At 66.7% G+C, this 57359-nt stretch carries 55 protein-coding genes (1 of these 55 running past the window's edge); 36 read left to right on the forward strand and 19 right to left on the reverse strand.

The window, feature by feature from the left end; genetic code table 11:
* The 3 genes from VX037_RS00005 to VX037_RS00015 form a co-directional block, all read left to right on the forward strand.
* Positions 1-1119 (forward strand): HNH endonuclease signature motif containing protein (locus VX037_RS00005; protein ID WP_328712806.1); only part of this gene is annotated, 1119 nt, incomplete at its 5' end.
* 133 nt (positions 1120-1252) lie between these two features.
* The gene (locus tag VX037_RS00010) at positions 1253-2299 is read left to right on the forward strand and encodes a YdcF family protein (RefSeq protein ID WP_328712809.1); all 1047 of its coding nucleotides are present in this window, start codon (positions 1253-1255) and stop codon (positions 2297-2299) included.
* Between the two features lie 92 nt (positions 2300-2391).
* Entirely contained in the window at positions 2392-3096 is a 705-nt protein-coding gene (locus VX037_RS00015) for a zf-HC2 domain-containing protein (protein WP_277615078.1), read from the forward strand.
* Positions 3097-3126: 30 nt separating this feature from the next.
* Here VX037_RS00015 and VX037_RS00020 read toward each other — a convergent pair whose 3' ends face one another.
* Both VX037_RS00020 and VX037_RS00025 read right to left on the reverse strand, forming a co-directional pair.
* Positions 3127-3795 (reverse strand): DUF5134 domain-containing protein, encoded by a 669-nt coding sequence (locus VX037_RS00020; RefSeq protein WP_328712811.1) that lies wholly within the window; start codon positions 3793-3795, stop codon positions 3127-3129.
* Positions 3792-5273, reverse strand: a complete 1482-nt coding sequence (locus VX037_RS00025) for a PepSY-associated TM helix domain-containing protein (protein ID WP_328712813.1) — start codon at positions 5271-5273, stop codon at positions 3792-3794. The genes VX037_RS00020 and VX037_RS00025 overlap by 4 nt, the downstream gene beginning before the upstream one ends.
* Before the next feature lie 227 nt (positions 5274-5500).
* Here VX037_RS00025 and VX037_RS00030 point away from each other — a divergent pair, with 227 nt between their 5' ends.
* On the forward strand, positions 5501-7486 hold the full coding sequence (locus VX037_RS00030) for a cytochrome c oxidase assembly protein (RefSeq protein ID WP_287015664.1): 1986 nt from the start codon (positions 5501-5503) through the stop codon (positions 7484-7486).
* A gap of 10 nt (positions 7487-7496) precedes the next feature.
* Here the strand turns inward: VX037_RS00030 and VX037_RS00035 are convergent, their stop codons facing one another.
* Both VX037_RS00035 and VX037_RS00040 read right to left on the reverse strand, forming a co-directional pair.
* The gene (locus VX037_RS00035) at positions 7497-7925 is read right to left on the reverse strand and encodes a hypothetical protein (RefSeq protein WP_266061620.1); all 429 of its coding nucleotides are present in this window, start codon (positions 7923-7925) and stop codon (positions 7497-7499) included.
* Entirely contained in the window at positions 7922-10210 is a 2289-nt protein-coding gene (locus VX037_RS00040) for a heavy metal translocating P-type ATPase (protein WP_266061619.1), read from the reverse strand. The genes VX037_RS00035 and VX037_RS00040 overlap by 4 nt, the downstream gene beginning before the upstream one ends.
* 148 nt (positions 10211-10358) lie before the next feature.
* Between VX037_RS00040 and VX037_RS00045 the strand changes: the two genes are divergently transcribed.
* On the forward strand, positions 10359-10910 hold the full coding sequence (locus tag VX037_RS00045; RefSeq protein ID WP_266061617.1) for a sigma-70 family RNA polymerase sigma factor: 552 nt from the start codon (positions 10359-10361) through the stop codon (positions 10908-10910).
* 81 nt (positions 10911-10991) lie between these two features.
* Here the strand turns inward: VX037_RS00045 and VX037_RS00050 are convergent, their stop codons facing one another.
* From VX037_RS00050 to VX037_RS00060, 3 genes are all read right to left on the reverse strand, one after another.
* Positions 10992-12104 (reverse strand): NDMA-dependent alcohol dehydrogenase, encoded by a 1113-nt coding sequence (locus VX037_RS00050; RefSeq protein ID WP_328712816.1) that lies wholly within the window; start codon positions 12102-12104, stop codon positions 10992-10994.
* Positions 12105-12142: 38 nt separating this feature from the next.
* Positions 12143-13639, reverse strand: a complete 1497-nt coding sequence (locus VX037_RS00055; RefSeq protein ID WP_235723552.1) for an aldehyde dehydrogenase family protein — start codon at positions 13637-13639, stop codon at positions 12143-12145.
* 172 nt (positions 13640-13811) lie between these two features.
* Entirely contained in the window at positions 13812-15455 is a 1644-nt protein-coding gene (locus tag VX037_RS00060; RefSeq protein ID WP_235723553.1) for a sigma-54-dependent Fis family transcriptional regulator, read from the reverse strand.
* A 169-nt stretch (positions 15456-15624) separates the two neighbouring features.
* Between VX037_RS00060 and VX037_RS00065 the strand changes: the two genes are divergently transcribed.
* The 7 genes from VX037_RS00065 to VX037_RS00095 all read left to right on the forward strand — a co-directional run bounded on the left by VX037_RS00065 (position 15625) and on the right by VX037_RS00095 (position 23982).
* Positions 15625-16935, forward strand: coding sequence for an ammonium transporter (locus tag VX037_RS00065; protein WP_287015707.1), 1311 nt, complete (start codon positions 15625-15627; stop codon positions 16933-16935).
* 33 nt (positions 16936-16968) lie between these two features.
* Positions 16969-17874, forward strand: a complete 906-nt coding sequence (locus VX037_RS00070; protein ID WP_328712818.1) for an exodeoxyribonuclease III — start codon at positions 16969-16971, stop codon at positions 17872-17874.
* 472 nt (positions 17875-18346) lie between these two features.
* The gene (gene rpsL / locus VX037_RS00075; RefSeq protein ID WP_007619326.1) at positions 18347-18718 is read left to right on the forward strand and encodes a 30S ribosomal protein S12; all 372 of its coding nucleotides are present in this window, start codon (positions 18347-18349) and stop codon (positions 18716-18718) included.
* Between the two features lie 6 nt (positions 18719-18724).
* The gene (gene rpsG / locus VX037_RS00080) at positions 18725-19195 is read left to right on the forward strand and encodes a 30S ribosomal protein S7 (protein WP_160900582.1); all 471 of its coding nucleotides are present in this window, start codon (positions 18725-18727) and stop codon (positions 19193-19195) included.
* A gap of 87 nt (positions 19196-19282) precedes the next feature.
* On the forward strand, positions 19283-21388 hold the full coding sequence (fusA, locus tag VX037_RS00085; protein ID WP_235723555.1) for an elongation factor G: 2106 nt from the start codon (positions 19283-19285) through the stop codon (positions 21386-21388).
* A 115-nt stretch (positions 21389-21503) separates the two neighbouring features.
* On the forward strand, positions 21504-22694 hold the full coding sequence (tuf, locus tag VX037_RS00090) for an elongation factor Tu (protein WP_235723556.1): 1191 nt from the start codon (positions 21504-21506) through the stop codon (positions 22692-22694).
* A gap of 388 nt (positions 22695-23082) precedes the next feature.
* Entirely contained in the window at positions 23083-23982 is a 900-nt protein-coding gene (locus tag VX037_RS00095; protein ID WP_328712820.1) for an alpha/beta hydrolase, read from the forward strand.
* 19 nt (positions 23983-24001) lie between these two features.
* Here VX037_RS00095 and VX037_RS00100 read toward each other — a convergent pair whose 3' ends face one another.
* A complete protein-coding gene (locus VX037_RS00100; RefSeq protein ID WP_328712822.1) occupies positions 24002-24742 on the reverse strand; it encodes a M23 family metallopeptidase in 741 nt (246 codons plus the stop codon).
* Positions 24743-24933: 191 nt separating this feature from the next.
* On the opposite strand from VX037_RS00100, the gene VX037_RS00105 reads away from it, so the two are divergent.
* From VX037_RS00105 to VX037_RS00115, 3 genes are all read left to right on the forward strand, one after another.
* Complete coding sequence (locus tag VX037_RS00105; RefSeq protein WP_266061611.1) at positions 24934-25224, forward strand: hypothetical protein; 291 nt, start codon at positions 24934-24936, stop codon at positions 25222-25224.
* A gap of 87 nt (positions 25225-25311) precedes the next feature.
* Complete coding sequence (locus VX037_RS00110) at positions 25312-26067, forward strand: alpha/beta fold hydrolase (protein WP_328712824.1); 756 nt, start codon at positions 25312-25314, stop codon at positions 26065-26067.
* 49 nt (positions 26068-26116) lie between these two features.
* Positions 26117-27076 (forward strand): 8-oxoguanine DNA glycosylase OGG fold protein, encoded by a 960-nt coding sequence (locus VX037_RS00115; RefSeq protein WP_328712825.1) that lies wholly within the window; start codon positions 26117-26119, stop codon positions 27074-27076.
* Positions 27077-27234: 158 nt separating this feature from the next.
* Here VX037_RS00115 and VX037_RS00120 read toward each other — a convergent pair whose 3' ends face one another.
* Entirely contained in the window at positions 27235-28167 is a 933-nt protein-coding gene (locus VX037_RS00120; RefSeq protein WP_287015674.1) for an oxygenase MpaB family protein, read from the reverse strand.
* A 135-nt stretch (positions 28168-28302) separates the two neighbouring features.
* On the opposite strand from VX037_RS00120, the gene VX037_RS00125 reads away from it, so the two are divergent.
* From VX037_RS00125 to VX037_RS00140, 4 genes are all read left to right on the forward strand, one after another.
* Positions 28303-29214 carry an o-succinylbenzoate synthase gene (locus tag VX037_RS00125; RefSeq protein WP_372512398.1) on the forward strand — a complete coding sequence of 304 codons (912 nt, stop codon included), beginning with the start codon at positions 28303-28305 and terminating at the stop codon, positions 29212-29214.
* Positions 29215-29389: 175 nt separating this feature from the next.
* Positions 29390-30751, forward strand: coding sequence for a cytochrome P450 (locus tag VX037_RS00130; RefSeq protein WP_328712827.1), 1362 nt, complete (start codon positions 29390-29392; stop codon positions 30749-30751).
* An 11-nt stretch (positions 30752-30762) separates the two neighbouring features.
* The gene (locus VX037_RS00135) at positions 30763-31362 is read left to right on the forward strand and encodes a TetR/AcrR family transcriptional regulator (protein WP_328712829.1); all 600 of its coding nucleotides are present in this window, start codon (positions 30763-30765) and stop codon (positions 31360-31362) included.
* A 54-nt stretch (positions 31363-31416) separates the two neighbouring features.
* Positions 31417-32280, forward strand: coding sequence for an SDR family oxidoreductase (locus VX037_RS00140; RefSeq protein WP_266061604.1), 864 nt, complete (start codon positions 31417-31419; stop codon positions 32278-32280).
* Positions 32281-32305: 25 nt separating this feature from the next.
* Here VX037_RS00140 and VX037_RS00145 read toward each other — a convergent pair whose 3' ends face one another.
* A complete protein-coding gene (locus VX037_RS00145; protein ID WP_266061603.1) occupies positions 32306-33190 on the reverse strand; it encodes a universal stress protein in 885 nt (294 codons plus the stop codon).
* The gene (locus tag VX037_RS00150; protein WP_266061602.1) at positions 33187-34644 is read right to left on the reverse strand and encodes an amino acid permease; all 1458 of its coding nucleotides are present in this window, start codon (positions 34642-34644) and stop codon (positions 33187-33189) included. The genes VX037_RS00145 and VX037_RS00150 overlap by 4 nt, the downstream gene beginning before the upstream one ends.
* A 116-nt stretch (positions 34645-34760) precedes the next feature.
* Between VX037_RS00150 and VX037_RS00155 the strand changes: the two genes are divergently transcribed.
* From VX037_RS00155 to VX037_RS00180, 6 genes are all read left to right on the forward strand, one after another.
* Positions 34761-35408, forward strand: a complete 648-nt coding sequence (locus VX037_RS00155) for a hypothetical protein (protein WP_308191697.1) — start codon at positions 34761-34763, stop codon at positions 35406-35408.
* Positions 35405-35965 carry a hypothetical protein gene (locus VX037_RS00160; RefSeq protein ID WP_235723568.1) on the forward strand — a complete coding sequence of 187 codons (561 nt, stop codon included), beginning with the start codon at positions 35405-35407 and terminating at the stop codon, positions 35963-35965. Before VX037_RS00155 ends, VX037_RS00160 begins: the two co-directional genes overlap by 4 nt.
* The gene (locus VX037_RS00165; protein WP_235723569.1) at positions 35962-36621 is read left to right on the forward strand and encodes a hypothetical protein; all 660 of its coding nucleotides are present in this window, start codon (positions 35962-35964) and stop codon (positions 36619-36621) included. Before VX037_RS00160 ends, VX037_RS00165 begins: the two co-directional genes overlap by 4 nt.
* Entirely contained in the window at positions 36618-37187 is a 570-nt protein-coding gene (locus VX037_RS00170) for a hypothetical protein (protein ID WP_266061601.1), read from the forward strand. The genes VX037_RS00165 and VX037_RS00170 overlap by 4 nt, the downstream gene beginning before the upstream one ends.
* A 104-nt stretch (positions 37188-37291) precedes the next feature.
* Complete coding sequence (locus VX037_RS00175) at positions 37292-38506, forward strand: NAD(P)/FAD-dependent oxidoreductase (protein WP_287015681.1); 1215 nt, start codon at positions 37292-37294, stop codon at positions 38504-38506.
* A 7-nt stretch (positions 38507-38513) separates the two neighbouring features.
* On the forward strand, positions 38514-39248 hold the full coding sequence (locus tag VX037_RS00180; protein ID WP_287015682.1) for a DNA alkylation repair protein: 735 nt from the start codon (positions 38514-38516) through the stop codon (positions 39246-39248).
* Positions 39249-39534: 286 nt separating this feature from the next.
* Here VX037_RS00180 and VX037_RS00185 read toward each other — a convergent pair whose 3' ends face one another.
* From VX037_RS00185 to mftR, 3 genes are all read right to left on the reverse strand, one after another.
* The gene (locus VX037_RS00185; protein WP_287015683.1) at positions 39535-39903 is read right to left on the reverse strand and encodes a DoxX family protein; all 369 of its coding nucleotides are present in this window, start codon (positions 39901-39903) and stop codon (positions 39535-39537) included.
* Between the two features lie 34 nt (positions 39904-39937).
* The gene (locus VX037_RS00190) at positions 39938-40993 is read right to left on the reverse strand and encodes a ferredoxin--NADP reductase (RefSeq protein WP_235723573.1); all 1056 of its coding nucleotides are present in this window, start codon (positions 40991-40993) and stop codon (positions 39938-39940) included.
* 178 nt (positions 40994-41171) lie between these two features.
* Positions 41172-41795, reverse strand: a complete 624-nt coding sequence (mftR, locus tag VX037_RS00195; RefSeq protein ID WP_235723574.1) for a mycofactocin system transcriptional regulator — start codon at positions 41793-41795, stop codon at positions 41172-41174.
* A 110-nt stretch (positions 41796-41905) separates the two neighbouring features.
* Between mftR and mftA the strand changes: the two genes are divergently transcribed.
* From mftA to VX037_RS00220, 5 genes are all read left to right on the forward strand, one after another.
* Complete coding sequence (gene mftA / locus VX037_RS00200; RefSeq protein ID WP_160900601.1) at positions 41906-42001, forward strand: mycofactocin precursor MftA; 96 nt, start codon at positions 41906-41908, stop codon at positions 41999-42001.
* Entirely contained in the window at positions 42001-42414 is a 414-nt protein-coding gene (gene mftB / locus VX037_RS00205) for a mycofactocin biosynthesis chaperone MftB (RefSeq protein ID WP_287015684.1), read from the forward strand. The genes mftA and mftB overlap by 1 nt, the downstream gene beginning before the upstream one ends.
* Positions 42415-42488: 74 nt before the next feature.
* A complete protein-coding gene (gene mftC / locus VX037_RS00210; protein WP_235723576.1) occupies positions 42489-43772 on the forward strand; it encodes a mycofactocin radical SAM maturase in 1284 nt (427 codons plus the stop codon).
* Positions 43773-43795: 23 nt separating this feature from the next.
* Positions 43796-44995: a pre-mycofactocin synthase MftD gene (mftD, locus tag VX037_RS00215; RefSeq protein WP_235723577.1), complete on the forward strand. Its 1200-nt coding sequence runs from the start codon at positions 43796-43798 to the stop codon at positions 44993-44995.
* Between the two features lie 102 nt (positions 44996-45097).
* Positions 45098-45910, forward strand: coding sequence for a mycofactocin-coupled SDR family oxidoreductase (locus VX037_RS00220; protein WP_235723578.1), 813 nt, complete (start codon positions 45098-45100; stop codon positions 45908-45910).
* Between the two features lie 223 nt (positions 45911-46133).
* Here VX037_RS00220 and VX037_RS00225 read toward each other — a convergent pair whose 3' ends face one another.
* Positions 46134-47246 (reverse strand): CaiB/BaiF CoA transferase family protein, encoded by a 1113-nt coding sequence (locus VX037_RS00225; protein ID WP_266061596.1) that lies wholly within the window; start codon positions 47244-47246, stop codon positions 46134-46136.
* A 181-nt stretch (positions 47247-47427) separates the two neighbouring features.
* Between VX037_RS00225 and mftE the strand changes: the two genes are divergently transcribed.
* From mftE to VX037_RS00245, 4 genes are read left to right on the forward strand one after another with little or no spacing between them, the layout of a single operon-like run.
* Complete coding sequence (gene mftE / locus VX037_RS00230) at positions 47428-48162, forward strand: mycofactocin biosynthesis peptidyl-dipeptidase MftE (protein ID WP_328712830.1); 735 nt, start codon at positions 47428-47430, stop codon at positions 48160-48162.
* Positions 48159-49595 carry a mycofactocin biosynthesis glycosyltransferase MftF gene (gene mftF / locus VX037_RS00235; protein WP_328712832.1) on the forward strand — a complete coding sequence of 479 codons (1437 nt, stop codon included), beginning with the start codon at positions 48159-48161 and terminating at the stop codon, positions 49593-49595. The genes mftE and mftF overlap by 4 nt, the downstream gene beginning before the upstream one ends.
* Before the next feature lie 2 nt (positions 49596-49597).
* Entirely contained in the window at positions 49598-50932 is a 1335-nt protein-coding gene (gene mftG, locus VX037_RS00240) for a mycofactocin system GMC family oxidoreductase MftG (RefSeq protein WP_266061595.1), read from the forward strand.
* A gap of 26 nt (positions 50933-50958) precedes the next feature.
* On the forward strand, positions 50959-51387 hold the full coding sequence (locus VX037_RS00245; protein WP_266061594.1) for a PPOX class F420-dependent oxidoreductase: 429 nt from the start codon (positions 50959-50961) through the stop codon (positions 51385-51387).
* Positions 51388-51532: 145 nt separating this feature from the next.
* On the opposite strand, the gene VX037_RS00250 is transcribed toward VX037_RS00245, so the two are convergent.
* Together VX037_RS00250 and VX037_RS00255 are read right to left on the reverse strand one after the other, a co-directional pair.
* Positions 51533-52180, reverse strand: coding sequence for a vitamin K epoxide reductase family protein (locus tag VX037_RS00250; RefSeq protein ID WP_266061593.1), 648 nt, complete (start codon positions 52178-52180; stop codon positions 51533-51535).
* A gap of 23 nt (positions 52181-52203) precedes the next feature.
* Complete coding sequence (locus tag VX037_RS00255; protein ID WP_266061592.1) at positions 52204-52929, reverse strand: DsbA family protein; 726 nt, start codon at positions 52927-52929, stop codon at positions 52204-52206.
* Between the two features lie 129 nt (positions 52930-53058).
* Here VX037_RS00255 and VX037_RS00260 point away from each other — a divergent pair, with 129 nt between their 5' ends.
* Both VX037_RS00260 and VX037_RS00265 read left to right on the forward strand, forming a co-directional pair.
* Positions 53059-53739, forward strand: coding sequence for a FadR/GntR family transcriptional regulator (locus VX037_RS00260; RefSeq protein WP_328712833.1), 681 nt, complete (start codon positions 53059-53061; stop codon positions 53737-53739).
* 115 nt (positions 53740-53854) lie between these two features.
* On the forward strand, positions 53855-55042 hold the full coding sequence (locus VX037_RS00265) for a CynX/NimT family MFS transporter (protein WP_328712835.1): 1188 nt from the start codon (positions 53855-53857) through the stop codon (positions 55040-55042).
* Positions 55043-55055: 13 nt separating this feature from the next.
* Here VX037_RS00265 and VX037_RS00270 read toward each other — a convergent pair whose 3' ends face one another.
* Positions 55056-55784 carry an aspartate/glutamate racemase family protein gene (locus tag VX037_RS00270; protein ID WP_266061590.1) on the reverse strand — a complete coding sequence of 243 codons (729 nt, stop codon included), beginning with the start codon at positions 55782-55784 and terminating at the stop codon, positions 55056-55058.
* Between the two features lie 14 nt (positions 55785-55798).
* On the reverse strand, positions 55799-57359 hold the 3' portion of the coding sequence (locus tag VX037_RS00275) for an NCS1 family nucleobase:cation symporter-1 (protein ID WP_328712837.1). Its footprint extends 8 nt past the window's final position; only the last 1561 of its 1569 coding nucleotides appear in the window; the start codon falls outside the window, past its right edge; the stop codon is at positions 55799-55801.

The following is a 57359-nucleotide window of genomic DNA, read 5'->3' on the forward strand; positions in this document are numbered from 1 at the left end:
CACCTGCGCGACCGCATCAGCGCCTTGATCAGCCGACGGGTGTGTCGTCGTGATGGGCGCAGCATCAAAGCCCAACGCGTCGCCGCGTTCGCCGAGATCATCAAGGCTCCCGGCGCGAAGCTGCGCTGCCACTGCGGCGACGACACCTGCCCCGCCCGCCAGACCCGCACCAACAATCCAACACCCGCGAGAACACCCACCCCGAGTGCCGGTGACAGCAGTATCCATGACTGGTCGGTTGACAGCACCACGGCCGACACCGCTCCATCCGTCGAGACCACCGTCGAACCCGTGGTGGGTGGGCCTGACGCGGCAGAAGAACAGCCGATCACCCTCGCCGACCTCGACGACGACACTGCCGTCGACAGCGACAGCGACTCGAACATCGACGACAACGGCGAGAGTAGCCAATCCGGCACCGGAACCAATGCCGTTGACATCACTCAGGATGCCGCGCCCTCCCCGGAACCTCGACGAGACTTCATCGCCGCACCACCTGCCGAGCACGACGCCGCCGTGGCCGATGCTCACACCGACTCCGACACCGACTCCGACACCGATTCCGATTCCGATTCCGACCTTGTCCTCCCCGGCCTGACCCTGCTCCACGACCCCACCGGTCTCGACCCGACCCGCCTGATGGGTTACGGCGCCATCGATCCCGCCCACGCCGCGCGGATCGCACCACACGCCACCACCGTCACCGCCCGCCCCAGTGAAACCCGCACCGCCAGCGGGTTGATCATCTTCGGCAACCGCACACCGGCCCCACCCATCGACCCCACCGGCCACGGCGGTTTCGCCACCCCACCACCCGGGGCACTGACCTACAAGCCGTCAGCCGCGTTGCGGGCCGAGATCATCCAACTCGACCGGCGCTGCCGTTATCCCTACTGCGGCAGACCGTCCGAGGAGTGCGAACTCGACCACCTGCTCAAGTTCTGCCATGCCGACCCGTTGGCCGGCGGCTGGACCGTGGCCTTCAATCTCGCACCCCTGTGCCGCCCCGACCACGACCGCAAACATGACGGGCCGTGGATACCGACCATGCACACCGACCGCACCATCACCTGGCGCAACGCCCGCACCGGTCAGATCATCGTCACCTACCCGCGCTGACCGCTGCGTTGTCACTGCATCCGGATCGGCGGAAGCGAATCAGTCGCCCCTCGAGGTGCTCTCTCGCTGCACGGCGCTGGGCGCCGATGCACACCTGACGTCGCCGCGAGCGCCCGCCTGTCAGGATTGGGGCATGTTCCTGGTCGCTGCGCTGCTGGCCCTGGTCGTGCTGAGCGGGGTGCTGAGTGCCTGGCGAGATCCCCGTCGTCTGAAACCGGGAATCTACTTGACCGCCGCGGGCGCCCTGCTCGTAATGATCACTGTGTTCCTGGCCTTGACGGCGACCGGAAACGAAGTCACCGAGGCCTGGGTGTTGCTGGCGATGGGTGCCTGCGGCCTGCTCGCCATCATCGCCCTGGGTATCTACCTGATCGTCAACGGGTTCGACCTGGCCCGAAAAGAAGGTGCGCGCCCGGCGACGTTGCTGTCGACGCTGCTCGGGATCTTGTTGTTCGGCTACGCGATCGGGGTGTTTCTCGGCGTGGTGATCGGTTGGTTCGACTCGGCGGCCTCCAATAGTTTTCTGCTCGTCTTACTGGCGGTGGGCCTGCCTGCGGGTTACCTCGGATTCGTGTTCGTCGCCTTCCTCGGTTGGTCACTGCTCTACGCGCAACACGGCCGCCGAAAAGCTCGTACCGAATCGGTCGACGCGATCATCGTGCTGGGCGCCGGTCTGCTCGGCGGAAACCGGGTCAGCCCGCTGCTCGCCAGTCGCCTCGACCGCGGACATGAACTGCTGGACAACGCGATCCGCGCACGCCGCGACCCGATCCTGGTGTGCTCGGGTGGACGTGGCGGTGACGAGATGGAATCCGAGGCGTCGGCAATGTCGCGCTATCTCGTCGAACACGGTGTCGACGATCGGCGCATCCGCATCGAGGACGCCTCCACCGACACCGCCGAAAATCTCGCCTACACGAAACGATTGCTCGACGAGACCGGCATCACGGGCCGGGCGGCAGTGGTCACCAGCGACTACCACGCCTTCCGGGCCGCGACCCTCATGCGGTCGGCGGGGATCGATGGATACAGTACCGGCGCCCACACCGCGGCCTACTTCGTCCCGAACGCGCAGGTCCGAGAGTTCGTGGCGATCCTGCGCGATCATCTCTGGCTCAACGTCGCGGTGCTCGCAGTGCTCTCGGTGCCATGGGTGGCCGGCCTCGTTCGCGTGCTCTAGAGCGCTGAACCCCCAACCGCTGGGCGCCACGGGTCGACGCGTGCCGTCGCGCAGGCCGAGCCAAACCGACGAATTGGGGTGCTGTCGGGTGAATGGGTCATCATGGTGATGTGCAGTGTGAGGTGGCACGCGAGGCATTGTCCGCGCGAATCGACGGTGAGTACGAGGGAGTTCCGTCGGCCCGCGTCGACGAACACCTCGCAGAATGTCCGTCCTGCCGGGACTGGTTGGCGATGGCGACTCGCCAGTCCGGAGTGCTCTCCGAATTGGGTCGCTCCGAGGTCCCCGACCTGTCATCTGCAGTTCTCGACGAGGTCGCCCCACCATCTGCGACGAGCTTCGCCGCAGTGCACCTGGGAGTGCGACGCAACATCGTCCGCATCGGACTCACACTTGCCGGAGCAGCCCAGATCGTCATCGCAATGGTGCAGATGACCGGAGCCGACTTCGGCATGACCCATGGTGGACATCCGGAGTCGACACATCTGGTGAACGAGACGACCGCCTGGGCGCTGGCGCTCGGGGTGTGCATGGTGGTCGCCGCCTGGTGGCAACGTGCCCTGCCCGGACTGCTCGTGGTGCTGAGCGTCTTCACCGTGGTGCTGGCCGGGTACGTGATCCACGACGCGATCGCGGGTCAGGTGACACTCGCTCGAATGCTCTCGCACCTACCGGTCGTCGTCGGCCTCGGCTTTGCGGCCTGGGGCAGTTTGCCCCGGACACCGGGTAGCCGCTCGGACGGTTTCGACCTCGATCGGTGGTCGTCGGGTCCGTCTCCCAATCATCGGGCGGTCTGAACCTGCTGCCCCATCACCCGGCAGCCGTGGTCACACCATGACGAAGAACATGATCGACATGCCGGCGGCCATGAACACCTGCGACAATTCGCCGGTGTGCGTGAGCAGGGCCGACGCACGTTCCTGCGGGTCGCCGGCGATGCGTCTGCGGCTGAAATAGAGGTACAGCCAGCCCAGGGCCGCAACCAGGAACACGATGCCCAACACCCAGTTGATCGCGGTGGCGTAGCCCGGGAGACCGGCGTGCATGTCCATGTCACCCATGTCGGGAGAATGACTGTGCGCCACGTTCATCTCGGACATCGCCAGCGCCATGGTGTGCATGTCATGGCTACCGCCCGAGTCGGCGCCGGGCAGGATATCGCCATTCATCGCGGCGTACATCCAGGCCATCGCGGCCATCATCGCAGCGTGATAACCGTGGGCGACGCGTTCGGGTTCCTGGGTCGCGAAGGCCGCGGCCGCCACCACAAACCACACTGCGGCGGCCCCGAAGAAGATCATCGGTCCAGTTGTCGGCCACTCCATGCTGAAGGGCCATGCCATCACGACCATGGCGAGCGCCATCACAATGTGCAGCAGGTGCCCGACCACACCCGTCCATCGCATGCGGTGGGCAACGAGTGAGTATGAGAACTGTGCGATCGACAGTCCGAACAGGACGGTGACCACCCACCGCAACAAGAGATCGTCGATCATGCACGCACCTCCTGCTCGCTGTTCGCCTGCTTGTCGGCCTGGGCAGAGCGGCGGTTGCGCAGTGCGCCGATGGCCGCGTCGACCGCGATGAACAGCGCCAATGGCAGTCCGAATAAGGGCACGTACCAGCTGACGACGGCGACCACCGCGACGACGGCGACTGCCTCGGCCGGTTTGAGCTCGCCGAGCGCGCCGCGACGAGGCGGAGTGGCCAGAGCCCGATGCGAGCGCGTCGGACGCCGCCGCCACCACATCACGTAGCCGAGAATGATGACGGTGATCAGCCCGATCGCCAGCGCGGCCAGCGCGATCTGGTTGATCAGCCCGAAGTAGATGCCCATATGTAGGCCGATGAAGGCAGAGGTGGCTTTGGCCATGAAGGGCCAGTCGGCGTAATCCACGCGGTCGACGATCTGGTCGGTCGTCGGGTCGACGGCCACTGAGTCATAGCTCTCCGGGAAGTTGCGCTTGTTCTCACCGACCAACCAGGCCGACTCCGGGTCCGACGCCGGGGTGATCACCAATGGGCCGCCCAGCCCGGCACTTGTCGCTGCCGCGTAGACCCCGTCGATGTCGGTCAGGTCGGCCTCGCCGGTTGTTTCCGCACCGGTCGTTCCGTGGTCGTGCTCACCACTCTGCGCTGCAGGTTCTTCGGTCAAGGCGGTCGACGGGGACGGTGTTGTCCACGACATCGCGCTCCGTAGATCGGCGATGTTGGCCCCGGTCCAGCGTGACCAGCTCAGACCTGACGCGGACAAGGCGAGCAGACCGATCACGAGCCAGATTCCGATCGCGCCGTGCCAGCTCAACATGCGCTGCCGTTTCGGGGCCTTGGTGTCAGGCACGAGGAGGCGGCGGGTCTTGCGGGTGCGTCTGCGGTGACCGACCCACAGCACCAGCCCCGCCAACGAGACGAACCACAACCAGCTCGCCGCCAACTCGCTGTAGTTGCGGCCGAACGCACCGAGGTGGAGGTTGCGGTGGAATGCGTCGAACCAGGCACGCACGGGCATCCACTGCCCAAATGTGGTGAGCGCGCCGCGGACCTCACCGGTGTACGGGTCGACGAAGACAGTGCGGCCATAGTCCTCGGGAACGTCGTCGACGGCGAGCACCACCCGGGTGGTGTCCTGTGGCGACTCCGCCGGACGGATCGAGCTCACCGTCCCCTCGGGATGTGCGGCGCGTGCCGCCGCGACCTGTTCGCTCAACGGCAGTCGCTGGTCGCCGACGGAGTCGACGGTCAACTCGTGGCTGTAGACCGCTCGGTCGATCTGCGGGACGAGCGAGTACAGCAGCCCCGTCACGGCTGCGATCAGCAGAAATGGACCGACCAGCAGTCCGGCGTAGAAATGCCACCGCAGCAGGAGCGGTCGCCAGCGGTTCCACGCCCCATTGGGCACTGCGGTCGGGCCCGAACGCTGCTCCGGTCTCGGTGGTGTGGGCTGCGGCGCTTCGGGTGGTGTGGTGGCAGTCATCGCGGAGAACTCGTTTCTTTGGGCTGAAGGGCGATACGGGCTGTAAGTCCGGCGTCGGGACGTCATATGAGTAGTCGCGCGGCACGGACTTTCGGTTCCCGGGGCCCGTAATCGCAGTGGTGTGACCTGTGCCGCTTTTTTCGTGGAAACGACGCGCGGTCGTAGAGTTGACGAGACATGAACTGTTCAGGCAACTGTGTCTGCCTGCCGACACCATTCAGGACCGTATGAGCAACACCGCCAGCCGAAGTCGGCACGTCGACCCGGGCGCGTTGGTCTGGGGGAGCGTCGTGCTCGGTGCTCTGGCCGTCGCAGCCGGGGCGATCGTGTCCGGGACGACCCGCTTCCGCGAGACGGGGGACAGCTTCCCCGGATGGTTTACCGCGGTCGCCTTCCCGACCGGGCACTTCGTGGTCACGATGCTCTCCGCCATCGCGATCGGGTCACTGGTCTACATCACGATCTGTGCGCGGCCCGATTCGCACCGGATGATCGGTATCGAGACGTTCCGTGCCCACCGCATCGTGCAGCGGACCGCGCTCGGCTGGTTGGCCGGCGCGATCGTGATGATCGTCATCACGGCGGCCGATCGCTCCGGAGTGTCGACGAGCGCCCTGCTCAGCACGTCGGCGATCATGCAGATCGTCGAGGCCTCCGAGCAGGCGGTGGCGTGGATCGTCAGCGCCTGCTGCGCGCTGGTGATCGCGATCGTGGTGCGTATCACCCTGTCCTGGACCGCTCACGCATTGCTCGTGATTCCCGCCCTGATCGCTGCGGTCGCCCTCCCGGTGGCCGGCAACGCCGGGCAGGGCCCGAATCACGACTACACGACGACGGCGATGATCGTTTTCGCGGCCGCGGTAGCGGTCATCACCGGACTACGGGTGGCCGCAGCGACGACGATCGGACGTGACACCCCCGAGCAAGACCGGATGCAGACCGGACGACGACTCGCCTGGACCCTGGTCATCCTCGACGCGGTGACGATCGTCTACGGCCTGATCCTGATCGGTTTTCTGGTCCCGATAGGGCAGTTGGCCACATCGGCCTACGGCCGCTGGGCGCTTATCGCCGCTCTCGCGGCACTGGTGGGCTCTGTGGTCGACGTCCGGATATTGACCCTGCTGCGCCGGAGTTCGGTGATTGCGCCGAGGACCGTGATGCTGTTCGGGGCGGGTGTGGTGGCCGCGACCGCGCTGCAGGCCGCATTGGCCGGGATGGCCACCCGAACCGCGCCTGCATTGCTCGAGCACGAGTTCACCGCGTGGGACGTGTTCCTCGGGTATGAACTCCCGGACGGTCCATCGGCGGCCCGGTTGGCGTTCCTGTGGCGTCCCGACCTGTTCCTCGGGGTGGGCGCCATCGTGCTGGCCGTCCTGTACGTGATCGGCGTGCAGCGGCTGCGTCGACGCGGCATCGAGTGGGGATGGACGCGGACGCTGTCGTGGGTGCTGGGCTGCCTGTCTCTGCTGGTCGTCACCTCGTCGGGGGTACGTACCTACGGCATGGCGATGTTCAGTGTGCACATGGCCGAACACATGGCGCTCAACATGTTCATCCCGGTACTTCTGGTACTCGGCGCCCCCGTGACACTCGCGCTGCGCGCGCTGCCGACGGCGCGTGGCGGCCTGCCCGGGCCGCGGGAATGGATCGTGTGGTTGGTGCACTCGCGGTTCACGCGGATCCTGACCAACCCCATCGTCGCGCTGCTCATCTTCGTGATCTCGTTGTACGGGGTGTATTTCACGTCCCTGTTCGACACCCTGGCCCGCTACCACTGGGGTCACGACCTGATGAGTGTGCACTTCCTCATCACCGGCTATCTGTTCTACTGGATCATCATCGGAATCGACCCGGGCCCCAAACGCCTGCCGTTCCTGGGTCGGCTCGGGTTGCTGTTCGCGGTCATGCCGTTCCACGCGTTCTTCGGCATCGCGACGATGACGATGGACTCCCTGATCGGCGGTACGTTCTACACGTACCTGGGCCTGCCCTGGCTCGACGATCTGTACCGCGATCAGTTCGTGGGCGGCGCCATCGCCTGGGGTGCCAGCGAGGTGCCGGCGTTGCTGGTGGTGATCGCCCTGGTTCATCAGTGGGCCACCCAGGACCGGCGGCTCGCCAAACGCCGGGATCGTCACGCCGACACCTACGACGACGACGAACTCACCGCCTACAACCGAATGCTCTCGGAGCTCTCTCGAGACCGCTGAACCGACCGCTTCAGCGCACTGCCACCTTCACTGCTTGGCTGTACTCCTCGCGCTGCTGCGGTGAGATGGAATCGGGGAAGGTGACGACGATGTCGAGCACCTGGAACGAATCCGGATGCTTGCCCAAGTAGATCTCGGCGCGCCCAGTGGTGGGGAAGTGGAGCACGGTCAATTCGTCGGCGGCCATAGCCGATGCGCAGCCGGCCGTCGGACACACTTCGTCGGTGACGTCGTGGCGTGCGGTCACGGGCAGGTCCTGCGCATCGACACCATCGAGCACGGTGTCGAGTGACAACGGGTCGATCGGGTTGTCGATCAGGGACTCGGTGGCCCGATCCGGGGCGCTGACCTCATCCTCGGCGCACCCGGCCACACCGAATACAGCGACCGCGCCCACGCCCGCCAACAGCAGGGCCCTGCCCCGGATCGCGGCCCTCACGCCGACACCTTCTCGGCGCGTTCGGCGTCGTTGCCGGCCCACTCGCGGCCTGCGGCGAAGCGTCGCAGACGCAGGCTGTTGGACACCACGAAGAACGAGGAGAACGCCATCGCCGCGCCCGCGATAAGCGGATTGAGCAGACCGGCCGCCGCGATCGGGATGGCCGCGACGTTGTAGCCGAACGCCCAGATCATGTTGGTGCGGATGGTCTGACGGGTCGCGCGTGCCAGACCGAGGGCCTCGACCACGCTACGCAGATCGTGCCTTACCAGGATGATGTCGGCTGCTGCGATCGCGACGTCGGTGCCGCGGCCGATGGCCAGCCCGAGGTCTGCGGTCACCAAAGCGGGGGCGTCGTTGATGCCGTCGCCGACCATCGCGACCACCCGGCCCTCCTCGCGCAAGCGCTCGATGCGGGCCACCTTCTCGTCGGGCAGCACCTCGGCCACCACCTCGTCGATGCCCACTTCCTCGGCGACCTTCTTCGCGGCCGCAGCGTTGTCGCCGGTCACCAACAGCGTGCGCATCCCGAGCCGCCGCAACTCGGTGACCGTCTCGGCTGCACTCGACTTCACGGTGTCGGCGACGGCGATTGCGCCGCACACCTCGTCGTCGATCGACACGTATACGACGGTCTGGCCGGCCGCCTCGGCGGTGCGCCGGTCGCGCGCCAGGTCGGCCGGCACAGCGGCCCCTTTGGCGACCCAGCGTGGCGAGCCCACCTGGACCCGGCGTCCCTCGACGACGCCGCGCACACCCTTTCCGGGTTCGGCGACGAACGCGTCGACGCCATCCGGGTCGACGTCGGCCGCCGCGGCGATCGCCTTGGCCACCGCGTGCTCGGATGCCGCCTCGAGAGTCGCGGCCGCGCGCAGCACGCCGTCGCGGGCGTGGCCGTCGGCCACCGACACCGAGACGATGTCGAGCGCACCATTGGTGAGCGTTCCGGTTTTGTCGAACACCACCGTGTCCACCTCACGGGAGGCGTCCAGGGCCTGGTGGCCCTTCAGAAAGATGCCCAGCTGCGCGCCGCGCCCGGAGGCAACCATTAACGCCGTCGGTGTGGCGAGGCCGAGCGCGCATGGGCAGGCGATCACCAGCACCGCAAGCCCGGCCCCCACCGCGTGGTCTATGTCGCCGTCGGCGATGAGCCAGCCCGCCACTGTCGCCGCAGCGATCACGATGACGATCGGCACGAAGACACCGGCGATGCGGTCGGCGAGGCGCTGGATATCGGCCTTGGCGCTCTGCGCCTGTTCCACCAGACGCAGCATCGCGGCGAAGGCGGTGTCGTCGCCGACGCGGGCCGCTTCGATGACCAGCCTGCCGTTGAGTGCGGTCGTACCGCTGGTCACGGCATCGCCCTCGTCGACGTCGACGGGTCGAGACTCGCCGGTCATCGCGCTCATGTCGATCGCCGACGACCCCGAGGTCACCAGACCGTCGGCGGCGATCGTCTCGCCCGGACGCACCACGAACCGCTGGCCTTCTTTGAGCTCGCCGACCGGGATACGCATCTCCCCACCGTCGGGGAGCACCACCGCGACGTCCTTCGCGCCGAGCGCGGCCAATGCGCGCAACGCGCCGCCGGCCCGGGACCGTGCTCTCGCCTCGAAGTAGCGGCCGGCCAGCACGAACACGGTGACACCAGCGGCCACCTCCAGATAGATGGAGTCGCTGCCGATGATGGCCTCCCACACACCGACGTCGGCGGCCTCGGCGTCCTCGCCGAACATCGAGATCAGCGACCACCCGGTGGCCGCGATGATCCCGATACTGATCAGCGTCTCCATCGACAGCGCGCCGACCCGGAGATTCCGTGCGGCAACCCGGTAGAACGGCCACGCGCAGTAGGTGACCACCGGAGCGGCCAATGCCATCAGAATCCACTGCCATCCACTGATCCGGGTAGCGGGGACCGTCGCGAACATGATCGACAGGTCGGCCAGTGGGACGAATAGCACCAGGGCGATGACCATCCGCCGGAACAGCGAATCGGCGGTGCGCAGATCAGGATCATCGTCGGGGTCGGCCGGGCCGGACGAACGGCGTTCAGCGGAGTAGCCGGCCTTGTCGACCACCGCGCACAGGTCGGCGTCATCGAGCGCTTGCGGGGCATCGACGGTCGCGACACGCGTGGCGTAATTCACCGACGCGTGTACTCCGTCGACCTTGTTGAGCTTGCGTTCGACGCGTGCGGCGCAGGCGCCGCAGGTCATGCCGGACACCTCCAGCTCGACTCGCCGCACCACGCCTGCCGAGTCGGATCCTGCCGTGCTGTTCACCGGCGCGACCTGTGTCACCCTGCCTCCCAACGTTCACGCATGCCGACGTGTGCTGCCGGCAGATCCCTCCAAGTGAGTAGTCGTTGTGCCGGGCCGAGAAGTTCCCGGCACCGACAATCCGATCCCAGGCGTCGGATACGGTTGCCGAGTGATCACGAGGCCCGACGACGACGAGGTGACTCGGCTCGCCATGGGCGCTGCTCGCGGAGACCGACACGCACTGGAGGCCTTCGTCCAGGCTACGCGCGACGACGTATGGCGCTTCGTGGGGTATCTGGCGGATCGCCGGATGGCCGACGACCTCACCCAGGACACCTATCTGCGGGCAATTCGGTCGATGCCGTCGTTCCGTGCCGGGGCGTCCGGACGGACCTGGCTGTTGGCCATCGCGCGGCGCACCGTCGCCGACCACTTCCGTCGGGCGGCTTCGCGTCCGGTGCTCGATCTCACGTCGCCGGAGAACATCGCCGTCGTGGCGCGCAGTACGCGCCACGACGATCACGTGGAACTGGAGATGCTCGTCGAGTCGCTCGACAAGCCTCGTCGGGAAGCGTTCGTGCTCACCCAGATCCTGGGGATTCCCTACGCCGACGCGGCCACCATCTGCAGTTGCCCGGTGGGCACGATCCGGTCGCGGGTGGCGCGGGCGCGCGACGATCTGATGGCCGCCTATCGGGCCGGGGAACGTCACATCGGTTGATCGACTGGGTTGCGGGGGCCGGACATGGTCCGGCCCGGACGCGCACGGGTCATCGCGTCCGGGCCGGGGTCGGAGCGGCTGTCAGTTGTCGTGGATGATCACACCGCGAATGTTCTTGCCGTCACGCAGATCCTGGTAGCCCTCGTTCACCTGGTCCAGGCTGTAGGTGGTGGTGACCAGTTCGTCGAGCTTGAGTTGGCCGGCGTCGTAGAGCCGCAGCAATCGGACGATGTCGTACTGCGGGTTGGCCGACCCGAACAGACTGCCCTTGATGGACTTCTCGTTCAGCGTCAGGTCGATGCCCGGCCAGTGCACGGTGAACTTCTCCGGGCTCGACAAGCCGGTGAGGATCACCGAACCACCCTTGCCGACGGCGCCGATGGCCGCCGACACCACGTCTTCGTCGACGGTGCCGACGGTGACGATGGCGCAGTCGGCGCCCTGACCCCAGCTGATCTCGGTGATGGTCTCCTGCGCCTCGGCGGCACTGGCGAACGCGTGGGTGGCGCCGAACTTGATCGCCGTGTCGCGTTTGAAGGCGATCGGGTCGACCACGATCACCGCCTTCGCCCCGGCGTGCACAGCGCCCTGCACCGAGTTGATGCCGATACCGCCGATGCCGTAGATCACCACGATGTCGCCGGCGCGGACATTGCCGGTGTAGACGGCCGAGCCCCAGCCGGTCGGCACACCGCAACCCACCAGCACTGCCTTGTCCAGCGGCAGCCAGTCGTCGACCTTGACCACCGAGTGCTGGCTGATGGTGGCCCGCTCGGAGAAGGTGCCCAACATGCACATCGCACCGAAGTCGGTGTCACCGTCATGGAAGCGGAACGACCCGTCGGGCATCGAGCCCTCGAGGATCGTGGCCCCCATGTCACACAACGACTGTCGACCGGTGGAACAGTATCGGCAGGTGCCGCAGTTCGGGATGAAGCTGCACACCACGTGGTCGCCCGGTTTGACCTTGGTGACGCCGGGACCGATCTCCTCGATGATCCCGGCACCCTCGTGGCCGCCGACGATGGGGAAGCGCGGCGGCAGGTCGCCGTCGGTCAGGTGCAGATCGGAATGGCACAGGCCGGCGGCGGTGTACTTGATCAGCACCTCGCCGTCGCGGGGCGGATCGAGGGTGAGTTCGGTGAGCTCGAAGGGCTTTCCGACGCCGGTGAGGATGGCGGCTTTGGTTTTCATGATCGTTCGCTCCTTTGCGAAAGGGTGAGGGAAGGTGATCAGAGTGCGACGTTGACCGCTTTGGTCTGCGTGTAGAGGTCGATCGCGGACGAACCGAGTTCGCGACCCCACCCACTTTGTTTGTAGCCCCCGAACGGCATTGCGGTGTCGAATCCGTTGTATTGGTTGACCCACACCGAACCGGCCTTGATCGCGCGTGCGGTCTTGTGTGCCTTGGACAGATCTGTGGTCCAGATACCGGCGGCCAGACCGTAGATCGAGTCGTTGGCGGCCGCGGCCACACCGGTGTCGGCGTCGAAGGGCAAAGCCGCCACGACCGGGCCGAAGATCTCCTCGGACACGATCGAGAAGTGCGGCTCGACGTCGACGAATACGGTCGGTTCGATGAAGAATCCCTCATCGCCCCAACGCTTTCCACCGGTCAATGCGCGCGCGCCGTCGGCGAGGCCGGCGGACAGATAGCCCGAGACCCGGTCGAACTGTTCCTGGCTGACCAACGGGCCGAGTTCGGTGGCGGGATCCAGGCCCGGTCCGATCTTTGCCTGCGACGCCGCTTCGGCGACCGCGGCGGTGAAGTCGTCGAAGATGGGGCGTTCGACGAACAGCCGGGTGCCGGCCACACAGCACTGGCCGTGGTTGAACATCCATGCCGCCACCGATCCGGCGACCGCCTTGTCGAAATCGGCGTCGGCGAACACGATGTTCGGGCTCTTGCCGCCGAGCTCCAGCGACACCTTCTTCAGATTGCCCTTGGCCGCCTCGACGATCTTCTTGCCGACCTCGGTGGAACCGGTGAACGCGATCTTGTCGACGTCGTCGTGGGCGGCCAGGGCCGCACCGGCATCACCGAAGCCGGTGACGATGTTGACCACACCGGGCGGGAACCCGGCTTCCTGGAAGATCTCGCCGAGCAGCAATGCCGTCAGCGGAGTCTGTTCAGCCGGCTTGAGGATCACCGTGTTGCCCGCGGCGAGGGCGGGGGCGAGCTTGAACGCGGCCATCAGCAGCGGGAAGTTCCACGGCACGATGAGCCCGCACACGCCGACCGGCTCGCGCAGGGTGTAGGCGTGGAACTCGCCGCCGGGCACGAACGGCATCGAGACGTCGACGGTGGAGCCGGTGATCTTGGTGGCCAATCCGGCGTTGTACCGGAAGATGTCGGCCGACCAGTTCATGTCCACCGCGGTCGCGATGGTGGCGGCCTTGCCGTTGTCGAGTGCCTCGAGTTGTCCGAACTCGGCGGCGCGCTCGGTCAGCAGGTCGCCTACCCGCCACAGCAGCCGCTCGCGCTCGTTGGGCTTCATCCGCGACCACGGGCCGTCGTCGAAGGCCTGTCGCGCGGCCCGCACCGCGCGGTCGATGTCGACGGCCTCGCCGTGGGCGACCGAGGTGATCGGGCGTGCGGTGGCCGGGTCGATCGTCTCGAAGGTGCGGCCCGAAGCGGCCGACACCCACTCACCGCCGATCAACATCGGACGGTCGGTGGTGATGAAGTCGCGGACCCGCGCGTGCAGGTCGGTGGCGACGGCGGTCATGAAAACCTCCTGGTCAGGTGGCTAGATCTCAAGTGATCTGGGTCATAGTTGTGACCTGCTTCATTTCTGCCACCATCGGCCGGGAGTGCGCTGTCCAGAAACTGAACAGTACGTTGAACACCGCGCCTAATCCGGTCCCGGCGGCCGCACGGCCAGAGAATTTCCGGGTGACTCAGATCCCGAGCGCACGCATCCGGGCGTACAACGTGGTGCGGCTGATCCCGAGTTCGCGTGCGGCATGCACCTTGTTGCCGCCGGCGTGGTCGAGCGCGTCGACGATCGCGACCCGCTCGGCCTGCTCGCGCCCGGACAGATGCGCGGCCCGACTGGTGGTGCGGTAGGTGGGCGGGAGGTCGGCGGGCTCGACGATGCGCGCCGCCCGGGCCGCACACGACTGCGCGGCCTGACGCAGCACCGCATCCAACTCGGCAATGTTGCCGGGCCAGTCCTGACACAGCAGGGCGTCGGTTGCGTTGCCGGACAGTCGCATCCCCGGGGCCAGGCGCTGCAGGACCGCGCTGGCGGTGGCGGCCAGATCAGAACTGCGCTGCCGGAGCGGAGACAGATCGACGCGGCGCCCGCATCTGCCGATCAATGCGGCCACGCCGGCGGTGACGTGCTCGCGCGGGGCGCTCACCACGATGAGCGGGCACCCCGACCACGACGCCGCCGCCTTGGTGAGCAGCGTGATCGAACGATCGTCGAGCAGGTCCACGCCGTCGACGATGAGCGGTACCCGTCCGGATCGGGCCCGCGCGATCGAATCGACGATGTCGGGGTCGCGGCCGCAGATCAGATCCTCGGCGACGTCGACCGTCAGGGTCGGTCCGGACCCGTGGTCGGCGGCGAGCGCGCGCGCCTCGGTGGTGCGGCCGGTGCCGGGCTCACCGGTGACCGCGATGGTGGTCGCGGCCGCCGGTGCGGTGCGGGTCGCCGCAGCGGGTCTCGGCGAGGTGTGCGCGGCCGGGCGGAACCGGAACAATGCCGCGCCGCCGACCCCGGCGACCGGTTCCACTCCGACCTCGACCTCGGCGCCGGACACCAGCGTCAGCGGCACCACCATCGCGCGCAGCGTCGGCTCGGTGGCGAGTACCCGCAGGGCCCCGATGTCGGCGGGTGAGAGCAGCTCGGCGGCCGGCGCGTTGGTCAGTTGCAGGTCGTCGCCGATCGCGGCGACCGCGATGTCGCGTCGGGGCGCGGCGCGCTGGAACGCATCGAGAACCCGACGCTGGTGGGCGCGCGAACGGTCCAGCAGGCGGTCGGCGATGTCGGCGACGATGCCGTTGATGAAAGGCACGGCCAGAGGGTTGATGTGCTCGGCCGTCTCCGACATGCAGATGATGCCGGCCAGTCGTCGGGTGGCCGGATGGACGATCGGCTGACCGAAGCAACTGATCGACTTGAACCGTTCGAGATAGTGCTCACTGCTGTTGACCGCGATCCCACCGCGGATCTCGGCGGGAGTGCCCAGCGCGGTGGTGCCGACGATCTCCTCCCCGAACGGCATCCCGGGTGCGGCGCCGAGGTCGTCGAGCGTGCGTTCGATGGCACTGCCGAACGCGACTCGCGAGACCATGCGGCACTCGTGATCGACCAACAGCAGCGACATGTTGGTGTCGGCCAGACGCGCGGCCGCGTCGTCGAGGACCGGCCGTGCCGCGTCCAGCAGCGGATCGGCGCTCGCGGTGTCCACCAGCACGGTTGGCGTCGGGTCGTCAGGGCGCACACCCGACAACGCGGAGCGCCGCCACGAGTGGTCGATGACAGCTCGTACCGGGGTTCCGTCGGGGCGCTTCTGCAGTGTGTCGATAGTCACAAAATGGCACAGATGGCGCGCGGAGGAAAGCCGCCGCCGTTGTCGGCCGGTCCTCGGTTGACCCCGAGGCGTGGTGATCGGACGAATCGGGCACAGCGCGAACGTGCTGGTCAGGACCCGCATCCCGAACCGTATGGTGTTCGCCGTGAACACGTTCCCCGCCACCGGCATGCCCGACGCGGCCGACACCGCCTGGCTGTTGGCGGCCTTTGCGCTCGTTTTGTTGATGACTCCGGCCCTCGGTCTGTTCTACGGCGGCATGGTGCGTTCCAAGAGCGTGCTCAACATGATGATGATGTGCTTCTCGGCGGTGCCCATCGTGTGGATCGTGTGGGTGGCGGTGGGCTACTCGATGGCCTTCGGGCCGGACCACGGTGGCGTGATCGGCAACCCGATCACCTTCGCCGGCCTACGAGACCTCTTCGGCCATTTCGGTTCCGGTGGCGCCGACAGCGCTGGTATGCCGCTGGTGGGGACTATCCCGGCCGTACTGTTCGTGGCCTTCCAGGCGGGCTTCGCGATGGTCACCGTCGCGCTCGTCGCCGGCGCGGTCGCCGATCGGATGAAGTTCACGTCCTGGCTGATCTTCGCCGGATTGTGGTGCCTGCTCGTCTATGTCCCGGTTGCGCACTGGGTGTTCAGCGCCCCGGGCCTGACCGCCGAGCGCGGCGGCTGGATCGCCACCCATCTGCATGCGATCGACTTCGCCGGCGGAACCGTCGTCGAGATCAACTCGGGCGCATCGGCGCTGGTGATCGCACTGCTGCTGGGGCGGCGTGCGGGCTGGCCACGGGATCCGATGCGCCCGCACAATCTGCCGTTCGTCATGCTCGGCGCCGGACTGCTCTGGTTCGGGTGGTTTGGCTTCAACGCGGGATCGACGCTGGCGGCCAACGGTTCGGCCGCGATGATCACCGCCAACACCCTCGGTGCCGGCGCGACGTCGATGGTGGCGTGGCTGATCGTCGAACGGGTCCGCCACGGTCGGCCCACGTCGTTCGGCGCCGCCTCCGGCGTCGTCGCCGGACTGGTGGCCATCACGCCGTCGTGTTCGTCGGTCACCCCGATCGGTGCGCTCGCGGTGGGCGCGGTGGCCGGGGCGGTCGCCTCCTACGCGATCGAGCTGAAATTCCGCTGGGGCTACGACGACTCGCTCGACGTGGTCGGTGTGCACTTCGTCAGCGGCGTGGTCGGGATGCTGATGGTGGGGCTGGTCGCCAGTTCGTCGACACCGGCCGGCGTCGACGGTCTGCTCTACGGTGGCGGCCTCGATCAGCTCTGGCGTCAGGCCGTCGCCGTCGTGGTGGTGTTGGCGTATGCGTTGGCAGTGACCGCGGTGATCGGGCTGGCACTGAAGTACACGCTCGGCCTGCGCGCGGACCCGCAACATGAACTCGACGGCATCGACGACGCACAGCATGCCGAATCGGCCTACGACTTCCACACACCGCGTGGCGGACGCGTCGACGTCGGCACGTGAGGTGGTGAAACCGGCCCCGCTACCGTGGAGCCCATGCGTGTCGCGACCTGGAATGTGAACTCGGTCAAGCAGCGGATTCCGCGGTTGTTGCCGTGGCTCGATCAGCGCGCACCCGATGTCGTCTGCCTGCAGGAGACCAAGCTCTCCGACGACGCCTTCCACGAGACTCTCGGCGCGGACCTGGCCGAGCGCGGCTACGAGATCGCCCATGTGGGACAAGGACAATGGAACGGGGTGGCGCTGCTGTCGAAGGTCGGTCTCGAGGACGTCCGCGGCGGATTCGAGAACGTGCCCGGCTATCCCGAGCCGGATTCACCCACCGAGGCCCGCGCGGTGTCGGCGGTGTGCGGGGGAGTGCGCATCTACTCGTTGTACGTGCCCAACGGGCGTACCCCGGATTCCGACCACTACCACTACAAACTGGACTGGCTGGCGCGGTTGCGTGATGCGGTGGCGGCCGGTGACGGCGACGACGCCGCGGCGAACACGATGTTGTGCGGCGACATGAACATCGCGCCCGCCGACGCCGACCTCTTCGACCCGGCCGCCTACGTCGGGCACACCCACGTCACCGACCCCGAACGGGGCGCCCTGTCGGCGTTGACCGCGTTGGGGCTGCACGACGTGGTTCGTGACCGCTGGCCCGACGACCGCGTCTTCAGCTACTGGGACTACCGGGCCGGGATGTTCCACAAGGACCTCGGTATGCGCATCGACCTCATCCTGGCGGGTGCGCCGATCGCGCGGCGGGTGGCGGCGGCCTGGATCGACCGACAGGCCCGGAAGGGCTCCAAACCGAGCGATCACGCGCCGGTGATGGTTGATCTCGACACCGCCCCGGACGGTGACATCGGGCCGGTGGTGCCGCCACCGTCGAATCCGGCGAAGCGCGGCGGTGGGGCGGTGCGGCTCCCGCAGTCCGTCGAGCCGGGCGAATAGCCCTATGAACTGCGAGTTCTTCCTTCTGGAAGTCGTAGATTCTCCGCCCGTTTTCGGGGGAGATGGCGATACCCGGGGCAGGAACCGAGCACGGGCCGATCACCGCCCGTTCACTTCCCGGCGATGATCTGTTCGACGGCTTGCACAGTTTTTTGACCTGTGCAAACTGCATCGGTAGAGTGGATCGCCGGTGCCCGGCTCATGCTGGGCCAGTCCGCATGCCCGGGGACACCCGGGGCAGGTGGACTGACAGGCGAAACCGTCGTCGAGCGTATGACACGCCCGACCCCGGGGTAGCAAAATTGTACTGACCAGCGCGTACGTGCTGGTGGGGCGAGTTGTGGAAGCAACGTAATCGGAAACGGTTGTCGATGCTTGCCCGGAGCACCAACCGCAGCGAGACAACTACACAGGATGTCGGACATCGAACCCGGTGACCGGCGATCACTGCCGACAAAGGAAAGAACACCTAGTGCCAACCATCAATCAGCTGGTCCGCAAGGGCCGTCACGACAAGGCTGCCAAGACCAAGACCGCGGCCCTCAAGGGGAGCCCGCAGCGTCGTGGCGTGTGCACCCGCGTCTACACCACCACCCCGAAGAAGCCGAACTCCGCGCTGCGCAAGGTCGCCCGTGTGCGCCTGACCAGCTCCGTCGAGGTCACCGCTTACATCCCGGGTGAGGGCCACAACCTGCAGGAGCACTCGATGGTGCTCGTCCGCGGCGGTCGTGTGAAGGACCTGCCCGGTGTGCGCTACAAGGTCATCCGCGGCTCGCTCGACACCCAGGGTGTCAAGGACCGCAAGCAGGCCCGCAGCCGCTACGGCGCGAAGAAGGGGAACTGATAAGTCATGCCACGTAAAGGACCCGCACCCAAGCGCCCGCTGATCAGCGACCCCGTCTATGGCTCGCCGTTGGTCACCCAGCTCGTCAACAAGATCCTGCTCGACGGCAAGAAGTCGACCGCCGAGCGCATCGTCTACCAGGCTCTCGAGCAGGCCCGCGAGAAGACCGGCACCGATCCGGTCATCACGCTCAAGCGTGCCCTCGACAACGTCAAGCCGACCCTCGAGGTGAAGAGCCGCCGCGTCGGTGGTGCCACCTACCAGGTGCCGGTCGAGGTGAAGCCGAACCGCGCCAACACCCTCGCCTTGCGCTGGTTGGTGACCTTCAGCCGTCAGCGTCGTGAGAAGACGATGGTCGAGCGTCTGGCCAACGAGCTGCTCGACGCCTCCAACGGTCTCGGCGCTTCGGTCAAGCGTCGTGAGGACACCCACAAGATGGCCGAGGCCAACCGGGCGTTCGCGCACTACCGCTGGTGACAACCTGCTCCGCCCGGCCGCGATCATGATCGCGTCGGGCGGAGCGACAACCCTGAAGATCAACCACAATTCCCGAAGGGAAACCACGTGGCACAGGAAGTGCTCAGCGACCTCAAAAAGGTTCGCAACATCGGCATCATGGCCCACATCGATGCCGGCAAGACCACCGCAACCGAGCGAATCCTCTTCTACACCGGTGTGAACTACAAGATCGGTGAGACCCACGACGGTGCCTCGACCACCGACTGGATGGAGCAGGAGAAGGAGCGGGGTATCACCATCACCTCCGCGGCCGTCACCTGTTTCTGGAACAAGAACCAGATCAACATCATCGACACCCCCGGGCACGTCGACTTCACCGTCGAGGTGGAGCGCAGCCTGCGTGTGCTCGATGGCGCCGTAGCCGTGTTCGACGGCAAAGAGGGCGTCGAGCCGCAGTCCGAGCAGGTCTGGCGGCAGGCGGAGAAGTACGAGGTCCCGCGCATCTGCTTCGTCAACAAGATGGACAAGCTCGGTGCGGACTTCTTCTTCACCGTGCGCACGATCGAGGAGCGCCTCGGTGCCAAGCCGCTCGTGCTGCAGCTGCCGATCGGTGCCGAGGACTCCTTCGACGGCGTCGTCGACCTGATCGAGCAGAAGGCGATCACCTGGCGCGGCACCGTCGAGATCGGCGCCGAGCCGACCATCGAGGAGATCCCCGCGGATCTGGCCGACCAGGCCGCCGAGTACCGCGAGAAGCTGCTCGAGACCGTCGCCGAGTCCGACGAAGCGTTGCTGGAGAAGTACTTCGGTGGCGAAGAGCTCTCCGTCGAGGAGATCAAGGGCGCCATCCGTAAGCTCACCATCGCGCGTGAGTACTACCCGGTGATCTGCGGCTCCGCGTTCAAGAACAAGGGTGTCCAGCCGATGCTGGACGCGGTCATCGACTACCTCCCGTCGCCGCTCGACGTCCCCTCGGTCGAGGGTCACGCCGTCGGCAACGAGGAAGAGGAGATGTCGCGTAAGCCGTCGTCGGACGAGCCGTTCTCGGCCCTGGCGTTCAAGATCGCGGCGCACCCGTTCTTCGGCAAGCTGACCTTCGTGCGTGTCTACTCGGGCCGCATCAACGCGGGCACCCAGGTCCTCAACGCGACCAAGGGCAAGAAGGAACGCATCGGCAAGCTCTTCCAGATGCATGCCAACAAGGAGAACCCGGTCGAGGATGCCACCGCGGGCCACATCTACGCGATGATCGGTCTCAAGGACACCACCACCGGTGACACCCTGTGCGATCCGAACGCTCCGATCGTGCTTGAGTCGATGAGCTTCCCGGACCCGGTCATCAACGTCTCCATCGAGCCGAAGACCAAGTCCGACCAGGAGAAGCTCGGTACCGCGATCCAGAAGCTCGCCGAAGAGGACCCGACGTTCACCGTCCAGCTCGACGACGAGACCGGCCAGACCGTCATCGGCGGTATGGGCGAACTCCACCTCGACATCCTGGTCGACCGTATGCGGCGTGAGTTCAAGGTCGAGGCCAACGTCGGCAAGCCGCAGGTCGCCTACCGCGAGACCATTCGCAAGGCGGTCGACAAGCACGAGTACACCCACAAGAAGCAGACCGGTGGTTCCGGCCAGTTCGCGAAGGTGATCGTCAAGCTCGAGCCGCTGGTCGACGCCGAGGACGGCGCGACCTACGAGTTCGACAACGCCGTCACCGGTGGCCGCGTGCCCCGCGAGTACATCCCGTCGGTGGACGCCGGCATCCAGGACGCCATGCAGTACGGCGTGCTGGCGGGATACCCGCTGGTCAACATCAAGGCCACCCTGCTCGACGGCCAGTATCACGACGTCGACTCGTCGGAAATGGCCTTCAAGATCGCTGGTCAGCAGGTTCTGAAGGAAGCTGCCAAGCTGGCCGGTCCGGTGATCCTCGAGCCGATCATGGCTGTCGAGGTCACCACGCCCGAGGACTACATGGGTGACGTGATCGGCGATTTGAACTCCCGCCGTGGCCAGATCCAGGCCATGGAGGAGCGCAGCGGTGCGCGTGTCGTAAAGGCACAGGTGCCGCTGTCGGAGATGTTCGGCTACATCGGAGACCTTCGGTCGAAGACCCAGGGCCGGGCAAACTACTCCATGGTGTTCGACTCGTACGCGGAGGTTCCGTCGAACGTGTCGAAGGAAATCATCGCGAAGGCGACCGGCGAGTAATTCGTCGCGACCCATCGCGAAACGCGCTGGCCCACAAGCGGGCGCACAACGTAAGTGAAGAACTCCTGCTGGGATCCGCCCAGCAGGACAACAACAGTCCAGGAGGACAAACAAAGTGGCGAAGGCGAAGTTCGAGCGGACCAAGCCGCACGTGAACATCGGCACCATCGGTCACGTCGACCACGGCAAGACCACGCTGACCGCGGCCATCACCAAGGTGCTGCACGACAAGTTCCCGGAGCTCAACCAGAGCTTTGCGTTCGATCAGATCGACAAGGCTCCGGAAGAGAAGGCTCGTGGTATCACGATCAACATCTCGCACGTGGAGTACGAGACCGACAAGCGTCACTACGCACACGTTGACGCCCCCGGTCACGCTGACTACATCAAGAACATGATCACCGGTGCCGCTCAGATGGACGGCGCGATCCTCGTGGTCGCCGCCACTGACGGCCCGATGCCGCAGACCCGTGAGCACGTGCTGCTGGCCCGCCAGGTCGGTGTGCCCTACATCCTGGTCGCCCTGAACAAGGCCGACATGGTCGACGACGACGAGATCATCGAACTCGTCGAGATGGAGGTCCGCGAACTGCTGGCCGCCCAGGAGTTCGACGAGGAAGCACCGGTCGTGAAGGTCTCGGCGCTCAAGGCGCTCGAGGGCGACGCCGAGTGGGTCAAGTCGGTCGAGGAGCTCATGTCGGCCGTCGACGAGTCCATCCCGGACCCGGTCCGCGAGACCGACAAGCCGTTCCTGATGCCCGTCGAGGACGTCTTCACCATCACCGGCCGCGGCACCGTGGTCACCGGTCGTGTGGAGCGCGGCGAGGTCAACGTGAACGAGGAAGTCGAGATCGTCGGCATCCGTGACAAGTCCACCAAGACCACCGTCACCGGTATCGAGATGTTCCACAAGCTGCTCGACTCGGCACAGGCGGGCGACAACGCCGGTCTGCTGTTGCGCGGCCTCAAGCGTGAGGACGTCGAGCGCGGTCAGGTCATCGTGAAGCCGGGCACCACGACTCCGCACACGGAGTTCGAGGGCCAGGCCTACATCCTGAGCAAGGACGAGGGTGGACGCCACACCCCGTTCTTCAACAACTACCGTCCGCAGTTCTACTTCCGTACCACCGACGTGACCGGCGTCGTGACCCTCCCCGAGGGCACCGAGATGGTCATGCCGGGCGACAACACCGAGATGAGCGTCAAGCTCATCCAGCCGGTCGCCATGGACGAGGGCCTGCGTTTCGCCATCCGCGAGGGTGGCCGCACCGTCGGTGCGGGTCGAGTCACGAAGATCAACAAGTGAGGTTCTCCTCCTGACGATCTGACTCACTGAGTCGAGAAGGCGCCCGGTCACGAAAGTGGCCGGGCGCCTTTCGCATGTCCGCCCGCCGGCGCGGGCCGGCCGGGTTCGCGCGGGTTCTCTTCGATCGCGCGGTTCGCTTCGGGTCACGCGGGTCGTCGACTAGCCGCGTTCTCCGAGGTGACCTGCGGCATCCGAGAGAACCCGCGTCCTGCAGTCACTCCAGCAACATGCGCCACTTTGGTAACAGGCCGGTTTCGGTCTGTCGCTGCTCTGGTCACAGCTGTGGCGACCCAGTCGCGCAACGGATTACGGTTCTGCGGTGCCGGTACTCTCCATGCGCCCACGCCGTCTGGCGAAGAGGCGTCGATCACTCGTCTGTCCGCTCGTCATGGCCACCATCGTCGGGTTCGGCTCCTTGGAGGCCGGGAGCGCGAATGCGGCGTCCTTCGGGCGGTTCTATGTCTCGGGGTGCGGCATGCCGGCCACCCCGGTCGACATGTGGACGCGGTGGGGTAACTACAAGACCGTCATCGCCCTCGACGGGCTGCGCGCGACCGGCGACATCAGCGGTTGGCGGCATGAGACGAACATCCAACGAATAGCCAACACGGGCGTCAACGTCGTGGAGCCGGTCGGTGGTCTCGCGAGCTTCTACACCGACTGGAACGCCGCGAGCCCGCGAAGCAAGGTGAAATACCGCTATCGCTGGACGTGTCGGCTGAACACCATCATCCGCGAGCTCGATGCCCGCGGGTTGGCCGTGGGTCCCCGCGCCAAGTACGCGATGATGGGAATCTCCATGGGCGGCAACGCCGCCATGATCTTCGGCGCCTACCACCGCAAGCGGATCTCGCATGTCTTCTCGATGTCCGGGTTCCTCAACCCGTCGGCGCCGACCATGCGCACAGCCGTTCGGTTGGCCCTGATCGATGCGGGATTGGCGGCCGGCGTGGGGCCGTTCAGCGCCGACGCCATGTGGGGTCCGCCCTGGGATGCGCGCTGGATCGCCAATGACTCCGTGGCACAACTGCAACGTATGCGGGGTATGCGCATACGGGTCGGCGCGGCATCGGGGCTATGGGGCAAGTACAACACCGACGTCATCGGGTCGGTCAAGGGCACACCGCTCGAGGTCATCTCGCTTGCGCAGACCCGTACGTTCGAGGTGGCGGCCGCTGTCCAGGGCATCCGCATCAGCACCGACTTCCCGGCGGTCGGTACCCACCAGTGGGGCTATTGGCAGGACATGGTGTTCACGGCCAAGCGCAGTGGGTGGTTCCGCGACTGATCAGGTTGACAGTCGACCGTCACGGATGGACACCGCGCTTGTTGAGCCAGACCTGCGGGTTGATCTTGGTGCCGTTGGCATCCCAGACCTCATAGTGCAGGTGGGGGCCGGTGGATTGGCCGCTGTTGCCGACGGTCGCGATCTTCTGACCGGCGCGTACCTTCTGGCCGGGATGAACGAAGCTCTGATCGACGTGACCGAAGACGCCGATGGTGCCGTCGTCCTGCTTCACGCGAACCCACTGCCCGAACCCGGAGGCCGGGCCGGACTCGAGGACCACGCCGTCGGTGACGGCGTAGATGGGTGTGCCGACCTTGTTGGCGATGTCGACTCCGTTGTGGTGGGTGCCCCATCGGGGGCCGTAACCGGAGGTCACGGTGCCGCTGACCGGCTTCACTGCGCTCTTGATGCCTGGCGTGCCGGGGGCGAACACCGACGGGGGCAGGACATCGTGGGCGAGGTCGTCGATCTCAGGCGGCAGTACCAGTCCGGCCGGTAGCTTGACGTCGTCGGGCAGCGCGATCTTCGTCGGGATATGCGGCTGGGGAGCGGGCTGCGCATGTGCCTGTGCTGCGGTGCCGGCCGTCAGCCCGACGGCACCGACGAATGCCGCGAGCGCGCCGGTTCGGAGGGTCGTCCGGGTGCGGGACTGCGGGGTGGCCCGATGCCGACCGGGTGGCCGGGTTCGCGATGGTGCGTCGAGGAGTGCGCGGGTGGTGGGCCGCGTCGAGGTGTGGGGGTTCAGGCGGTGGTGAGGCACAGCGTCGTCCGTCTCGGTTGTCAGTATCGGTTTGAATAACGTTTCGGTATCGGCAAGGACACGGCGAGGTTACCCATATGGGCATAAGCAGAGCCTGAGAGGTGAGCCATCGCGTGCCAGAAAGCACTGGTCAGACGGTGTGGGAGAGGTAGGTCACGCCCGCCGAACATCTCCGTGGCACAGTGGAACTCGTGGCCGATCCAGAACGAACGCCAGACGGCCGGCATGTCATCGTCGACGGTCGGAAGTGGCGCGCGACCGATCCGCTGATCCCCGAGGAGCGGCGGTCTGAGTTGCAGTCGATCCTGATGGCATGGCGTCGCGAGGTGAGACGTACGAGGGGCGCGCCCGAGTCTCGGCGGGGTGTGCAGGCGGCGAAGGTTGCGTTGGGGGAGCGTGGTACGCCGTGGTGGGAGCAGACCGAGGACGAACGCCGGCGCAGGTGGGAGGCCGACGTCGCGCGACCGGGAGGCGAAGACTGACGTCGCAGTGTTCTGTTGCGCGTCGTGATGCTGACAGAGGCACACCCGAACTTGCGGTCCGTCCGTCGACTGGCGTAGGAGACAAGGGTGCGTGTGCTGCATCGATCGAGCTCGACCGGCGACCTGGCCCTGGCGGTTCGGGTGTCCGGTGGCGACGAGCGCCGCCCGCCAGTGCTGCTGGTGCATGGCATGGCCGGCGATCACACGACGTGGCGTGGGTTCGCGGCTGCGCTCCGTCGCGAGGGTCGGCGGGTGATCTCGGTCGACCTGCGCGGACACGGTCGCAGCGGTCACGCGCAGACATATCTGCTCAACGACTTCCGCGACGACCTTCATTTTGTGCTCGACGGGCTCGACATCGGGGTGGCCGACATCGTCGCACATTCGCTGGGCGCGCACACCGCGCTCCGCTTGGCGATGGAGGCACCCGGACGCGTCCGCCGCCTCGTCCTCGAGGAGATACCGCCGATGCCGCGCGATCAGGCGCATGTGGACGAGGGCATTGTCGTCGCGGCGACGCTCGGTGAACGGGTACGTGGCATCGGTGCCGCGGTGCGTAACCCATGGCCACTGATCCGGTTCGATCGGCGGGTGGGCGAGGAGGTGGCGCCACAGTTCGAGACCGCCGACCCTCAGTGGTGGGCACGGTTGGACGTCGTCGCCGCTTCCACCCTGATCATCTCCGGTGGCGCGCGGAGCTTCTTGCCGTCACGTCATCTGCGCACCCTCAGCGAGGCGCTGCCGGATGCGCGGTTCGTCGCGATCGATGCGGGCCACAGCATACACCGCGACAAACCGGCCGAATTTGCTTCTGCTGCTGGGGGATTCCTACGGCAACACTGATCGGGGCAATTCGACGGAACCGGTCGGCCCTCGGCTGCGTCCAATGAACATGACATCCAAAGCCGTCCACCCGCCAACCGTCCTCACCGAATGGCTTGCCGCCGGCGACCGCGGCGCGGAGCTCCTCGCCGACTCCGTCGTGATTGACCGCCCCTGGTGGTCGGATCAACTTGCCGAGCATGGGTTACCCGGAGCGCTGATCGGTGACACCATCTCGCGCACACAGCTGTTCGGGCTCGCCGACTCAGCGTTGGCATCACCCGAGGGTGCCATCAACCTGCTGTGGAACACCATTGCCTTCTGCCATGGTCGACGATGGAACGAGAACAAACGACGCATGGTCGCCGTGGCGACAGATCGTCAGCGGATCGGCGGCCTCCTGCAGGAGGCCGCGCAGGCGGGTCGGGAGGACCCGGCGGTGGCCTTTGATCTGCTCAAACCGGATCGCGGAAGCCAGGAGATCGATCGCCTCGGCCCAACCGGATTCACCTGGTTCCTCTACTTTGCCGGCGCCGGCGCTCCCCGCCATCCCAGTCAGGTACTCGACGGAAAGATCGCGCGCACCGTCCGACGTGCCGGATGGAAAAGGTTCTCGGCCACCAATTGGAATGCGCAGGACTACGCCGCCTACACCGAACTGGTGTCCCGCTGGCGAGTCGAGTGTGGCGCCGACCGCAACGACGTGATCGTCCGCGGGCTCTACTCGGTGTCACCACCCGCTGACGCCGACTACCCGTGGCAGGCCTGGCAGCGGGAGACCTGGCAGTCCGACAACTGGGTCAACGGTCCGCTGGCCGCCGACGACCTGCGTCAGATCCACCACTGGATGGCGTTGATCGCCGATGCCTATCCGATGTCCACGGCCGCTGCAGATTTCGCCAGGATCGGACCCATCATCAGCAAAGCGCTCGACGGGGATCTGGGCGCCTCGCCACGCGTCCGGCCCCCGCGGGAGACATACGTCGACGAGGACTCGTATCGCTACGACAGTCGCTACCGCGCGGGATGATGGCCCACAAGACCAGGTTCTCGTGCCCAGTCGACCGAAAACGGCGCCCACTCAACGGGAATGGCGGCCAGTCAACCGGGAATGGGAGCCCAGTCAAACGCCGGAGCGGCGCCCGGTCGACTGGTGGTGGTCCCCGGGCGAGGAGACGTCGGTGTCTTTCAGGCGGCCGGCGTGTTGTGCAGTGGTCGCGGGTCCACGCCGACCTCCTGCCACGCGCGGTAGGCCCACGGCACGTAGAGCCACCGCAGCGGCAGACGGTTGAACACCGGGTTCAGGGTCCGCATGATCCGCGCGAAGCGTTGGAAGTTGCGCTCGCGCTTGTCGTTCCACTCGAGGCCGCAGACGTCACGCATCTGTTGCGGAAGGGTGCCGACGATGACGGTGCGCAGGAAGGCGTTCAGTGGTGCGGAGACGACATTCCACACCGGTGCCGGAACCTTCTTCGGCCGGGGGAGCCCCTGCCGGATGTAGCCCGTCGCGTAGACGACCGTCTTGTGCGGGATGAACCGGTTGAGCATGTCGTCCCAGTACGCGAGGAATTCCTCGTAGGTCTGCGGTTGACTGCGCGCGCTGACCCCGTAGAGCTCGTACCAGACCTTGCTTTCCTCGAAGATCTGTACCTTCTCGGCGTAGCTCAGCCGGCGAATGAAGGTGTCGGTGATGTAGAGGACCTGGTCGACGAACGTCGCATGTGCCCAGTAGAACAGTTCCGGGTTCAGGGCGTGATAGCGCGAGCCGTCGCTGATCTCACCCTTGATGTTGCGATGGAAGTCGCGGACTGTGCGCCCCCACTTCTGCGGCTCGGTGCTGTACACGGTCTTCATCACCGGGGGGCCGGTGCGCTTGGCCCGGCCGAGGAAGTCGTCGAAGATGACCGAATGGTCGAGCACGGCCTGGCCGAGCTGCTCGATGCAGTTCTCGGTACCGGCCAACCGCTGGAACCCGAGAACGCCACGGCTGTCTCCGTAGAACTTCCAGATCAGCGAATCCGCGCCCAGTCGTGGCGATGGCAGGGCAGAGTCCGGGTCGTCGGCGGCGATGACCGGCTCGGCTTCGCGGATTGCGCGCTCGTAGTCCTGGTTGACTGACATGACACGAACACTAACCCAGGTTGGAACGGAATGGAAGATTTGTTTCAACGCGAACCCCGTAGGGAGATGGAATTCGTGGCTGACCCGCCCGAGCTCGGCGTCCTGCTGGCCGACGCCCACGTCATCCGCCTGCCTATGCGGACCCGTTTCCGCGGGATCACCGAGCGCGAGCTGATGGTGTTCCGTGGGCCCGCCGGGTGGGGCGAATTCGGGCCGTTCACCGAGTACGGCGACCACGAGGCCGCGAACTGGTTGGCAGCCGGTATCGAGGCTGCCCATCTCGGTCCACCCGCACCGCGCCGCGATCGGGTGCCGATCAATGCGACGGTGCCCGCGGTCCCCGCCGACCAGGTCGCCGAGGTCCTGTCGCGGTACCCGGGTGCCGCGACGGCGAAGGTGAAGGTGGCCGAACACGGACAGAGTCTGGACGACGACGTGGCCCGGGTTGCGGCCGCGCGCGAGATCGTCGGCTCGGTGCGCGTCGACGCCAACGGTGGGTGGTCGGTGGACGAGGCCATTGCCGCGATCCGGACCATCGGCGAGGTGGAGTACGTCGAGCAGCCATGCGCGACGGTGCCGGAACTGGCCGCGGTACGTCGCGCGGTCGACGTCCCGATCGCCGCCGACGAGTCGATTCGCAAGGCCGACGACCCGTATCGCGTGGTGGCCGCCGACGCAGCCGATATCGCGGTCGTCAAGGTCGCTCCGCTCGGCGGCATGCGCGCGACGCTGTCTCTGGCCGAATCGATCGGCCTACCCGTGGTGGTGTCCTCGGCGTTGGACTCGGCGGTCGGGATGGCGGCCGGGGTCGCCGCCGCGGCGGCGCTGCCGACCCTGGACCACGCGTGTGGGCTGGCCACCGGAACGCTCTTCACCAGCGATGTTGCGGAGCCGTTCGTGCCGTCCGAAGGGGCCGTGCTGCCACGGTGGTTGCGTGAGGACCTGGTCTTGCCGGCCGCGGTGCGCGCCCCGGCCGACCGCGATCGTTGGTGGCGGGAACGCCTCGGGCGATGCCACGCGATACTGGCGTCCCGATCTGGCTGTTGAACGTCGTCAGGACATGCGCGTATGTCCTCACCGGCACCATCGGCGTCGCGCGCCGGAACCCCTAGAAACATTTTGTGTTTTCTGTTCCAATAGAGTTCTATGCGATGCGGCTCACAGCTGTGCGCCGCGGTGCAGAGCATCGATGGTGATGTTTCGGGGAATGAGGAGAATGGCAATGGTCTCGACGGGTACGGCAGTCAAGTCCACGGTGTTCGCCGCGGCGCCTGCGGGCAGTGATCTGCTCGAGGTGCCCTGCGCGCAACGCAACGGTGTCCTGGAGATGATGGCGATGCGTCGCGACCCGTTCGCCTTTGGCGACGAACGCCTCGCCCGTCTCGGTCAGGTCTCCGGACTCAATGCGCTCGGCGTCAAGATGGTGATCGCTGCCGGACCCCGCGCCGCCGACGAAATCCTGATGAACCGCGACAAGGCTTTCGCCAATGGCCCTGCGTGGAGCTACTTCATCGGCCCGTTCTTCAACCGCGGCATCATGCTCCTCGATTTCGACGAGCACCGTCATCACCGCCACATCCTGCAGCAGGCCTTCACCCCGTCGGCACTCAAGGGCTACATGCAGGAGATGCAGCCGATGATCGCCGAGCGGGTCGCCGACCTCCCCACCGGCAACGTGAAGATGTTCGAGCAGTTCAAATCGCTGACCCTCGACGTCGCGCTCGAGGTGTTCCTCGGGTTGGAACTGCCGAAGGACCAGGCGGACAAGATCAACAAGGCGTTCATCGACACCGTGCGCGCCGGTGTCGCCTACGTCCGCAAGCCGGTGCCCGGTGGCCGGTGGTGGAAGGGATTGCGCGGACGCCGGGTGCTCGAGGAGTTCTTCTACGACAACATCGCGGCCAAGCGGGCTCGTGAGACCCCCGACCTGTTCTCCGTGCTGTGTCACGTCGAAGGCGATGAGGGGGAGCGGTTCACCGACGCCGATGTCGTCAACCACATGATCTTCGTGCTGATGGCCGCCCACGACACGTCGACGATCACGATGACCCAGATGGCGTATCGGATGGCGAAGTCGCCTGAATGGCAACGCCGGGCACGTGAACAGTCGCTGGAGCTCAACCCGGAGCTCGGCTACGACGATCTCGGAAAGCTCTCGGTTCTCGATCTGGTGCTCAAGGAGTCGCTGCGGATGTGTCCGCCGGTGCCGGCGCAGCCACGGATGGCGGTCAAGGACACCTCGGTGCAGGGATTCTTCGTGCCGAAGGGCTCGATGGTCACCGTGCCGCAGATGACCAATCACCGTGATCCGGAGTTCTTCACCAACCCCGACATGTTCGATCCCGAGCGCTTCAGCGCAGAGCGCAAAGAGGACAAGGGCCATCGCATGGCCTGGACCCCGTTCGGTGGCGGCGTGCACAAGTGCATCGGGCTGTATTTTGGCCAGATGGAGATCAAGACGATCCTGCATCACCTGCTGCGCAACTACGAATGGTCGGTGCCCGAGGGCTACCAGATCCCGATGGACTACAGCGCGTTGCCGGTCCCGAAGGACAAACTGCCCGTCGACCTCCGACGCCGATGAGCCCCGGGCGGATGTCGCAGACCAAAGCGCCGCGCAAGGCCCGCAACACGGCGAGCCCCGAAGACCAGGAACAAGCGATCCTGGCGGCCGCGGAGGTCGAGTTCACCGACGTCGGAGTGCGCCGCGCGAACATGGACGAGGTGGCCGCGCAGGCCGGCGTCAGCCGTAGCACCCTCTACCGCCGGTTTCCCAACAAGGAAGCGCTGCTGCTCGCGGTCGCCAACGACCTGTACGAGCGCGGTATGCAACGTCTGATGGCGGCGGTTGTGGGCCTCGGTCCGGCCGAAGCGGTGGTGGAGGCCTTCGCCGAAGGTGCGGTGATGATCTCCGAGGATCCGTTGATGCGACGGCTGGTGCTGACCGATTCGGAGATGCGTGGCATCACCTCGGCGGTGACGTCGTTGTTCATCGACATGGTCACCGATCGGGTCGCGGGCACATTGCGGGAGTCCGGCGCCACGATGCCCGACGACGATCTGCGTCAAGCGGTGGAATTGCATGTCCGCCTGGTCATCTCCTATCTGGAGGTGCCTGCGACCGACGAGCGCAAACAACAGCCCGACGCGGTGCGCGAACTCGCTGCCAAGTACCTCGCGCCGATGATCTGGTGATACCCATCCGCGACCACGAACCCGTGGTCGGGGTCTGCTGATGGAGGGATTCTGATGGCCGTTCGAGATCTGCTGCGCCGCGGGCCGGATCACGGAGAAGTTCGTGATGCGCTGCGCGGCAAGGTGATCGCGATCACCGGTGGTGCGCGCGGTATCGGCTTCGAGACCGCGACACAGTTGTTCGAGGCGGGTGCGGTGGTCGCGCTCGGTGACATCGACGACGACGCGGTGGGCAAGGCCGCCGCCGATCTCGGCGTGGAGGGATTCGGTGTCGACGTGACCGACCGGTCCTCGTTCGAGGAGTTCCTCGACGCGGTGGAGTCCGCGGTCGGGCCGATCGACGTGCTGATCAACAACGCGGGCATCATGCCGGTCGGTGACTTCCTGTCCTACGACGAGGCGTTGATCCGCCGCACCTACGACATCGACGTGATCGGCGTGATCACCGGTACCCAACTGGCCGCTCGTCGCATGGTGGCCCGGGGTCGCGGCCAGATCGTCAACATCGCCTCGGTCGCCGGACGGCTGCCCACGCCCGGACTGACCATCTACAACGGCGCCAAGGCGGCCGTCATCGAGTTCTCCGAGGCCGTTGACGCCGAACTCGAGAAGACCGGCGTGCGGGTCAGCACCGTGTTGCCGACATTCACGCGCACAGGTCTGATCTCCGGGCTGCACACCAATTCGATGGTCCGCGCGATCGAACCCGAAGACGTGGCGGCCCAGGTGCTCGCCATCATCGCTCGTCCGCGGGTTCGCTTGACGGCTCCGCGATCGATGGCGTGGACGCATGCCAATGCCCTGTTCCCGCAACGGATGAAGCGGGCATCGCGGCGGATGACCAAGCTGGACAGCATGTTCCTCGACTATGACCACGAGCAGCGCGCCGCCTACTCGAAACGGATCGGTTCGCGATAGCGCGGCGCGCTCGATCCGACGGGTATCAGCGTGGCAGGATCAGCACCGGTACCGGCGAGTGACGGATCAGTTTGCTGGCCCGTGATCCGAGGAACACCTGCGCGAGTACGCCGTCGCGGGCGCTGCCGAGGAACAGCACCTCGCCACCGATCCACTCGATCGAGTCGAACGCCTCCCGGTAGCCGCGGCCGGCGGCCACCACACAGTCGGTGCCGGGGGCGATCACGCCGTCATCGAGCAGCATCCGGTGTGACTCGGCGGATTGTGCCTGCCATTGGGAGAGCACGTCGTCCTCCGTGCTCAGGCCGACCAGCGGCGGGTACATCGCCCCGCCGCGCACCGCAAACGACACCACCCGCAGTGGCGCATCCATCCGATCGCAGAGGCCCCGGGCGCGGGCGATGACCGACCGCGATTCGGGTCCCGATCCGCTGATCGCCGCGGTGACCCGGGTGAGCAGGCCGTCCTTGGGCGACCGGTAACCGCGCGGACTGATGCCCACCGGTACCGGCGAGCGATGCATCAGCGTGTCGGCGGTCGAGCCGAGCACGATCTGACCCAGCTGACCGTCACCGGTCGAGCTGATCGCGATCGCATCGGCGTCGAGGGCGCGGGCGTGCTCGATGAGTGCCGATGCCACCGTTCGATGATCGAGTCGGGTGAAGCGCCAGCTCAGCTCGGGCGGATAGATGGTCATGTACTCGGCGACCTCCGCCTCCGCCGTGGCCGCGACTTCGTCGGTCCACGAGGCGAACTCGGCATCGACCTTCGCCATCGACGGCGTGGTCCAGGGCTTGGGGACGACCGTGGCCACCACGAGGTCGGTGTGCAACGATTCGGCGGCCATCGCGCCGAGTTGCAGCCCGCCCAGGCCGCCCTCGCCCTGGACGTAGCCCACCAGGATCGTCATGTGTGAGCCCCGTCCGAGTTCGGTGTCGTCGCGTTCAGCTTGCTGTGGCGGCGTCCCCACAGGGCGTAGAACAGCAGGGCCGCGGCGACCCACGCGCCGAAGAAGGCGAAGGTGACCGGCGCCAGACCACTCAGAATCCACACACAGGCCGCCACCGACAGCACCGGCGTCACCGGGTAGCCGGGCACACGGAACGGTCGTGGCAGGTCGGTCATGGTGCGGCGCAGGATGATCACGCCGATCGACACCACGATGAATGCCGCCAGCGTGCCGACCGAGACCAGATCCCACAGCTTGTCGATCGGGACGAAGCCGCCGAGCACGGCGATCACCGCGCATACCACCACCGTGTTGTTCACCGGCACCATCGTTGTCGAACTGACCTTGGCGAAGGCGGATGGCAGCAGGCCATCTCGTCCCATCGCGAACAGAATGCGCGTCTGGCCGTAGATCACCACCAACGTCACCGAGAAGATGGAGATGACCGCACCCGCCGCGATGATGGTGCCGACCCAGGTGGAACCGGTTACCGAGTTGGCCAGCACCGACAGGCTGGCGCTGTCGTCGGGATCGAAATCGGTCCAGGCCTGTGCGCCGATCGACGCCACGGCGGTGAGCAGATAGATGCCGGTGACCACCAGGAGGGCGCCGATGATGGCCCGTGGCATGGCCTGCTGCGGGTTGCGCACCTCGTCGCCGGCCGTGGATACCGCGTCGAGGCCGATGAAGGTGAAGAAGATGACCGCGGCTGCCGACGTCACCCCGGCCATCCCCTCGGGCATGAACGGCGTGAAGTGGCTGGAGGTGAACGCGGTGAGGCAAACTGCCGCGAACAGCAGCAGCACACCGAGTTTGATCAACACCATCACCGTGTTGACGATCGCGGACTCGCTGGCGCCGCGAATGAGTAGCAGACCGCACAGGACGACGAGGATCACCGACGGCAGGTTCACGATTCCGGGATCATCGACGCCCCAGGGCGCGGCGTTGAGGGCATCGGGGATATGCCAGCCGAACAGGTTGTCGAGCAGCTCGTTGAGATATTGACCCCAGCCGATCGAGGTGGCTGCCGCCGACACCCCGTACTCGAGCATCAGGCATGCGCCGATGCCGACCGCCACCACCTCGCCCAGGGTCGCGTACGCATAGGAATAGCTCGACCCGGACACCGGTACCGCCGAAGCCATCTCGGCGTAGCAGATCGCCGCGAGGCCGGCCGCGACCCCGGCAACCACGAACGCGATCAGCACCGCCGGGCCGGCTTTGCTGATGGCCTCGGGGACGACGATGAAGATGCCGGTGCCGACCGTCGCACCGACACCGAAGAGGGTCAGTTGGAACGTGCCGATACTACGTTTGAGGTGCGGATCGTCGGTCGCCTCCCCGGGCGCCCCGGCACCCCGCACAGGTTTGCGGCGGAATATCGTGGCGGTGATCGATTGTGGTCGCGTCATCGGCGCCTCCTCGCAGGTAATAGACGATTCTGCGCCGGATTCGCCGGACTCGCAGCCCGATGGCCAGACCGGGTCGCCCGAGCGCTGCCGATGCCGTCGCCGGTGGCGTGTCTAGGGTGGAGTCCGCCGACACCGGTGAACGGGTCGGCGGAAAGGGGTGTTGGATGGCCCGGGACGCGGCGATCGAGGCCGAGCGGGCTGCCCGCGGTGAGTTGCGACGGGCCGTCGAGGCGCTCGGCGAGGCCCAGGTGGCCGCGGGGATGCGACGCCGGTCCCGCGCTCCCCGATGGGTGGCGCTGGCAGCCGCTGTTGCGGTTGTCGCTGCAGTGGTTTCGACGGTGCTGTGGGTACGGGGCGCCGACGCTTACACCGACGCCGACTACCAGCGCGCCGCCGTCGACCGCGTGACAATGCTGCTGAGCCCCGATCATCGACGCCCCGAGCAGGTGCGCCGGATCATCGACGGCGCGACCGGCGAGTTCCGGGACCAGTTCGCGCAATCCGCGGACGCCTACTCCCGGTTCGTCGCCTCGCAGGGCACGGTGGCGCGTGGAATCGTCGACGGCTCAGGTGTGGCTCGGCGTTCGGGCGATCGGGCTGTTGTCCTCGTCGCGTCGACGGTGGTCTTCGCCGGGGGCGACGACCCCGATGCCGTCGGCGACCCCGATCCTGTCGACGAGACGGTGCGCCGGTTCCGGTTGCGGGTCCTCGTCGAACCGGCCGATGGCGAACTCAAACTCGCGGCGGTGCAGTACCTCCCATGACGACCCCACCCGAGAAGAGTGCTCACGCAACGGTGTCTGCCAGTGCCGGCCGCGGTCTGCGCGCTGCCCGCGGGGTGATCCCCGTGCGGCGCGCCGTCGCGTTCGGCGGGGTGATCGCTGTCGTCGCGACCGCACTCGTGGTCGCCGTGGGTGTGCAGTGGCGGGAGTCGGTGATCGACTCCGCCACCGACCGGGCCCGCACCGAGTTGCGTCGGTCCGCCGGCGAGATCGTCGCTCACGTGTTCTCGGTGACCACGGCATCGTGGCAGGCCGACCGGCATCGTGCGCGCGGTCTCGTCGGCGGTGAGTTCGCGCGGCGCTATGCCACCGAGTTGACCCGGCCACCGGCCGACGGCGCCGTGCGGGTCACCTGGCGCCCGGATGTCGTCGGCGTGGTCGATGCCGAACCGGACAGCGGTACCACCCTGATCCGGGCGTCCGTGGAAACCGTCGCGACCCCCGACGCCCCACCGATCACCGAGAAACGTTCAGTGCAGGCCCGGTTCGACCGGGTCGGGGACATCTGGCAGCTGACCGGGATGGAGGTGTTGTCATGACGTCGTCGGACTCTCGCGGCGCCGGCGCCCCGGATCATGCCCTCGACGCGTCAGAGCATGCCCTCGACGATGCCCGCCGGCGCGTCGAACAGGCGACCCGCGCGGCCCGGCGTGCCCGCATCGACGCCTCGGATGCGTTGCGTGCCCGGGCCCGACGTCGATCGGCGTGGTTCCGGGGCGTCATCGCGATCGCGGGTGCCGTGATCATCGTCGCGAGCGGGGTGCTCGTCGCGGTGGTCATGCACAACCATGCATCGGCCGAGCGGTCGGCGGCGGCAGACGCGGCGCTGGCGGCAGCCAGTTCCTCGGTCGCGTCGTTACTGACCGCCGATCCCGCCGATGCCGGCGGCTACGTGAATCGCGCCGTCGCCGTGACGACCGGCGACCAGCGCGATCGGATCGAGGCGGCCCGCGACTCATTGGTGGCCGAGGTGACCGCGCAGGCCGAGCCCAGTTCCGGGCGGGTGCTGTCGGCGGGGCTGATCACCGACCCCGACTCGGATGCCGAGGGTGCCGAGGCGGCGGCACTTGTCGTGGCCGAGGCCTCCGATCCGCAATTGATCGGCGCCCAGGGTGATGACACCCGCGTCACCATCGAGGTGACGATGATCCGAGCCGGCCAGGACTGGCTGATCAGCCGGGCGGTGCTGACATGACCGCCGGCGCAGCTCCCGGTCCGGCGCGGCGGCCTGGCGCGCACCTGGGCAGACGTGGACGTCGCCGCGTCATCGTTGCCACGGCGATCGCGTTCGTGGCCGTCGTGGTGACGGTGGTGGGTCTGATCGGTGCCGCGCGGTCGCGTCCGGTGCCCGACGACACGCAACGTACCGCTGTGCTCACGGCGACCGATGCGGCGGTGACCGCACTGTTGTCCTACACCCCGGACGAGACCGAGCGCGACCGGCACGAGGTCCTCGCACAGCTCACCGCGCCGATCGACGAGGCATACCGTGCGCAGGGCGTCGACGTGGTGTTACCTGGCGCGATCGAGGCCGGGATGACGTTGTCGGCGCAGGTGGTGGGTGCCGGGGTCGAGGAGTTCACCGCCGAACGCGCGCGGGTGCTGGTGTTCGTCGACCAGACGGTGAGTATCCCCGCAGCGACCGATACCGGTGATCGAGACGACGACCGTACCCCTACCGCTCGATGGGCCACTATGCGTAATGTCGAGGGGAATTGGCGTCTTGCCGACCTCGCAATGGTCGGCGACGTCACCCGGTGAGGAAGTGCATTTCGCGCACTTCCCGGTCGGCTTCGGAAAGGCCGGCACCCGCGCTGCCGCATGTCGCGACATCGCGGACAAGGACGTGTCAGGAGGAATTCGGGATGAGCGCATCATCGGCAGGTGTGGTTGTGGTGGGTGCGGGGCTCGGAGGTATCCGCGTGGCGGAGAGCCTGCGCAGCAACGAGTACACCGGACCCATCACGCTGATCGGCGAGGAAGCCCACCCGCCGTATGACCGTCCGCCGTTGTCGAAGTCGGTGCTGCTCGGTAAGGACGACCGGGTCGATCTGAAGCCGGCCGACTACTTCGGTGAGGCATCGGTGCAGCTGCGTGTCGGTGAACGCGTGTGTGCTATCTCGCCGGAGACCCGCACCGTGACCGTCGAACGGCTCGACGCCCCCACCGAGCGTGCGGAGGTCGCCTACGACTCACTCGTCTTGGCAACCGGACTGCGCCCGCGGTCGCTGCCGGGTACCGAGGGGGTGGCCGGTGTCCACGTGCTGCGCACCATCGACGACGCCCTCGCGCTGCGCAGCGAGATCGAGAATGCCTCGCGCGCAGTGATCGTCGGCGCCGGTTTCATCGGTTGCGAGGTCGCGGCCAGCCTCAACCAGCGCGGCCTGGCGGTGACGCTGGTCGAGCCCGCGCCGACGCCGTTGGCCGCTGCGCTGGGAACCGGGGTGGGGGAGTTGATCACCCGGATGCATCAGGCCAACGGGGTCGATGTCCGCGCCGGGGTCGGCGTCGACGAGGTGTGCTCGACCGACGGCGTCCTCACCGGTGTGCGGCTCGCCGACGGCGACGAGGTGGCCGCCGACATCGTGGTGGTGGGTATCGGGTCGATCCCGGTGACCGATTACCTCGATGGTTCCGGGATCGAACTCGCGCCACGCGAATCCGGCGGCGGTATCGCCTGCGACGAGCACGGCCGCGCCTCCGCGCCGGATGTTTACGCGCTCGGCGACGTGGCGAACTGGCGCACAGAGACCGGCGGCACGCGCCGCGCGGAGCACTGGACGCACACGGTGGAGCAGGCCACCGTCGTCGCCCACCGGATCGCGCAGACCGACGCCATGATTCCGGCTGCGCCGCCGTACTTCTGGAGCGACCAGTACAACCTGAAGATCCAGGTGCTGGGTCGGCCCGAGGCCGGCGACGAACTCCATCTGGTCGACGACGACGGCACGAAGTTCCTGGCCTATTACAGCCGTGACGGCATCCTCACCGGCGTCGTCGGCGCGGGCAAGGTGGGTGCGGTGATGAAGACGCGGCCGAAACTGCTCACACCGACGCCGATCGCCGACGTGCTCGGCTGAGGTACCGGTGCCCCGACCGCACCCCGATACGGTCGAAGCCGTCGAACGCGCGATCGGCGACCTCGCCGACCCCCAGCGGGCGGTGTCCTCGGCGCGCTTCTTCAAAACCGGGCCGGGCGAGTACGGCGAAGGTGACCGGTTCGTCGGCGTGACCGTGCCGCAGCTACGCATGGTGGCCAAGAGGTTTCGTGGGGCCGGGGCCGACGTCGTATGGCGTCTGCTGGACTCGGAAGTCCACGAACATCGCCTGACCGCCCTGTTCCTGCTGCGCGGCGAGTACGAACGTGCCGATGACGACACGGCGCGCCGGCGCTGGGTGGATCTCTACCTGCAAGCGTTGTCGGCCGGGCGTGTGAACAACTGGGATCTGGTCGATACCTTCGCCGATCCGGTGCTCGGTGCGTGGCTGGTGCGGACCGACGAATTCGGTCTGCTCGTGGAGTTGGCCGAACACGATGACCTGTGGACACGGCGGGCCGGTATCGTCGGCACCTTCGCCTTCCTGAAATGTGGTGTCGCGGATGCCACGCTCGCGGTGGTACCGGTGGTCATCGACGATCGCCGGGACCTGATCCAGAAGGCCACCGGCTGGATGTTGCGGGAGATGGGAAAGCGCGTCGACCGTGACCTGTTGACCGACTACCTCCACCAGCACGCCGCCGAGATGGGGCGTACCGCATTGAGTTACGCGACCGAACACCTCATGCCCGAGGAGCGTGCCCACTACCGCTCGTTGCGTTAGGGGTGTCGGGGGCCTGGTCTCGATACGCCTCGTCGCAGGCTCCTCGGCTACTCGACCAGCGGATCTGGCGTTACTGTCCGGCCGGGCGCAGCTCTTTTCACGGGTGAGGTGGTCTGGTCTCGATACGCCTCGTCGCAGGCTCCTCGGCTACTCGACCAGCGGATCTGGAGTCGAGTAGCGACGAACGGAGTTCTCCTGCTGGTCGAGTAGCGACGAACGGAGTTCTCCTGCTGGTCGAGTAGCGACGAACGGAGTGAGGAGCGTATCGAGACCTGCCCGACCACCTCTACCGCGAACCGCGAAACACCTTGACCGCGGCCCAGATCATCGGGAACTGGAAAGGCAGACGCGCGATGGCGACCGCACGCATGGGCAGCGGCTTGTCCTTCCACAGACGCACCATGTTGAGATTGGCCGGGTAGACCGCCACGAACAGTGCGGCCGCGAGCGCAGCGCTGACCCGCCGGGTGCGCGGCGCCAGCAGACCGGCGCCGATCGCGACCTCCGCAACCCCGGACGCGTAGGTCAGCGTCCTCGGGTCCGCCGGGATCTCCTCGGGAATGATGTCGTCGAATGGTTTCGGCGCCACGAAATGCATTGCGCCGATGGACAAGAGCATTCCGGCGAGCAGCCGGGCCAATCGGTCGGGACTCATTGTGTTCACCCTTCGTCGCGTGTGTGGCCGCCCGTCAGAACTCGATCTTGAGCGCATCCGACGTCGGGTGCGCCTGACAGCCGAGGATGTAGCCGTCGGCGATGTCCTCCGGATCGAGTGCGCCGGTGTTGTCCATCTCGACCGTACCCTCGGTGAGCGTGCAGGCACATGAACCACACTCGCCCTCCTGGCAGGAGTAGGGGGCGTCGAGTCCGGCGGCCAGCATGATGTCGACCAGTGAGCGCTTGCGCGGCCAGCGGAGATTGTGTGTCTCGCCGTCCAACTCGACCTCGACGGTGGCCGCCTCGGCGTCCTCGGCCTCGCTGACCTCCTCGAGCTCGACGTCGGCGAACGGATCTCCGGACAGCGAGTTGTACACCTCGGTGTGCACGTTGTGATGGCCGAAGCCCGCGCCTGCAAGCGCTTTGTGGACAGCATCCATGAACGGGCCGGGCCCGCACAAGTATGCGGTGTGGTCGGCGTAGGCGCGGAACACCGTGGTCAGCGACCGGTCGTCGGGAAGTCCCTGCAGGGATTCGAGCCAGTGGATGAGCGTCAGCCGGTCGGCATGGGCACGCTGCAGGTCGCGTAGTTCGTCGGCGAAGATGACATCGTCGACGCTGCGGTTGGCGTAGAAAAACGTGATCGGTGCGGTGCCGGTGTGCAAGGCCGCCTTCAGAATCGACATCACCGGCGTGACACCGCTTCCGGCGGCGATCAACAGCAGCGGCGTGTCGAGGTCCTTGGGCGTGAACACCCCGGACGGTGGCAGCACCTCGATCTGCGTGCCGACCGCGAGGTTGTCGCACACCCAGTTCGAGCCGTAGCCATCCACCGTGCGCTTGACCGTCACCTTGGGCCGGCGATCGGTGACCGGTGACGACGCGAGTGAGTAACAGCGGGCCACCGACCCGGTGCGGTCGCTCGGGATACGCAGCGTCAGGAACTGGCCCGGCTTGTAGTCGGTGAAAGGGTCGCGATGGGTATCGGGCAGATCGAACACGATCGAGCGGGCCTCGGCGGTCTCGTCGATGACGTCCGCGACCGTGAGGATCACGCTGCGCGAGCCATGCGGTGTCAGCTCGGTCATCTCCCACCTCTCCACCGGCTCTGTGCCGGCGCCTCGTTCACCGGGCGGCGTCACGCACCGCGCCGTGGTCCAACGTCCAATGTGCCGTGGTCTCGTGCGCCATGCTCCTGGCATCGTCACCGCAGTTCAGGCGAAAATAAGAACACGTTCTAGTTTAGTCTAGCGTAAGGCTCGCCGATCATGACAGTGCACCGACGCCCTCTGCAAGCGTACGGCTGCCGGCGATGATCAGGGTCTCCAGATCCGCTCCGGGCTCGGCGAGCCACTGCTCGTAGGCGGCCAGCGCGATTCCCAGACACATCCAGGCGATGGTCTGCGGCAGATGATCGGCGTCGCGCAGGCCCAGTCGGTGCGCGCAGAACTCCGCGATGACCTGACGCCATTCGGCATACATCAGCATCGAATGCGCCTGCAGGGCGGGCACGCCGAGGAGCAGTGCCATCCGCCGTCGGTGGCCCGCCAACTCGGTTGATGGCACCCGGTTGAACGAGATGAGCGCTTGCTGCAGGGCGTCGGCGATCGGCTCGGTGGGCGGGATCTGGGCGAGCAACGTGCGCATCGCGGATAGGTGGGAATCGAAGTCGCCCCAGGCGATCGCGTTCTTGGACGGGTAATAGCGGAACAGGGTGCGGCGAGCGATGCCGACCGCTTCCGCGACATCGTCGACGCTGGTCTCCTCGAAGCCGCGGGTGCTGAACAGGTCGATCGCGATCGCGCTGATCTGGGCGCGCGAGGTGACCGGGCGCCGGCCGGGCTGGTTCGCCGAGGTGAGGGACGGTGGCGCTACGTCCGGTGGGCTCATCTTCACCTGTCCATCTGATCAGTTTTGCCGCAGGGGTGTTTTTCTGCACCGAGTGCCATTATAGTATCCGGTGATCCACATCACGACCAGAAGAAAGAGGAGGTTGGATCATGGCCGATCAGTCCGTTACGTCGGATCACGACGAACTCGTGGGTGAGTCGTTGGTCGAGGAAGTGTCGATCGACGGGATGTGCGGGGTCTACTGATGTCGATCACGACATCGAGTCCGGTGGCCGGCGGTCGCGTTGATGCGACCGCCGGGCCCGGCGCACCCCAGTCCGATGTACCCACCCAGTCCGAGGCAGCCGCCCAGTCCGAAGCGCCCGGCACGTCCGAGCGCGCCACCCGCTTCGACGTCGACGCCGCGTGGCAGCTCAACCCGAAGGTGGCGTTGCGTCCTGAGCCGTTCGGCGCGCTGCTCTATCACTTCGGCACCCGCAAGCTGTCATTCCTCAAGAACCTCACGGTCGTCGGGATCGTGGGTTCGCTCGCCGATCATCCGACCGCCGGCGCCGCGCTCGACTATGCCGGTATCGACACCGCCGATCGGCCGCTGTACTTGCAGGCGCTGCGCGCGCTCGCCGATTCGGGGATGATCGCGCGTCGTCCCGTGGCCTGACGCCCGATGATGTTCGACCTGCAGACGCCCGACCCCGCACCCGCCAGACTCGCCACGCCCCCAGGAGTCCAACGATGACAACACTCGAAATGCCGCCCACCACAACCGCCTCGGCCGCCGTGTCAGCGGCGAGTAGCCCGCCGAAGGTGGGTCGGCTCGTCGATCAGTTCGAGAAGGGGCTTGATGCCCCGATCTGTTTGACGTGGGAATTGACCTATGCCTGCAATCTCGCCTGTGTGCACTGCCTGTCGTCGTCGGGTAAACGTGATCCGCGGGAGTTGTCGACTGAACAGTGCAAGGCGATCATCGATGAGCTGCAGCGGATGCAGGTCTTCTACGTCAACATCGGTGGTGGTGAGCCGACCGTACGACCGGATTTCTGGGAGCTGGTCGATTACGCGACCAGCCATCAGGTGGGGGTGAAGTTCTCCACCAATGGTTTACGGATCGACAAGCAGGTCGCGGCGCGGTTGGCAGCGTCGGACTATGTGGATGTGCAGATCTCGCTGGACGGCGCGACCGCCGAGGTCAACGACGCGGTTCGTGGTCCGGGGTCGTTCGACATGGCGGTGCGTGCGTTGGAGAACCTGCACGAGGCGGGCTTCGCCGACGCCAAGATCAGCGTGGTGATGACGCGGGAGAACGTCGCGCAGCTCGACGAGTTCAAGGCGCTCGCCGATCGCTACGGCGCCACTTTGCGCATCACCCGTTTGCGTCCGTCGGGGCGTGGTGCCGACGTATGGGACGATCTGCATCCGTTGCCCGAGCAGCAGCTCGAGCTGTACAACTGGCTTGTCGCACATGGCGACAACGTGTTGACCGGTGACTCGTTCTTCCACCTGTCGGCCTTCGGCGGCGGTGACGGTGGTGGCGCGTTGCCGGGGTTGAACCTGTGTGGTGCCGGTCGGGTGGTGTGTCTGATCGATCCGGTTGGTGATGTGTATGCGTGTCCGTTCGCGATCCACGAGAACTTCCTGGCCGGCAACATCACCACCGACGGTGGCTTCCAGCAGATCTGGCAGAATTCGGATCTGTTCCTCGAACTGCGTGAGCCGCAGAATGCAGGTGCGTGCACCAAGTGCGCTCACTTCGACGCGTGTCGTGGGGGCTGCATGGCCGCCAAGTTCTTCACCGGCCTGCCGCTGGCTGGGCCCGACCCGGAATGTGTGCAGGGTTACGGCGAGCAGTTGCTGGCCGGTGACCGTACCAAACCGACTGCCAACAAAGATCATTCGCGCGGCACCCCGTTGACGCTGATGACGCGGCGTCCCGACGGGGACCTGCTACCGGTGGGTGCCCCACCGTCGAAGAGTTGCGATGAGAATCCGCTGGCGGGGTTCACCCCCGACAGTCTGTAGCTGAAGAAGAGATAGGTAAGGACATGCCGAAGAATCCGTGGGCCCGAAATCCCTGGTTCGAAACCGTGCACGAGGCGCAACGGCGCGCCAAGAAGCGTCTGCCCAAGTCGGTGTACTCCTCGCTGGTCGCCGGTACCCAGGCGGGTATCACCGTCAACGACAACACGGCCGCGTTCAACGAACTCGGGTTTGCGCCGCACGTGGTGGGCACCCAGCCCGATCGGGAACTGTCGACCACCGTGATGGGCCAGGAGATCTCGTTCCCGGTGATGATCAGCCCGACCGGTGTGCAGGCGGTGGATCCCGACGGCGAAGTGGCCGTGGCCCGGGCTGCCGCAGCTCGTGGCACCGCGATGGGGTTGTCGAGCTTTGCATCCCATCCAGTGGAAGAGGTGGCCGCGGCCAACGACAAGTTCTTCTTCCAGATCTACTGGCTGGGGTCGCGCGAGGAGATCCTGGCCCGGGCCGAGCGTGCGAAGGCGGCCGGCGCCAAGGGGCTCATCGTCACCACCGACTGGGTGTTCAACGTCGGCCGTGACTGGGGCAGCCCGGAGATCCCGGAGAAGGTCGACTTCGCGGCACTGCTCAAACTCGCGCCGGAGATCGCGGTCAAACCGCGCTACGCCCTGGACTGGGTCAAGGGCGGCACGATCAACATTCCCGATCTGACCGCGCCCAACCTCACCCCGCCCGGTGAACCGGGTCCCACGTTCTTCGGCGCCTACGGTCAGTGGATGAACACCCCGCCGCCGACCTGGGAAGATCTCAAGTGGCTGCGTGAGCAGTGGGATGGGCCGTTCATGGTCAAGGGCATCACCCGCCTCGACGACGCCAAGCGGGCCGTCGACATCGGCGCCTCGGCCATCTCGGTGTCCAACCACGGTGGCAACAACCTCGATGGCACCCCGGCCACCATCCGGGTGCTGGGCCCGATCGCCGACGCCGTCGGCCATGACATCGAGGTGCTCCTCGACGGTGGCATCCGACGCGGTAGTGACGTCACCAAGGCGCTGGCCCTCGGCGCGCGTGCGGTGATGATCGGTCGCGCCTACCTGTGGGGCCTGGCCGCCAACGGCCAGGCCGGCGTGGAGAATGTACTCGACCTGCTCCGCATGGGCCTGGACTCCAGCCTGATGGGACTGGGACGCAAAAGCATTCACGAACTCTCCCGCGACGACCTCGTCATACCGGAAGACTTCGAACGCTCCTTCGGCCACGTGTGAGGCGCCGTCGCCGTTCACCCACCACAAAGTAGAACGTGTTACAGTTTTTCGACACGGTTCACCTGTGGTGGGTGACGCGACGAGAGAACGAGGGCTCATCGGATGGGGCAGTTCGACGGCAAGGTCGTCTACATCACCGGGATGGCGCGCGGGCAGGGGCGCAACCACGCGCTGCGCTTCGCGCGCGAGGGGGCCGCGATCATCGGTATGGACATCGCCGGTCCGGTCGCCGACCACACCACTTATCCGGCCGCGACGGCCGAGGACTTCGGTGACACCGTCCGCCTTGTCGAGGAGGCCGGCGGAAAAATCCTTGCCCGCCAAGGTGATACCCGCGACTTGGCGTTCCAGGAACAACTGGTCGCCGATGGCGTCGAACAATTCGGGCGTCTCGACATCGTGGTGGCCAACGCCGGCCTACTCACCTGGGGCAAGGTCTGGGAGCTGAGCGAAGAGCAGTTCACCGACGTCGTCGACATCAACCTGGTCGGGACCTGGAAAACCCTGCGCGCCTCGATCCCCGCCATGCTCGACGCCGGCAACGGCGGGTCGATCGTGGTGATCAGCTCGTCGGCCGGCCTCAAAGCGATGCCGCTGCAGGCCTCCTACTCGGCGTCGAAATTCGGTCTCCGTGGCCTCACCCAGACTGCTGCCAAGGAACTCGGCCACTATCGCATCCGGGTCAACAGCGTGCATCCCTATGCCGTCGACACCCCCATGGGCGTGGCCGACACCGAGGCCCACCGGATTTTCGGTATCGGATGGGTCGCACCACATCTGAGCTCGATGATGAACCATCACCCGGTGGCCTCGCTCGACGAGATCTCCGACGCGGTGCTCTACCTGGCCTCCGACGGCGCCAAGGCGATCACCGGGTCCGAGTTCTCGATCGACATGGGAGCCACAAAGGTCTGACGGCTTCCCGCGCCGACAGAACCCGGTTTCGCGCCGACAGAACCCGGTTCGCGCCGACAGAACCCGGTTTCGCGCCGACAGAACCCCAGAATTCGCCGAGAGCATCCGCGGAGTGTGCGGATGCTCTCGGTCAGACGCCGGGGCGGATGCTCTCGACGAATTCTGGGGTTCTGTCGGCTGCCGTGCTGAGAGTTTGGGAGCCAGGGTGCGGTGGGTGCGGGTCCTAGTCTTGCCAGAGGGTGGCGGGATCGGTGGCCTCGCGGTCCGGGGCGGTCGGCGTCTGCGTCGACGTACGGGAGAACCGGGGCGCCACCTGTGCTTGGGTCACGCCGTCGATCTCCACCAGGTTGGCGCGAGCGGCCATATGCGGATCCGACGGCGCCTCGGCGAAGTCGAGGACCGGTGAGGTGCAGGCGTCGGTGCCCTCGAACACCTTGGTCCATTCGTCGCGGGTGCGGGATTTGAACGTTTCGGTGAAGATCCGTTCCAGCTCCGGCCACTTCGCGATGTCGTTCTGCGCGGGCAGATCTGCGTCGGCGAGGCCCAGGCCGGAGATGAGTTGGGCATAGAACTGCGGCTCGATCGCGCCGACGGCCATGTACTTGCCGTCCGACGTCTCGTACACCTCGTAGTAGGGGGCGCCTGTGTCGAGCATGTTCACCCCGCGCTCGTCGCTCCACAGGCCGGTGCCGCGGAAGGCCCACATCATCTGTCCGAGTACCGAGGCGCCGTCGACCATCGCCGCGTCGACGACCTGCCCCTGACCGGAGATCCCGCGCTCCAGCAGGGCGGCGAGTACGCCGACGACCAGGAACATCGAACCACCGCCGAAGTCGCCCGCCAGGTTCAGTGGCGGCACCGGCCGATCTTCCTTGCGGCCGATGGCATGCAACATGCCGGTCAGCGAGATGTAGTTGATGTCGTGGCCGGCGCGGTCGGCACGAGGCCCTTCCTGCCCCCAACCGGTCATTCGGCCGTAGACGAGGCCGGGATTGATCTCCGCCAGATCGTCGGGCCCGAACCCGAGTCGTTCCATGACGCCCGGGCGGAAACCCTCGAGGATCACGTCAGCCTTGGCTACCAATCCGAGGATGGTGTCGCGGTCGGCGGGGTCCTTCAGGTTCGCCTCCACGACCCGGCGTCCACGCAGCAGTGCGTCGGCTTTGCGGTCCGGCGCCGGCAGCGAACCGGGCCGCTGCACCCGCACCACGTCGGCACCCAGGTCGGCCAACAGCATCGCCGCGTGTGGTCCCGGCCCGATCCCGGCGAATTCGATCACCCGGATTGCGCTGAGGGGTCCGCTCTTTCCGCTACTGCGCGGTGTCGTCGACGTCATGGTGTCCTCCCGATCAGTACCCGCCCCATGTGTCGGGTCTCACGCTTTTCCGGTCCAGCATCCCACAACCGATCGAGCGCTCGGACAGGCGGTCCATCCGATCGGATGGATGCGGGATTTCTATCGAACAAATGCGCCGACCCGGTTAACAGTGGCGCACCGCATCGCTAGAGTTGAACGAATGGAGCGTCGGGCCGCATTGGGACAGCTGTCATGGCCCGAATTGTCAGACTGCACGGTCACCCTCCTGGTCCCGCTGGGTGCGACCGAACAACACGGGCCGCACCTGCCCCTGGACACCGACACCCGGATCGCCCAGGCGGTCGCCGAGCGGGTGGCGGAGGGCGGGCATCGGGATGCCGGACCCTCGGGCGATGCGGCGTCGGTGCTGACGGCTCCGGCACTGAACTACGGCGCCAGCGGAGAGCACGAGGGTTTTCCCGGCACCATCTCGCTCGGTCACGCCGCGTTGGAGTTGCTGTTGGTGGAGTACGGACGAAGCGCCTGTCGCTGGGCCGATCGCCTGCTGTTCGTCAACGGACACGGCGGCAACGCGAACACTCTCGCGACGGCCGTGCGTCGACTGCGCTACGAGGGGCGTGACGCTGCCTGGTTCCCCTGCGCTTTTCCCGAAGCCGACGCCCACGCCGGACACGCCGAAACATCGGTGTTGCTGCACTTTTCGCCGTCAGAGGTCTGTGCGACCGCGGCGCAGGCGGGCAACACGGCCCCGGTGGCGACACTGCTGCCGGCCATGCGCACCGGTGGGGTGGCCGCGGTCAGCGCCAACGGCGTACTCGGCGACCCGACCGGAGCCAACGGCGAGCACGGGGCCCGGTTGCTCGACGAACTCGTGGCACGGCTCGATTCGGCGTTGGCCGACTGGCACGTTGACGAGAGCGGGCGGCTCGGATGACCGCACTCGACCGGCCGCCCGAGGCCGTGGCCACCGTCGACCACGCGCTGCCCGACGGGTTCCAGGTGCAGATCGACATGCGCTGCGCGCGTCGGCGTGACCTGCGGTTCCTTGTCGGGGGTTCCCCGACCCGCATGCTGCGGCTGACCGACACCGCACTCGGGATGACCTCTGCCGACGGCCGTATCGAGGTATGTGACCCGGCCACGCGACGCCTCGCGCGGCGCTTGCTCGACAGCGGAATCGCCAACCCCCGGCCCATGTTCGGGCCTGCGCCCGACGACGTCACGATCGTGGTGCCGGTTCGTGACAATCAAGCGGGCGTGGACCGACTGCTGCGCTCGGTCGACGGCGTCAAGGTGATCGTCGTCGACGACGGGTCGCGCACGCCGATCCGGGTCGACGGGCCTGACGTCGAGCTCATCCGGTTCGATGGCAATCGTGGCCCGTCGTCGGCGCGCAACGCCGGTGCAGCGGCCGCCACCACAGACTTCGTCGCCTTCCTCGACTCCGACGTCGTCCCGACCGCCGATTGGCTGACCATGCTGCTCGGGCACTTCTCGGACCCGTCGGTCGCCATCGTCGCCCCGCGTATCGTCGGCCTCTCCCGCGCCGCGCGCGAGGCATCGAAGGTCGAGCGATATGAGAACGGACATTCTTCGCTCGACATGGGCCCCGAAGAGTGCTCGGTGGTGCCCGGCAGCCGGGTCCCGTATGTGCCGAGCGCGGCGATGGTGGTGCGCCGCAAAGCTTTCTGTCAGTTCGACGAGTCGCTGCGGGTGGCCGAGGACGTGGACCTGTGCTGGCGCACCCACAAGGCCGGCTGGCGAGTTCGGTACGACCCGGTCGCGCGGGTGGCCCACGATCACCGCTCGGATGTCCGGTCGGTGCTCGGGCGTCGTCGTTACTACGGGACCGGCGCGGCGCACCTGGCCGACCGTCACGGTGGGTTCGCCGCACCGGTGGTGATGTCGATCCCCATGGCGGTGGCCGTCGGCGCATTGCTCACCCGCACTCGAATCGGGCTGGCCATCGCGATGATCATCGTCGTATACACGGGTGCGCGGCTGCGGCGACGCCTCGGCGAGCTGCCGGACGCGCCGTTGGTTGCCACGCAGATGACGGGCCGAGCCGTGGGGTTCGGCCTGCTGCAGGCGGCAGGTGCGATCTGCCGGCACTACTGGCCCGTCGCGGTCCTGCTGGCGTTGTTCTCCGCACGCTTCCGGCGGCTCGCTGTGGAGGTCGCGCTGGTCGAGGGGGTCGTGTCATGGGCGCGTGAGGTCGTCGCGGACCCGGCGTCGGGTCCAGCCCTGGGGCCGCTCTGGTACACCGTGTTTCGGCGACTCGACGATCTGGCCTACGGAGCCGGGTTGTGGCAGGGTGCCATCGCGCAGCGCGACCTCGGGGCGCTGCGGCCGGTGTTGACCACATAAAGGTGACGACGCGACGACTTCCGACGACCGCCGACGTGGTGGTGGTGGGTGCGGGCAGTGCCGGATGCGTCATCGCCGAGCGGCTCTCGCGTGACCCCGGGCGCGCCGTCGTCGTGCTCGAGCGCGGACCGCGTGACTGGCCGCCCCCGGCCGTTCGCGATCTACAGGTGTTGCCGATCGAGCACGGCGCCGGCTTCGCCCGGGGCCACACCGAGGCCACGGGACTCCCGGTGGTGCGGGGCAGCGCGCTCGGTGGGTCGTCGGCTGTCAACGGGGGGTACTTCCTGCGCTGGCATCGCGATGACTTCGATGACTGGCCGGCGCAATGGTCACCAGAGGCGATCGCACACGCCTATGACGAACTCGACGCACCGGACGGCACCATGGGAGTGACTGCCTTCGCAGACGACGAACTCGTCGATGTGGTGCGTCTTTTCGAGTCTTACTGGGCCCAGGCCATGCCGGTGCGTGCCACCGCGGATCCGTGGCCCATCGTCGGCGTGAATCGTGTGCGGTCCAACCGGGAGGGGCCGCTGCGGCGCACGTCGGCCGAAGCGTATCTCCGGCCCGCGATCGACCGACCCAACCTGACGGTGATCACCGATGCAGAGGTGGCGGAAGTGATGGTGGCCGGCCGTCGGGTCACCGGGGTGCGCGTGGGTGCCGACCGGATGTCGGTCGGTGAGGTCGTGCTGAGCGCGGGCACGCTCGGTACCGCCGGGATCCTGCTCCGCTCCGGACTGGGGAGCCTCATCGGGTCCGGCGGCACGCTGCCGCTCCACGAACATCGTGAGGTGCTGGTGCACTACCGGCGCCACGTGGACCCTCAGGTGATGCCGACGGCGTTGCTGCAGTCGGTGGTCCACACCGCCGACGACGTGGAGATACGTTGTTACAGCACCGATATGGCGAGATTCGTGAAAGGTGTGGAACCGGTCGGCCCGGCCGTGGGGGTGGCGGGGATGCGACCTGGGTCCCTCGGCGCGGTTCGGGTCGGCGACACCGGACTCCTCGTCGACCTCGGCACGGTCGATCCAGCCAGTGCGCGCCGGATGGCGCTCGGCGCCGAGTCGGTGCGAGATATGTTGAACTCGTCGACATTCGGCGGCGTCGTCGAACCGGGGTCGATCGTCGTCGACCCAGTGGTGCGGACCTCCCAGCACGCCTGGGGGAGCCTTCCGATGGGAGTACGGACCGATGACCTCGGAGGGCTCGACGGACTCACCGGCCTTCGGGTCGTGGACGGCTCCATCCTGCCGGCCGCCGGACGCAGCGGACCGCACGCGACGATCATGATGATCGCCGTGCGAATCGGCGACGTGTTGGCGGCGCGCTGAAACCGCCCGATGCGTAGGCTGGCGCCATGACCGCGTCACTGAATGACCCCGAGATCCGTGAGTTCCTCACCGCCGGCACCCGGACGGGGCACCTCGGATGGGTGGCCGGTGACGGAAGGCCGCTGGCGGCGCCCGTGTGGTTTGTGCTCGACGGTGACCGGATCGCGTTCAACACCGGTGCCACGACCGCGAAAGCACGTGCGATGAGCCGAGATCCGCGTGTGGTGTTGACGGTCGACCTGCCTGGTCCGCCGTATGCCTTCGTGCAGATCCAGGGCCTGGCGGTCACCGCCGACGACCTACCGGAAGTGCGTCGGATCGCGACCGAATGCGGCCGTCGGTACATGGGAGCCGATCGCGCCGAGGAGTTCGGCGCACGCAACGGTGTGCCGGGCGAACTCGTCGTGTGGGTCGAGCCGACGAAGATCGTCGCCGCGCTTGATGTATCGGCCTGACTCCGCCGAACTCCGCCAATGGCGCCCAGTCAACGGTAAACGGCGCCCAGTCAACGGTAAACGGCGCCCAGTCAACGGTAAACGGCGCCCAGTCAACGGTAAACGGCGCCAGCCAACGGGAAGGGGCTGCGGTGGATCTGGGAGGTCAGATCAAGGTCGACCAGTAGTCCCAGAACTCCACGCCGATGGCGACGATCACGACCGCGTACCAGACGGGCAGCAACACCCACAGCCATGAACGGATCTCGCGTCCGACGCGCGACGATCCGAACACCCGACCGGCGCTCAGCACCAGGATCAACGGTGTCACGGTCCACACCACCATGCAGTACGGGCACAAGGCGTGGATGCGATACAGACTCTGGAAGACGAGCCAGTTGATCATCACGAACCCGGCGAGGGTGCCCAGGGTCTGACCGAGCCAATACCACCGGGGCAGTTGAACTCCCGCGGTCGCAAGGGCACCGGTCACCACGATGACCGAGAAGGCCGCGATGCCGATCAGTGGGTTCGGGAAGCCGAAGATGGCTGCCTGATCGGTCACCATGACCGAGCCGCATGAGAGCACCGGGTTGATGCTGCAGCTCGGCGTGTACGACGGATCGATGGCCAGTTCGAAGCGCTCGATCGTCAACGTGGCGGACGCGATCAGGCCGATCACGCCTGCAACGAGCACGATCACCCCGATCACTCGTGATGCCGGCATCAGCCTCGTCCACCCGCGGACTGCGGCGTCGTCTGCGTCGTCGGGAGGTGTGGGTGTGCCGCCGTACTGGTCGGTGGTCTCGGTCATGATGCGGTGTTCTCCGGGATGATTCAGTTCGTGGCCGCGAGAACTGCGTCGCGTAACGCCTCCGGCGTCGACAGCTGCACGTCTTCACCGTTGAGCCGAACGGTCGGGGTGGCGGTGACGGCGGCTTGCTGGGTGGTGTCGGCGACCCAGTCGGCGAACTGCTGGTCGTCGATGCACTGCCGGACGTTGTTCGCTCCGGCCTGGGTGGCGAGATTGTTCAGCTGGTCGTCGGACAGGCCGGCGCCGCCCTCACTGGGCTGCTGGGCATACAGCGTGTTGTGGAACTGCAACCAGGTCGTGAAATCGCCGTTCGTCGCGGTCGACTCTGCGACACACGCCGATGCGTTCGCCGCGCGTGTGGAGTAGTCGGTGGTCGACATCCGGTCGAGGATCGCGATCGGCATGTAGTCCACGGCGACCTGTGGGTTGTTGCGCAACTCCTCGAGGACCGGCCCGAATTGCTCTTCGAACTGGCGGCACGCAGGGCACTGGAAATCCTCGGCGATGGTCAACACGGCGGGCGGCGTGCTGCCCGCCGGGGCGGTGGTGATCCGGAAGGCGTTGTCGTCGGTGGCGACGGTGACCTCCGATGAGCTGCCGGTGCTCGACTCGTTGGACAGCACGGCCCACAATCCGATGCCCACGGCGATGGCGATCAACACAACCGCTGCGCCGATCTTGAGGAGCGTTGATCGGCGCTTCTCCGCCTGGCGGGGATCGACGATGACCTTCTTCGAGTTCTGGGCCATGGGGTACTGATGCCTCTGCTTCGTGGGTTGGACGGATGCGTGGTCGGGGTCTTCCCCCGAACAGGCTACTTGGTTCGACCGGAGGGCCGAATCAAGGTTGAACAAACATGGGATGTTAGGTTGTTTGCCGTGTCCGATGTCATCCCGCCACCGCCCCGAACCAGCGAACTCGTGGTGGTCCGGATGCAGGAGCTGATCCGGAGTGGGCAGTGGCCGGTCGGGGAGCGGATCCCGGCCGAGCCGGAACTCGTGGAGCAATTCGCGGTGGGCCGGAACTCGATCCGCGAGGCCGTGCGGGCGCTCGAGCATTCCGGGATGTTGGTGCCCCGACGGGGCGACGGCACCTATGTGCGCAGTGCCAACATGCTCACCGCGGCAATCGCGCGGTGCGTGCCCGAGCGGGCACAGCTGGAGTTCTTGGGCGCGCGGCAGGCGATCGAGGCGGAAGCGGCCGCCGAGGCGGCTGCTGTCGCGGATGCAGGATGTGTTGCCGATCTGTATGCCTGTCTGGCGCGTGCGGAACGCACCCTCGCCAGTGGCGACATGGCGGCATATACCCAGGCTGACATAGCCTTTCACGTCGCAGTCGTGAACGCGTCGGGCAATGGTCTGCTCATCGAACTCTACGGCGGCATCATCGAGGTGATGGCGCACATGCACCAGCAGGTCGTCGACGCGACGATCGCCGACGGGGTGCATCCTCCCGGGCATCGGGCGCTGGTGGATGCGGTCGCGGCCGGGGACGCCGCCGCGGCGCGTGCCGCCGTGCATTCCTACCTCGACCACGCGCGTCGCGGGCTGTCGGCATGATCGACCCCGCGCGGCCACCGCCCCGAGAAGTAGTTCTTCTGCAACCGCGCAGCCACCCCACAACCGCGCAAGTCGCGGCGGACGCAGGGCCGAAGCGAGTATGCGGTTGCCGCGGATGAAACCTGCGGTCCGCCCATCGGTGAACGGACGGTCGCTGAGTGCGGTGGTCGCCGCGATCGGCATCATGCTCGTCGCGGCGAATCTTCGTCCGCCGGTGGTCTCGGTGGCCCCGCTGATCGACGACATCATGCGTGATCTCGGTTTCAGCAGCGCCACCGCGGGTCTGCTGACCACGCTGCCGGTGCTGTTCTTCGGCCTCAGCGCGCCGTTTGCCCCACGGGTGGCCGCCCGGTTCGGCATCGAACGGACGGTGTTCGGCGCCCTGGTGCTGTTGATCGGCGGAATGGGGCTGCGGTTCGTTTCGAACGTGATGTGTCTGCTCGCGGGTTCGGCGGTGATCGGCGCGGCGATCGGCGTCTGCAACGTCGTCTTGCCGGCCTTGATCAAACGGGATTTCGCGCACCGATCGGGTCTGATGACCGGGCTGTACTCGATGACACTGTCCGGTGGTGCTGCGGTCGCCGCCGGCCTGACCGTGCCCATCGACACCCGTTTGGATGGCAATTGGCAACTGACACTGACGTGTTGGACGTTGCTGGTACTCCTGGCGCTGATCGTCTGGTTGCCTCAGCTGGGGCAGGTACATCGTGTCGTGGTCGCCGGCACATCGCGACAGCTGCTGCGCAACCGGATCGCCTGGGCGATCACGGTGTTCATGGGCGCCCAATCGTTGGTCTTCTACACGTTCACCGCGTGGCTGCCGCAGTTCCTTATCGACCAGGGACGCAGCACCGCCGAGGCAGGCACGATTCTCGCGCTGGGGCAGGTCGTGGCATTGCTGGCGTCGCTGCTGGTCCCGATCGTCGCCGGTCGCCGCGCCGATCAGCGACTGGTGACGTTACTCGTGGTGGCGGTGTGCGCGATCGGTTTCGTTGGCCTGTTGTGCACCGATCACCTCACCACTGTGTGGGTCATGCTCGTCATGTCCGGTCCGGGGGCGTCGATCAGCCTGGCATTGCTGTTCATGGTGATGCGTAGTCCATCGACCGCGGTCACCGGCCAGGTGTCTGGGATGGCCCAGTCGATCGGGTATGTCGTGGCCGCCGCGGGGCCGTTCCTGATCGGTGCGCTGCACGATGTCACCGGCTCGTGGACCATCGCGATGGCGGTGCTGGCGATGGCGTTGGTGCCACAGGCGTTGTCGGCACTCACCGCGGCTCGCGACGTCACGATCCGGGTGTGAGTGCTCAATTGGCTCAGCTGATCTCGAAGTCTTGCAAAGCGCCCGAGTAGCGTTTGCGTGGCGGTGCCCGGAACTCGCCCGAAGCCGTTCCGGTACGTCCGCCCATCGCGGCCAGCGCGGCGAGCATCCCCACGCCGGCGGCGACGCCGTCGATGACGGGCGCATCGATGGCGGCGCCGATCCGCTGGGCGAGGTCGGCCATCCCGGCGCAGCCGAGGACGATGGCGTCCGACCCGTCGGTGCGCAGCGCCTCGCTGCAGGCCTTCTCCAGGATGTCCGCGGTCGCCGGGTTGGTCTCCAGTTCCAGGACCGGGATGTCACAGGCGTGTACACCGCCGCACTGGCCGGCGAATCCGTAATGCGCCACCAGGTCGACGGCCCGGCCGATGGTGCGGTCGAGAGTGGTGACGATGGAGAATGTCCGTCCCAGCGGGGCGGCGAGATGCATTGCTGCCTCTGCGATCCCGAGAACCGGGGCGTCGGCCACTTCCCGGGCGGCGTCGAGGCCGGGATCGCCGAAGCAGGCGACGAGGTAGCCGTCGGCGCCGGGGTTGTCGGCGATGGCCCGCAGCAGGCCGGGCACCGCAAGCGCTTCGTCGTAGTGACTTTCGATCGACTCCGGCCCCATGGTGGAGGTGACGGCGACGATCTCGCAGTCGGGTCGCGCGACCGACCGCGCCGCGGCGGCGATGACCTCGGTCATCGCCGCCGCGGTGTTGGGATTGATGACGCAGATGCGCATCGTGTGTCGTACTCCTAGAGGGCCGACGGCTGGAGCTTGCCGTCTTTCGCGGTGGAGAGCACCGGCGGCTCTTCGCCGGTGTCGTAGATGAAGCTCTTGGGCGCGAAGGTCATGCCCAGCCAGTAGACGACCGCCCCGGCCGCGGCGCCCATGAACCAGGTGAAGCTGGCTTGATACGCGGTGCCCCAGATGACGAAGCTGATCGGCAGGATGGACGCGACGATGACCGAGATGATCGCCACTGGGTTCCATCCGTTGCGGTAGGAGTAGGACTTGCCGGGGTCCATGCTGAAGAGGTCGTCGACTTCGATCTTCTGTTTCTTGATGAGGTAGAAGTCGACGATCAGGATGCCGAACAACGGGCCGATCACCGCTCCCAGGGTGTCCATCGTGTAATGAATCGCCGTCGGGTTGTTGAACAGGTTCCAGGGGGTGATCAGGACCGACCCGACTGCGGCGATCATGCCGCCGGTGCGCCAGGAGATCTTGGTGGGGGCCACATTCGAGAAGTCGAAGGCGGGCGAGACGAAGTTGGCCACGATGTTGATGCCGATCGTGGCGATGGCGAAGGTCAGCACACCCAGGACCGCGGCGGTGGTGTTGTCGATCCGGTCGACGATGTGCACCGGATCGGTGATGATGTTGCCGTCGTCGTCACGGCCGATCACGGTGGCGCCCGCCGAGACGGTGCACACAACCAGGATCGAGAAGAACAAGAAGTTGACCGGCAGACCCCAGAAGTTGCCCTTCTTGACCTCGCTGAACGTCTTGCCGTAGCGAGAGAAGTCACCGAAGTTCAGCATGGGCCCGGAGAAGTAGGAGACCACCAGTGCGATGGCGCTGATCATCTGGGTGACCGACGACCAGCCGGACAGACCGGGGCCGGTCGACAGGTCGAAACTCACATTGTCCCAACCCGCCTCGACGATCAGGTAAGCCGCGAGCGCGATCATCACCACATAGACGGCCGGACCACAGAAGTCGATGAACTTGCGGATGGTGTCCATTCCGTTCCAGAACACGAACGCCTGCAGAATCCACATCAAGATGAAGCCGGCCCAGCCGAGAATGCTCAGTCCCAGGAAGCCATGCTGATCGACATCACCCCAGGGTTCCAGGCCCGGCCAGAACTTGAGCGCGAGCAGACCGAATGCGACCGATGCCAGATATGTCTGAATTCCGTACCAGACCACAGCGATACATCCGCGGATGATGGCCGGTATGTTGGCGCCCTTGACCCCGAACGAGACGCGTGTGGTGACCGGGTAGGGAACCCCGGCGAGTTGCGACGGTTTCGCGACGAGGTTGCACAGGACATTGACGATGACGATGCCGACCACCAGGGCGACGAGCACCTGCCAGGCAGCGATTCCCAACGCGAACAGACTGCCGGCGAAGACGTAACCACCAACACTGTGCACATCCGACATCCAGAAGGCAAAGATGTTGTACCAGGTCCACTTCTGTTCTTTCAGAGGCGCGAGGTCGGAATTGGTGAGGTTCTGGTGATACCCGAGTTTGATGACGCTCTCACCGGCCGCGCTTTCATGCGCGGTCACGGTGTCGGCAGATGGT

Source organism: Gordonia sp. Z-3 (genome assembly GCF_036233855.1).
Lineage (GTDB): Bacteria > Actinomycetota > Actinomycetes > Mycobacteriales > Mycobacteriaceae > Gordonia > Gordonia tangerina.

Coding starts and splice junctions, on each gene's coding strand:
- VX037_RS00010 (WP_328712809.1), top strand. CDS start 1,253: ATGTTCCTGGTCGCTGCGCTGCTGGCCCTGGTCGTGCTGAGCGGGGTG.
- VX037_RS00015 (WP_277615078.1), top strand. CDS start 2,392: ATGGGTCATCATGGTGATGTGCAGTGTGAGGTGGCACGCGAGGCATTG.
- VX037_RS00020 (WP_328712811.1), bottom strand. CDS start 3,795: ATGATCGACGATCTCTTGTTGCGGTGGGTGGTCACCGTCCTGTTCGGA.
- VX037_RS00025 (WP_328712813.1), bottom strand. CDS start 5,273: ATGACTGCCACCACACCACCCGAAGCGCCGCAGCCCACACCACCGAGA.
- VX037_RS00030 (WP_287015664.1), top strand. CDS start 5,501: ATGAGCAACACCGCCAGCCGAAGTCGGCACGTCGACCCGGGCGCGTTG.
- VX037_RS00050 (WP_328712816.1), bottom strand. CDS start 12,104: ATGAAAACCAAAGCCGCCATCCTCACCGGCGTCGGAAAGCCCTTCGAG.
- VX037_RS00055 (WP_235723552.1), bottom strand. CDS start 13,639: ATGACCGCCGTCGCCACCGACCTGCACGCGCGGGTCCGCGACTTCATC.
- VX037_RS00065 (WP_287015707.1), top strand. CDS start 15,625: ATGCCCGACGCGGCCGACACCGCCTGGCTGTTGGCGGCCTTTGCGCTC.
- VX037_RS00070 (WP_328712818.1), top strand. CDS start 16,969: ATGCGTGTCGCGACCTGGAATGTGAACTCGGTCAAGCAGCGGATTCCG.
- rpsG (WP_160900582.1), top strand. CDS start 18,725: ATGCCACGTAAAGGACCCGCACCCAAGCGCCCGCTGATCAGCGACCCC.
- VX037_RS00095 (WP_328712820.1), top strand. CDS start 23,083: ATGGCCACCATCGTCGGGTTCGGCTCCTTGGAGGCCGGGAGCGCGAAT.
- VX037_RS00115 (WP_328712825.1), top strand. CDS start 26,117: ATGACATCCAAAGCCGTCCACCCGCCAACCGTCCTCACCGAATGGCTT.
- VX037_RS00120 (WP_287015674.1), bottom strand. CDS start 28,167: ATGTCAGTCAACCAGGACTACGAGCGCGCAATCCGCGAAGCCGAGCCG.
- VX037_RS00125 (WP_372512398.1), top strand. CDS start 28,303: ATGCGGACCCGTTTCCGCGGGATCACCGAGCGCGAGCTGATGGTGTTC.
- VX037_RS00130 (WP_328712827.1), top strand. CDS start 29,390: ATGGTCTCGACGGGTACGGCAGTCAAGTCCACGGTGTTCGCCGCGGCG.
- VX037_RS00135 (WP_328712829.1), top strand. CDS start 30,763: ATGTCGCAGACCAAAGCGCCGCGCAAGGCCCGCAACACGGCGAGCCCC.
- VX037_RS00140 (WP_266061604.1), top strand. CDS start 31,417: ATGGCCGTTCGAGATCTGCTGCGCCGCGGGCCGGATCACGGAGAAGTT.
- VX037_RS00145 (WP_266061603.1), bottom strand. CDS start 33,190: ATGACGATCCTGGTGGGCTACGTCCAGGGCGAGGGCGGCCTGGGCGGG.
- VX037_RS00150 (WP_266061602.1), bottom strand. CDS start 34,644: ATGACGCGACCACAATCGATCACCGCCACGATATTCCGCCGCAAACCT.
- VX037_RS00160 (WP_235723568.1), top strand. CDS start 35,405: ATGACGACCCCACCCGAGAAGAGTGCTCACGCAACGGTGTCTGCCAGT.
- VX037_RS00165 (WP_235723569.1), top strand. CDS start 35,962: ATGACGTCGTCGGACTCTCGCGGCGCCGGCGCCCCGGATCATGCCCTC.
- VX037_RS00170 (WP_266061601.1), top strand. CDS start 36,618: ATGACCGCCGGCGCAGCTCCCGGTCCGGCGCGGCGGCCTGGCGCGCAC.
- VX037_RS00175 (WP_287015681.1), top strand. CDS start 37,292: ATGAGCGCATCATCGGCAGGTGTGGTTGTGGTGGGTGCGGGGCTCGGA.
- VX037_RS00185 (WP_287015683.1), bottom strand. CDS start 39,903: ATGAGTCCCGACCGATTGGCCCGGCTGCTCGCCGGAATGCTCTTGTCC.
- VX037_RS00190 (WP_235723573.1), bottom strand. CDS start 40,993: ATGACCGAGCTGACACCGCATGGCTCGCGCAGCGTGATCCTCACGGTC.
- mftR (WP_235723574.1), bottom strand. CDS start 41,795: ATGAGCCCACCGGACGTAGCGCCACCGTCCCTCACCTCGGCGAACCAG.
- mftA (WP_160900601.1), top strand. CDS start 41,906: ATGGCCGATCAGTCCGTTACGTCGGATCACGACGAACTCGTGGGTGAG.
- mftB (WP_287015684.1), top strand. CDS start 42,001: ATGTCGATCACGACATCGAGTCCGGTGGCCGGCGGTCGCGTTGATGCG.
- mftC (WP_235723576.1), top strand. CDS start 42,489: ATGACAACACTCGAAATGCCGCCCACCACAACCGCCTCGGCCGCCGTG.
- mftD (WP_235723577.1), top strand. CDS start 43,796: ATGCCGAAGAATCCGTGGGCCCGAAATCCCTGGTTCGAAACCGTGCAC.
- VX037_RS00220 (WP_235723578.1), top strand. CDS start 45,098: ATGGGGCAGTTCGACGGCAAGGTCGTCTACATCACCGGGATGGCGCGC.
- VX037_RS00225 (WP_266061596.1), bottom strand. CDS start 47,246: ATGACGTCGACGACACCGCGCAGTAGCGGAAAGAGCGGACCCCTCAGC.
- mftE (WP_328712830.1), top strand. CDS start 47,428: ATGGAGCGTCGGGCCGCATTGGGACAGCTGTCATGGCCCGAATTGTCA.
- mftF (WP_328712832.1), top strand. CDS start 48,159: ATGACCGCACTCGACCGGCCGCCCGAGGCCGTGGCCACCGTCGACCAC.
- VX037_RS00245 (WP_266061594.1), top strand. CDS start 50,959: ATGACCGCGTCACTGAATGACCCCGAGATCCGTGAGTTCCTCACCGCC.
- VX037_RS00250 (WP_266061593.1), bottom strand. CDS start 52,180: ATGACCGAGACCACCGACCAGTACGGCGGCACACCCACACCTCCCGAC.
- VX037_RS00255 (WP_266061592.1), bottom strand. CDS start 52,929: ATGGCCCAGAACTCGAAGAAGGTCATCGTCGATCCCCGCCAGGCGGAG.
- VX037_RS00265 (WP_328712835.1), top strand. CDS start 53,855: ATGAAACCTGCGGTCCGCCCATCGGTGAACGGACGGTCGCTGAGTGCG.
- VX037_RS00270 (WP_266061590.1), bottom strand. CDS start 55,784: ATGCGCATCTGCGTCATCAATCCCAACACCGCGGCGGCGATGACCGAG.